A 57,671-nucleotide genomic window follows, 5' to 3' on the forward strand; every position below is an offset into this window, starting at 1 on the left:
GTTTCTAAGTTTAGACCACAATGTCCAATAATTGCAACTACAGAAGATGAAGGTGTTATGAGAAGATTAGCTTTAACTTGGGGAGTGTATCCTATAAAGACTTCTAATGTAGCAAATACAGATGATATGATAGATAATTCTATAAAAGCTGTTACAGAGTTAAATTATTTAAATCAAGGTGATTTAGTTGTTATAAGTGCGGGTGTGCCAACTGGTATATCAGGTACTACGAATATGATAAAAGTTCACTCAATAGATAGGTAGGTGAGTCCTCGGGTTAATGTATTAGTTTCGCTTCCAAAGCAAAAAAATGCTTTAAAGGTCCTGAAACTAATACATTAACCCTTTGGACGTTTATGAGGGGAAATAAGTTTTAAAGAGCGCTGGAACTGACATATTCACACTTCGGACTTTTATGAAGAGAAAAGAAAGTTTTGTGGGGGGATTATTGTGGTTAAGATTGGGTAATAATACAACAAGATTGACTTTATAACTTGAATGTAGTATATTATTATGCTACACTAAAATTATGTTATATTAGTGATTATAAATGTAGGAGGATAACTATGTTTAATGTATTAATGGGAGTACAGGTAGTACTATCTATAATTTTAGTAGTAAGTATATTACCACAAGATACTAAGAGTGCTGTACCTACTGAATTTGGTGGAGAGGGAACTCAAAGTTACTTTAAACCAAAAGGGAAAGAAGCATTTTTAGCAAGAGTAACTAAAATAAGTGCAGTATTATTTTTCTTAAATGCTATGGCAATACTTTTAGTTAAATAATAAAATTGAATTTATTTTACACATAAGATGACAATTACGATTTAACGTAATTGTTTTTTATTATCATATAAAACAGAATTTACCATTATAACCATTTAATGATATAATTTATGGATAATTAATCTTATTGTAATTTATATAAATAAAATGGGAAAAATATTTAGTAAAAGCATAGAATAAAGTAATAACTAAATTAATAGGAGGAAAACAATGGGTGAAGAATTAAAACAAAAATTGTTGGGACTTATATCAGAAGCAGCATACAATCCTCTAAAAAAAGAAGAATTAGCAATGATATTTGATATACATCATACAGAAATGCCTATGTTCTACAACTTTTTAGATGAATTAGTAGAATCAGGGTATTTAATACTTACTAAAAAAGGGAAATACACATCTCCAAACCAGATGGGACTTTTTGTAGGTAAGCTAGTATCTCATAAAAAAGGATTTGGATTTGTAGAATCTGACGAAGAGTATACACAAGATTTATTTATACCTGCTGATAGTCTTAATGGAGCAATGCATAATGATAGAGTTATAGCTGAGATCACAACTCCAGCAACTGATGAAAAAAGAGCAGAAGGTAGAATTATAAAAGTTGTAGAAAGAGCTATAACTGATGTTGTAGGAACTTTCCAAGAAAGCAAAAACTTTGGATTTGTCTTACCAGATAATAAGAAGTTTAATAAAGATATATTTATACCTAAGAAGTTTTTCAATGGAGCTAGAGGAAATGACAAAGTTGTCTGTAGAATAACTCAATGGCCAACAGAAGATAGAAAACCAGAAGGTAAAATAATAGAAATATTAGGGCAAAAAGGGGACAGATATGTTGAGATTGCATCTGTAATAAGAGAGCATGGTCTTCCTGAAGAGTTCCCTAAAAAGGTATTAGATGAAGCTGAAAAAGTAGCTATCGAAATACCGCAAGAAGAAATAGATAGAAGATTAGATATAAGAGATATGAATATATTCACTATAGATGGTGAAGATGCTAAAGACTTAGATGACGCTGTATCTATAGAAGTATTAGATAATGGAAACTATAAATTAGGAGTTCATATAGCTGACGTTACTCACTATGTAAAAGAGAAGAGTAAGTTAGATAAGGAAGCTTTAAAAAGAGCAACTTCTGTTTATTTAGTTGATAAAGTAATACCTATGTTACCTAAAACTTTATCTAATGGAGTATGTAGTTTAAATCCGTTTGAAGATAAGCTTACATTATCAGTATTTATGGAAATAGACCATAAAGGTGAAGTAGTTAAGCATGATATAAAAGAAACTATAATAAATTCAAAAGCTAGAATGACTTATACAGAAGTATCAGATATTCTTGAAAAAGATGATGAGAAACTTAAAAAGACATTTGCTAAGGTAGCTGATGATTTCTTCACTGCTGAAAAACTAGCTAGAATATTAATGAAGAGAAGAGAAAAGCGTGGGTCTATAGATTTTGATTTCCCTGAAGCTAAGATAATATTAAATAATGATGGCGATGTTGTTGATATAAAACAATATGAAAGAAGAATATCTAACAGAATAATAGAAGAGTTCATGTTAATAACAAATGAAACTGTAGCAGAACATTTCTTCTGGTTAAATATGCCTTTTGTTTATAGAGTTCATGAGACTCCTGCACATGAGAAGATAGAAACTTTAAATAAGTTTATATCTACTTTTGGATATGTTATAAAAGGAGACTTAGAAAGTGTTCATCCTAAAGCATTACAAGGTATAATAGAGCAAATACATGGTAAGACAGAAGAAAAAGCTATAAGCACTATCATGTTACGTTCTTTAAAACAAGCTAGATATTCACCTGAGTGTGTAGGTCACTTTGGATTAGCTGCTCAATATTATTCTCACTTTACTTCACCTATAAGAAGATATCCAGATTTACAAATTCATAGAATTATAAAAGAGTTCTTAAACGGTAAGATAAGTCAAAAGAGACAAGATCAATTAGCTCAAATAGTTGATTATGCTTCTACTCAATCATCAGAGAGAGAAAGAGAAGCAGAACTTGCTGAAAGAGATGTTAAAGACATTTATAAAGCTAGATATATGGAAGATAGAGTTGGAGAAGAGTTTGTAGGTATTGTTTCAAGTGTAACTTCTTTTGGTATGTTTATCGAGTTAGATAATACTGTTGAAGGTTTAGTTAGACTTGCAGATATGGGCGATGATTATTATATATTTGATGAGAATACTTTCACTATTTTAGGTGAGAGAACTAAGAAAATGTATAGAATCGGTGACGTTGTTAAGATTAGAGTTGAAAAAGTTAATGTAGATTTTAAAGAGATAGACTTTAAACTTCTAGGTAAGATAGAACAAGAGTAATTGAAGTGGGAGAGTTTGGATTATTGTTTACTTCACACAAAGACCTGAAGATCGCGGTCTTTAAGTGTTTCGTAACCAACAATTCCAAACTCTCCCTTTGTTTTATGATGGAAAAGATTAGAGAGTTCGGATTATTATTTCTTTCATACAAAGACCTAAAGATCGCGGTCTTTAAGTATTTCAGAAATAACAATTCTAAACTCTCCATTTTTTATGATTGTGAAGATTTTTTTGCACATAGTGTTATGTACGTTAGTGAGACTCTTAGGATTATATACGCTGGTATTAGGTAATAGTATATATCCAAGTGTTTGTTTACTATTAAGATGATACTTAATAATATGTAGAATAATAAGTCTACGAAGTCTGTTACGTTTAGTACTTTTCTATATAGAATTTCTGGGAAATTTGATGTACTTCTAATTTCTTTCGAAAAGTTATTTTTAATTGATTTAAATGTATCATTTAAATTTTTAAGTATGATTATTAAAAATAGTATCCGTGGTAATACGCTAATTTGATTCACCTACTTTCTTTGAGATTGTTTCAAATACCTTAGCTGCTATTATTTTAAGTCCTGCAAATACAAAAAAAGTAATGAAAAATATTAATATAAAAAACTTACTATCTCTTAATGATAGTATTGTTATTCCTAGATATGATATATCTTCTAATACAAATAAGGATTTGTAGCATTTAGCTGCTTTTTTAGCTAAATCCTCGTATTTTAATTTTTCTATTATGTCTTTTTCTATTTGGAATGTATTCATTGTAGCTAAATCATATAGATTCTTTGTACAATAAAGAATAAGCAGTAAAGCACATAGTTTTGAAACCATAATTATTTAACCTCTTTTTAACATTTTGGTAAAAGAGTAGCATAATTGGGTATAAGTTGTATATAAGGATGGACTAACATTGGAAATTTTGGGAGTGAAATGTTATTGATTTTATATACTATGTGTAATATATAGCATGCTTATTACATATAATACTAGTGCATCAAGTTTTAAGTCAACTCAATATTTGTGAGTATTGACTAGTATGGTTATATATGGTATATTTTAAGGTAATTAATGAAGGATAAGGATAAGAGGTGATTTGTATGGCAGGTGTTAAGGTTTTAGCTACTAATAGAAAAGCAAGACATGAGTATTTTATAGAAGAAACTTATGAATGTGGTATCGAATTAAAGGGTACTGAAGTTAAGTCTATTAGACAAGGTAAACTTAACTTAGCTGAAGGATATGCTTCTGTTGATAATTCAGAGGTGTTTTTAAAACAAGTTCATATAAGTCCATACGAACAAGGAAACATATTTAATGTTGATCCTCTTAGAGTAAGAAAATTATTACTTCATAAACATGAAATAAGAAAGCTTATAGGGGCTACAACTATAAAAGGTTATGCTTTAATTCCTTTAAGTGTTTATCTTAAAAATGGTAAAGTTAAAGTTGAACTTGCTTTAGCAAAAGGTAAAAAATTATATGATAAACGTCAAGACTTGGCTAAGAAAGATGCTAATAGACGTATTGAAAGAGAGTTATCTGGTAGATACTAGATACAATTCCAATGAGATAATATTGCTTTTAAGTTTAAAAAGTTTTATTATATATATAACAACTTAATATTGATTAATGGTGAAAAAAGTTTGCGATAGAAAGTCTCAGGACTATAAAACAACCAAGGGGGCGTAATGGTTTCGACGTGGGTTTGGCACTTGAGGCTGCGTGTCGTGTTACTCTGGGTCACGTAAAAACTGGGGAACTTAAAACAAACGCAAACGATAATTACGCTTTAGCAGCATAATGACTGCTCGTCCCGCCTAAGCCCTCCTGCCGGCCAGGCCTGGACGTCATTTATGCAGGGAACTACTTTCGGGATGTCTCGACCGAGAGTGGACTAATTGGGACTGGTCAATCACAGAGCCTGCCACTGTGCGATGTGTGCGACGAGATTTAAAAATCAGATGGCTACGCACGTAGACGCAGCGAGGAAAGGACTTGCGGACAGGGGTTCGACTCCCCTCGTCTCCACCATTGAAATCCACTAAAACACATTGATAATTTTATCAATGTGTTTTTTTGTATGTTCATGCTATATAGAATAGTACAATTATGAAAGTTTGTTTAAAAATAGTTATTAAGATAAATAAAGAATCAAATAAAAATAAATTTAAAATATGTAGTTATTACAAATTTATATTAGAATAAGTTGATAGAACAACTTTTTAAAATTTTTTAATCGAATTCCGTAAAAATACAAAGACTATAAAAGGAGATTATTATGGCAAGTTATTTTACAATAGGAGAAATATCCAAATTATCTAATGTTTCATTAAAAACACTTAGATACTATGATGAAATTGGGATACTTAAGCCTAAATATGTAAATAAAGAAAATAAATATAGATATTATTCTATAGAACAATTAACAACAATAGATTTAATAAAATTGTTTAAATCTACAGGAATGTCACTAGAATTAATAAAACAAATTTTAAGCTCGCAGACTGACTTAGAGTTTATGGTAGATAATATAAGAAATCAATCAAAAGTAGTAGAAGCAAAAATAAAAGAGCTATTGGTAATAAAAAACTATTTAGACTATTTAGATAAAGAAATATCTCAAAATATTGAATATGGACTTAATCAAGTATTTATCAAACATAACGAAAAACGAAGCTATCTAAAATATGATGAGATAGCATATAACCCCCAAGAACTAGATTTAAATTTAAGAAATGTGATATTTGATTTAGATAAAAATATAGAAAGAACTTCTGAGCTATTAGGAGCAACAGTATCATATAAAGAGTTTAAAGAAGAAGATAAAATTATATATAAAGGATTTAAAGTTTTTATCAATCAAGATAAAAATATAAGGTATTTAGAAGCAGGTGATTACGTAACCATAATATATGAGGGTGGTCCAAGTGACTCAATTATATATTATAGAATGTTGTTAGATTATATAACTGAAAATAATATTGAGGTAGTTGGTGATTTTAATGAAACGTGGATTATTGGTAAAATGGATGAAAACTTAAAAGAGAGAAGTTTAATAAAATTAGATATATTAAAAAAATAAATAGCATTGACTCTAACCTAACTGGAAGGTTTATTATTTTGTAAGTAAGGTAGTTAAAAATGAAATACAAGAGTGAAAAAATTTTATTCAAATGGATAAAGTAAATAGTAACATAGCTACAAAATAAATAGAACTTAAAGGAGATTTACATGAAGAAAGAAACAGTTATGGTAAAAAGTGAGTTTGCACCTTTAAAGAAAGTTGTTTTAACACAATCTGAATTTATATTTCCTATAAATACTATAGGCAATGATGTAGGAGAAGTATTAGAGGAAGAAGCTTTGCAAATGTATAAAGATGTAGATGGAAAAAGTTATGAAGAGGCATTTCCAGAAAGGCAAATTAAATGGGAACAAGAAAGAGAAAATCTAAAACAAGTATTAGAGAAATACGGGGTTGAAATTGTTAGACCTCGTTTGTTAACAGATTATGAAAAAGAAACGGGTAAAGAGTATGGATGTAGCAATTTTTTTGTTAGAGATCCATTCTTTACAATAGGAAACAATATAATAGAGGGATCGCTACGATATCATCATAGGAGGAAAGAAATTTTACCTATACGTAGTATTTTAGAAACTATTGCATATTCTAGCAATGCTATGTATGTATCATTACCTATGGTAGATGCTTCAGAAGGCTTAAATTCAGAAGTAGGACCGTTTTTAGAAGGTGGGGATGTCTTAGTCCTTGATAAAACAGTTTTTTTAGGGAATTCAGGACAAGCATCGAATGACAATGGATATAGATGGTTAAAATCATTTTTAGGACATTTTGGTTATAATGTAGTTCAAGTACCATTAAAAAATAATGTGCTACACTTAGATTGTGCATTAAGCTTAGTAAGAGATGGATTCATGATTGTATGTGAGGAAGCTTTAGTAAATGGTATTCCAGAGGAGTTAAAGAATTGGGATAAGATATCAGTGCCTTATAATGATGTATCAAGATTAGCTGTGAATGGATTACCAATTAATGATTCAGTATATATTTTAGATCCAGAATTTGAATATATAGGGAAGCAGTTAGTTAGTAAGGGTGTAACTGTTGAATATATTGATTTTGAAATTTCAAGAAGTTTAGGCGGATCATTTAGATGCAGTACACAGCCATTATTAAGATATTAAACAGTGATAAAATAAATATTTTAATAAAGAAAATTATAAAAATTTAATTGTGGCTATGATTTTTGAGAATCGTCTCCACCATTGAAATCCAGGAAAAACACATTGATATGATTATCAATGTGTTTTTTATTTATTTAATCGGTATAAAATATTTATTTTTGTAATAAAGTAGAAAAATATGTAACTAAATTATTATTGAGTGAATATCATATAATGTAGAAAAACTACAGTTTTTATCATAATAGGTATTATAGAGAGGTGTCTAAAATAAATATTTCAAATTATAATAATAAATGTTTTATACAAAAAGATACTGACTATACTAATATAAATGGATGGATAGTAAGTATTAAGTTACCCAAAGAACTTTCTTGTAACTTACTTGAACATTTAATAAAAACTTTAAATAAGCAAGAGGATGCTTTTTATAAACTAGAACTATATTTAGCATACAAGATAACAGATAAAACTAATTATGCACTATTGTGTACTCGAAAAACAACTAATCCTATGAAAGAAAAGTTATGCATAGTAATAGTTAATAATAAAAATATAGTAGATACAATTTCGATTGATGCTAAGAGAATTATCCGTTGCGAAAATACATGTATGTATGATTATTGCCAATACCATCAATATAAAGTAATAGAAAAATATTACCCAGAATACTATTACCTTACAAATCGTATGCTTTGGGCTATATATTCGCCTGAAAAATCAATGCCTATTACTATATCAAATAATGCATTACGTATATTATACAGCATAATCAAATCTTACTTCATGCCTATATGTTATGCAACTGATTGTTTATACGAAAAAAATCAAGGTGGTCTAAGAGCTTATCCTATAGCAGTTAACGATAATATAACGGATTATCAAATATCTACGAACACTTAACTCTTAGTAAGTTAAGTTATATTATTCAACTGTGTAAAGGATGACATTATTTAATAGTTCACTAGAAAGCTTCTAATATAGGCAAAATAAAATTGGATATATAAACAATTGAGGAATAAGATAAAAATTTATTATTATTTTCAATTAAAGCTTTAATTAGAAATCTATTAAATATAAATATGGAAGGTGTATCTATGCCAAAATCTAATAATTTAAATTGTTGTAATTATATAAAACAAAATTGCAACTGTTGCAATTGTAATTATATTTATACACCGAAAAGTTTTATACAACTATATGATAAAACTCATTGTTAATGAACTTAATGAATCGGTAAGATTTCTTAGTCTATCAAATGACAAAATGAATAGAAAATTATTATACTCTGATAATGATAAAATTTTTTCTACAGGAGGATATACAATATCAACAACCACTATAAAAAATGATACTTTGAATCTACCTGGTCCAGGTATATATCAAATATCACTTAGACTTGTAAGCCATGCGTTACCCGATGGAAATACAAATTACGCAGGAGAATGTATTCCATTAAAATATACTGTTGTACATGGAGGTATGAATTCTACTGATATACCATCATGTATGGTAAATAGTGCTTATATAGATGCAGAATTAATAAATGATGTACTCCTATATTTTTTATATCCAAGTAATGAAATCAAACCGAGTATTAGAATATATTTACAAGAATTTGATTTTGATAAGGTTTTAAACAATAAGCTAATTGTAGATAATATGATATTAGTAGTTCAAAAAATACAAAGTCTATAAATTTTACTCAAAACTAAGATAGTTCCACTATTGAAATTAAAGAAAAACACATTGACCCTTTTATCAATGTGTTTTTTACATAGGATTATAAATATATTTCAAAAGTACATAAAGCTTAATGAATTACTGTATATTGAACGGTTATGCTTGATTTTAATTATACCCTATTAGCATATTAAAGAATAAATTATGCAAATTATTCAATCACAAACTAATATTTTATTCATATTATATAATGTAACAAAATATTACAAAATAACTGATAAAAAGGAGAGTAGTATATGTTTAAAGTTACAGTAAGCATATGTAGCAATCAAAGAGGATTAAGAAATTTACAAGAATTTGAAAATTATCTAAGAAAAAAATACAATATAATTAATATATGCATAACTTACCCATGTAGAAAAAAAGGATATAGAAATATTGATAATTCTATACAAAATGCTACTTACGGAGCTAGTGATTATATTCAGCCAACTGGTGAGCCTGTTAATCTAGTTTATACTGTAAATTTTTTATTATAAATGGTAAGTGTGTAGATAACTATAAAGTGATGTAGCATATTTAGTACTACATTTTTAGTTGAAATTTAATAATTAATTAAAAATAGAAAAATAGGAGGTGTATAGAGAATGTGTACAGCTCTTACACTATTAACCAAAGAATGTGAAGTTTTGTTTGGTAGAAATTTAGATTTAGAGTATAATTTTGGACAATCAGTACATCTTGTACCTAGGAAGTACAAGTGGATAAATACAGTTACAGATAAAAAAGAATATACTAAATATGCCATATTAAGTATGGGAGTGGTGATTGATAAGCAACCTTTCTTGATTGATGGATTTAATGAGGTTGGTCTAGGATGTGCAGCGTTAAATTTTCCTGGAGATGCTTATTTTAATAAAGCAAAAGAAACAGATGAAATTAATCTAGCTCCATATGATCTAGTTCTTTGGATATTATCAAATTTTAAGACAGTTGAAGAAGTAGAATATGCTTTTAAAGGTGTTAATATTGTAAGATCACCTAGAATAGAGGGTTTTCCACAGGCTATTTTTCATTGGATTGTAGCAGATAGAAGTGGTAGAAGTATAGTAATAGAAAAAACAAAGGAAAAACTAAGTATATACAAAAATAAAATTGGTGTATTAACAAACTCACCACCATTTGATTGGCAAACCACTAATATGAAACAATATATTCCTTTAAGTCCGTATCAACCTAACGACGTATGTGTATTTAAAAAAGTTATAATTAAAAGCCTATTTACATAATATGTAATGAAACATGTAGTACTTAAAGGGGGGAATCATCACATGAGAGAAATAAGATGTCCATTTACAGGTAGAGTAAGCAACCATGTATCAGTAGATGAAAACTCAAATAAAAATTGGTTGCCTAATCAGCTGAACCTAGATATGCTTCATCAAAACTCAAGCCTTAGTAATCCAATGGGGCCTAAGTTTGACTATGCTAAAGAATTCTGTAAGCTTGATTTTTATGAATTAAAAAAAGATTTATATAAGTTAATGACAGATTCAAAGGATTGGTGGCCAGCAGATTTTGGTAACTATGGACCACTATTTATTCGTATGGCGTGGCATAGTGCAGGAACTTATAGAGTAGGTGATGGCAGAGGTGGAGGTGGTGATGGATCACAAAGATTTCCACCATTAAATAGTTGGCCTGATAATGTTAATTTAGATAAAGCTCGTCGATTAATTTGGCCAATCAAACAGAAGTATGGTGATAAAATTTCATGGGCAGATCTTATGATATTAGCAGGAAATTGTGCTTTTGAATCAATGGGACTTAAGACTATTGGATTTGGTGGAGGACGTGTGGATGTTTGGGAACCACAAGATACTTACTGGGGTTCACAGGCTAAATTGCTTGGAGATAATAAAAATCCTATGAGTGGTAAACTTGAAAATCCACTTGCTGCAACTCAGATGGGATTAATTTATGTAAACCCAGAAGGACCTGAGGGAAAACCTGATCCAGTTGGAGCTGCAAAAGATATTAGAGAAACATTCTTACGCATGGCTATGAATGATGAAGAAACAGTAGCGCTTATAGCTGGTGGTCATACATTTGGTAAGTGTCATGGAGCAGCTCCTGCAACATATGTTGGTCCGCCACCTGAAGCTGCTAGTATAGAACAGCAGGGACTTGGTTGGAAAAACAGCTATAAAAGTGGTAAAGGACCTGATACGATCAGTAGTGGAATTGAAGGTGCATGGAAACCAAATCCAACAAAATGGGATATGGGTTATTTTAAAGTATTGTTAAGATACCAATATGAGTTAGTTAAAAGTCCAGCAGGAGCTTATCAGTGGATAGCTAAAGATGTAGCTGAAGAGGATATGATTATAGATGCACATGATCCATCGAAGAAGCATCCGCCTATGATGACAACAGCTGACTTAGGTCTTATCTACGATCCTATATATAAAAAAATTGTAAAAAACTATTCAGAAAATCCTGAGAAATTTACTTATGATTTCGCACGTGCTTGGTTTAAATTAACACATCGTGATATGGGTCCTATTTCACGATATCTTGGGCCAGAGGTTCCTTGTGAGAAGTTTATATGGCAAGACCCTGTACCAGAAGTCGATTATGAATTAATTAATGAAGGTGATATCAAATATCTTAAAAAGAATATTTTAGATTCTAAATTATCAATATCAGAGCTTGTTTATACAGCTTGGTCATCTGCATCAACATTTAGAGGTTCTGACAAACGTGGTGGTGCAAATGGAGCTAGAATTCGCCTAGAGCCACAAAAAAATTGGGAAGTTAATGAACCACAGCAATTAGATTATGTTTTACAGATTCTTGAGGAAATAAAGGAAGATTTTAATTCTTTACAGTTAAAAAATAAGCAGGTATCTTTAGCAGATATGATTGTTCTTGGAGGATGTGTAGGTATTGAAAAGGCAGCAAAGAATGCTGGATATAAAGTTAGAGTTCCTTTTATTCCGGGACGTACAGATGCATCACAGGAACAAACTGATATTGAATCATTTTCTGTACTTGAGCCAAAAGCAGATGGATTTAGGAATTATTTAAAATCAGATTATTCAGTTAGAGAGGAAGAATTATTAATTGACCGTGCACAACTTTTAACTTTGACTGCTCCTGAGATGACAGTTTTAATAGGTGGTATGCGTGTACTGAATACAAATTACGGAAATTCTAAGTATGGTATTTTTACAAAGAGACCAGAAGCTCTTACAAATGATTTCTTTGTAAATCTTTTAGATATGGATACAGTTTGGACACCTACTTTTTCTGATGAAAAGGTATTTGAAGGGCGTGACAGAGAAACAGGAAAGTTAAAGTGGGAAGGAACACGAGTTGATCTTGTTTTTGGGTCTAATTCTCAACTTCGTGCTATTGCAGAGGTGTATGCAAGTGAAGGCTCTCAGGGAAAATTCTTAAAGGATTTTGTATGTGCTTGGAATAAAGTAATGAATGCAGACCGTTTTGATATAGACAAATCTAAAAAATAGAATAATATTACAAATAATAAGAGTAGTTTTCTGGTAGTTATCTTTACTTTAAAACTCACTAAAAAGTTATACTATGATAGTATGACTTTTTTTTATGAGAAATAAAGAAATATCATTAATATTAACAAATAGAAATAGTAAAAAAGAACTTTCAAAAGATAAAATTCTAGACTATATTGATATAATAAGAATAAGAAAGGGGAATTTGGAATGAAAAAAATTATTTTAATAGAAGACGACGAAAAAATAAGGGTTGAGCTAAAAAATTTCTTAGTTAATTATAACTACGAAGTAGTAATAATGGAAGAATTTGAAAATATAGTAGAAAATACATTAAATGAAAATCCTCATTTAATATTACTAGATATAAATCTGCCAATATGTGATGGATATTACATATGTAGAGAAATAAGAAAAAAATCGGATGTACCAATAATAGTAGTAACAAGCAGAGATACAGAAATGGACGAGCTTATGAGTATGAACTTAGGGGCTGATGATTTTATAACAAAGCCATATAACACACAAATACTTTTAGCTCATATAAATTCAATATTAAGAAGAAGTTATAAAAATTCATCTGTGAAAACACTTATATATAAAAATTTAGAATTAGATTTGGGGAAAAATAGTATTTATTTTGATGATAAAGAATTAGAACTTACAAAGAATGAATTTAGAATATTAAATTGTTTAATGAAAAATAAAGGCAAAATAGTATCAAGGGGAGATTTAATGGATTATTTATGGGATTTAGATTTATTTATAGATGATAATACCCTAACAGTAAATATAAATAGACTTAGAAAAAAACTAGAGATAGTAGGGTGTAATGACTATATACAGACGAAAAGGGGAATAGGCTATATAATGCCGTAACTTATGAATATAAAAGAATATATAAAAGATAAACAATTTTACATAGTTCTTAGATTGTCATTTTTAGTTTTTGTAGTATACATATTAGGTTTATTACAAGTAGAATCTATAACTATAAAATTTATAGTAATTCTATGGATTGTACTAAATTCAATTGAAATAATCCATGATTATAATAGAAAATCAAGATATTATAATGAGACTAAAAATATATTAAATGATTTAGATAAAAAATATCTGTTACCTGTTTTAATAAATAGGCCAGAATTTATTGAAGGTCAATTATTATATGATGTGATCAGTGTTACAGATAAGGGTATGAATGAAGAGGTAAATAAATATATCTTTATACAAGAAGAACACAAGGAATACATAGATATGTGGGTGCACGAAATTAAAACACCTATAGCATCCAGTAAACTAATAATAGAAAATAATAAAAATGAACATACATTAAGCATATTAGAAGAAATTGAAAAGATAGAAAATTATATAGAACAAGTTTTATATTACTCTAAAAGCAATGAACTAGAAAAAGATTATATAGTAAAAGAAATAAGCTTAAGGCAGTGTGTAAATAACACAATAAAAAGAAATAAAAAAGCTATAATAGATAAAAACATATCAATAGATATACAAGACTTTAATAAGACTGTTCATTGTGATAATAAATGGGTGGAATTTATCTTAAATCAAATCATAATAAACTCAATAAAATACATTGGAGACAAATCTACAAACAAGAAATTAGATAAAGTAAATGGGAAAATAAAAATTTATATTGAAGAACATAGCAACAGCACAGAGTTATTTATTGAAGATAATGGTATAGGGATAGATGAAAAAGATTTAAGGAAAGTATTTGAAAAAGGATTCACAGGATTAAATGGAAGAAAGCTTAAAAGATCAACTGGAATGGGTTTATACATTTCTAAAAAATTAGCAGATAAAATGTCTTTAGGGATATCAATAGATTCAAAGATAAATGAATATACAGTAGTTAAAATTACCTTCCCAGAAAATAATATGATGAAAATAATCAATAATTAATTTTCACATAAAACTTACACCAGTGTAAGTTTTATGTAAGGTTAAGTTATTAAATAAAAACTCTAGATACTATAATCTATAAGTATAAAACAAATTCATTATCTAGAAATAGAAGATTAAATCTAAATAAGAAAAGATAATTTAGATTATCATTAGGTAATAGATTGTATATTTTAGGGGAGGAATATATGAGTACAATACTAGAAGTTAAAAACATAGAAAAATACTATGGAAATAAGAAAAATCTAACAAAAGCAATAAATAATATATCATTTGAAGTTGATAAAGGTGAGTTTGTAGGTATAATGGGTCCAAGCGGAAGTGGGAAAACTACATTATTAAACTGTATAGCGACAATAGATAAAGTAACAACTGGGTCTATAAAGATAGATAATAAAGATATAACCACTTTATCTAGAAAAAATATAGAGAAGTTTAGAAGAGAGAATTTAGGATTTATATTTCAAGACTTTAATTTATTAGACACACTCTCTGTATATGAAAATATATCTTTAGCATTATCAGTTATAGGAGTCAAAGGAAACGATATAGATATACAAGTAAAGCAAGTTGCAAATAAGTTAAATATATCAGATATACTAAATAAATTTCCTTATGAAATATCAGGAGGTCAAAAACAAAGAGTAGCATCGGCAAGGGCGATAATTACTAATCCATCATTAATACTAGCAGATGAACCAACAGGAGCTCTAGATTCTAAGTCCTCAAGAATATTACTTGAAAGTATATCAAATTTAAATGAAACTTTAAATTCTACAATAATGATGGTTACTCATGATGCTTTTACAGCAAGTTATTGTAAAAGAATATTATTTATAAAAGACGGAAAAATTTTCAATGAGCTTATAAGAGGAAACGATAGTAGAAAAGAATTTTTCAAAAGAATTTTAGAAGTAGTTACACTTCTTGGAGGTGACTGTGACAGTGTTATTTAAATTATCTTCAAGAAATGTAAAAAGAAGTATGAGAGCCTATAGTATATATTTTCTTACACTAGCATTAGGAGTTTGTGTATTTTATGTATTTAACTCATTAGATTCTCAGACCATAATGATGGATTTATCAGAAAGCAAAAAGAATTATGTACACCTAATTTCACAAATAATATCTGTAGTTTCAGGATTTGTATCTTTTATTTTAGGATTTTTAGTAATATATGCAAATAGTTTTATGATAAAGAAGCGAAATAAAGAATTTGGTATATATATGACCTTAGGAATTAGTAAAAAAAAGATATCGATAATTTTATTTACTGAAACTATTATAATAGGAATATTATCATTATTAGCAGGAATTTTTGTAGGAGTATTTTTATCACAAGGATTAGCAGGAATAACTGCAAAACTATTTAAAACTAATATGATTAAATATCAGTTTATATTTTCTAAAGAAGCTTGCTTAAAAACAATATTTTATTTTGGAATAATATTTATGGTAGTTATGGTATTAAATTTTATAGTGGTGTCAAGATATAATTTGATTGATTTGATAAATGGGTCAAAAGCTAATCAAAAGCTTAAAAAAACAAATTTATCTATATCGGTAATACTATTTATTTTTTCTATAATTTGTTTAGGATATTCTTATAAACTTATACTAGAAAATCCGTTAGTTAACTTAAATACACCAGAGTTTAAAAAGTCTATATGTTTAGGAATTATAGGTACGGTACTATTTTTCAGAGCATTGGCCGGATTTTTAATAAAAGTTATCCAAAGTAGCAAAAATTATTACCTAAAAAATCTTAATACTTTCACATTAAGACAGTTTAATAGCAAAATAAATACTCATTATATATCTATAAGTATAATATGTTTAATGTTATTTGTAGCAATAGGGATGATGTCAACAGGAATAGGTATGAAAAATTCTTTTGAAAATACAGTAGAATTTCAAACACCATTTGATCTGTGGATGAGTATAGAAGTTAAAGGGGAAAAAGATAATATAGAAATTGATCAATACTTAAAGGATCATGGAATAAATTTAGGTGATTATGGTCGTGAGATTGTAAAGTATAATTTATATAACAGTGAGATTCCTTTCAAGAAGATGTTTAAAAATACTAATAACCAGTTTTTACGTAACCAAATAGATGCTACGGGTGATTTTAATGTACCTATAATTAAAATATCTGATTACAATAAGATTATGAAAATGCAAAATAAAAAAGGTTTAGACTTAAGAGAAGGTGAAGTTACACTACTTACTGATATGGCATCGATGGAAGAAGCAGTAAAAGATTTTATAGAAAACAATGATTATATTAAAATAAATAACAATATACTTAAAGTAAATAAATCATATGAATTTGAATCAATTAAAACACTTCCGATGAGTATGAATCAGACAACTTTAATAGTTAATGATAATCAAGTCAAAGATATGAATATTTATGAAAAAAACCTAAGTCTTAACTATAAAGGAAATAAATTAGATAAAGAAAAAATGGTATCAAAGAATATTGATAAAGTAATAGCAGATACATATGGAAAAGAGAATTCACATAAAATACTTTCTATTACTAAGATGTCATGTTTTGAAAATAGTATGGCAACTTCAAATATATTCTTGTTTGTAGGCCTTTATATAGGAATAGTATTTTTAATATCTAGCGCAGCAGTGCTAGCCCTTAGCCAACTAGCTGGTGCTACTGAGAGTATGGAAAGATATAAGACACTTAGAAGGCTTGGAGTAAGCACGGAAATGATAAATAAATCAATATTTTTCCAGGTTTTACTATACTTTATACTTCCTATTGGACTTGCATTGGTTCACAACATATTTGGTATAAAAGTAGCAAATAATTTTATCAAAATGTTTGGAAACTATGATATGATAGGCAATAACATTATTTCAATAAGTGCAATATTAATAATATATGGTATCTATTTTTTAGCTACATATAGTGGATATAAAAGGATAGTAAATAATGACTATTAATTTTAATATAAATAAAACTTATTAGCTTTTATCAACAAATTCTGTTAAACTTAAATAACACTAATTTAAAGATAGAGGTGATTATCATAAATAATTACAAAACAACAAAAAATAATTATGAGAGTCAAGGTTCAGTTACTAATATAACAATACTTAAAAAGAATGGTTCTGAGCTTATAGCTAAAATAGATACAGAAGATTTAGAAAAGGTACAAGCTATGGGAGTTTGGTTTGCTGAATGGCATAAAGACTTTAATAGTTACTTAGTTCAAAATATAACTACAACTAAAGAAAATAAAAAAGTTAAGAGTACTAAAAGAAACATTCAATCAGTAATATTAGATACTCAATCATCAGCTCCAATTAGACATATAAATGGAGATACATTAGATAATAGAAAATCTAATTTAGAGATTGTTAATAGAAGAGAAAAAAATGAATATGAAAATATAGACGATGAAACAGTAGCTATAATACTAAAAGATAGATATGGAAAGCCACAAGCAAAGGCATTAGTATCAGTTAAAGATTTAGATAGAGTAGTAAATAAGAAGTATACATGGATATATTCAAAAGGTCATAAACAACCTAGCGTAATAGCACATATTCCAAGTGGTAAGGTATATATGGAAGATGTAATAATGAAACCTAGTGAAGAAGAAAGAGTTCATCATATAAACTTAAATCCATTAGATAATAGAAGAAAAAATTTAGAAAATAAATTAAAATAATTAAAAATTAAGTAGCAAATGGTAAATATATATATCGTTATTTTAAAAGATATGATGTATAATAGAAAAGATAAGCACTTTTTATGTTTAGATATTAAATGGCATAGGAAGTGTTTATTTTATTTTGTAAACAATTTAGATTAATATAAAAGGAAACAAAAAGGAGATATAAATGCTATTTACAGATTTAGACATAATTAAACCAATACAAAAAGCACTAAAGGAAGAAGGATATTTAAACCCAACACCAATACAATCAAAGTCAATAACACCGTTATTAGAAGGTAGAGATTTATTAGGATGTGCACAGACAGGTACTGGTAAAACAGCATCTTTTGCAATCCCTATAATACAACAAATATATAATGATAAAAAATCACTAAAAGGTAAAAGAACTATAAAAGCGGTAATACTAGCACCTACAAGAGAATTAGCAATACAAATAGAAGAAAACTTTGCAGCTTATGCAAGACATACAAATATAAAAAGTTTAGTTATATTTGGAGGCGTATCTCAAAATCCTCAAACTAAAGCATTAAAGCAAGGTGTAGATATATTAATAGCAACTCCAGGTAGAATGCTTGATTTATATAATCAAAAATTCTTAAAATTAAATGATGTTAAACACTTTGTTTTAGATGAAGCTGACAGCATGTTAGATATGGGTATGATACATGATGTAAAAAGAATAATGAGCTATCTTCCAAAGGTTAGACAAAATATATTCTTCTCAGCTACTATGCCAAAGGAAATATCAAAATTAGCAGATTCAATATTTAAAAATCCAGTTAGAGTAGAGGTTGCACCAGTTTCATCAACAACTGAGATGGTTGACCAAAATATTTACTTTGTAAGTAAAAAGCAAAAGACAAACTTACTTATAGAGTTATTAAAAAGTAACCCAAAAGAATCTGTACTTGTATTTTCAAGAACAAAACATGGAGCAAATAAAATAACACAACAGTTAGTATCATCATCAATAAGTGCTGCTGCAATACATGGTAATAAGTCGCAAAATGCAAGACAGCTAGCATTAAATGATTTTAAAGAAGGTAAGATTAGAGTACTGGTAGCAACTGATATAGCTGCAAGAGGAATTGATATTGATGATCTACCATATGTAATAAATTATGATTTACCAGAAGTTGCAGAGACTTATGTTCATAGAATCGGAAGAACAGGAAGAGCAGGAAGAAGTGGTAGAGCAACGGCATTTTGTGCAATGGAAGAAAGAGATCTTTATAAGGCTATAGAAAAACTTATAAATAAAAAGATTGAAGTTGTAGAAAATCACAGCTTTGTATCTAGTTCAGAGGATATAACTGTATCGGCGAATAAGAACAATAGAGGTAGAAAAAGACCTAACAGAAATAACGGTAATAAAAGTAAATCTAAATTTACAAATAAAAATAAAAGTAAAAATTAAAATGTGGGTGGCAAAATAATTTGAATCTAAGTATAATTAGTCTACACCATTGAAATTTATGAAAAAAGTATTGATTTTTTAATCAATACTTTTTTTAGTACAAGCGAATTTATATGTAATTTAAAGACAGTATATGCAATTAGGAAAATGGTTGCCTTGATTTTTAATCGTAACTGCTATATACTATACTTAAAATTGCAAATAAAAAAGAACCGTCTTTAGAGAAGGGCTTTTAGTATCGCGCTTATTGTGTTGTATGAAGAGTCTTTTTTTTTATATGGTCAAAAAAATTAAGACTTTTACTTTGAAGTATTTTGACAGTCTAGTTTAAATAATCTAACTTCTATTGATTGTTTCATTGCAACGTACTGCGTTGCAATTAGGCATATATTATAAAATAATTAGGAGGAAACAAAATGGAAACTATTAATGTTCAAAAACGTAATTTTAATGTAAAGGCAAAAAAAATGAGACGACTCGGGTTAGTTCCTGGAAATGTATTCGGGAAATCTTTGACAGATCCAATATCTATTCAAATGGAAGAATCTGTTGCACGCAGATTAATTCGTCTAAATCGTGAAGGTAGTAAATTGGTGATGAATATTGAAGGACAAACAATGCCGGTACAAATCAAGGAAAAATCATTGAATAGAGTGAATGATGAAATTTTAAATATAAGTTTTCAAGCATTAAGTGCAAATGAAAAAGTAAACAGTGTAATTCATATTATTGTTGTAAATGATGCGAAAATTCAAGGGGTAGTGGAGAAAATGCAGCTTGAAATTCCATATACATCTTTACCTAAATATATGATTGATACTATAACTATTGATGTTGATGGAATGAAGGCAGGTAATGTTATAACTGTTGGAGAAATTCCTGAACTACAGAGTGATAAAATTGAATTACAAGTTGATCCAGACAATATCGTATTGCGTATAAGCGAGAAACAGAATAATGCTCCGGAAGCTGTTGAAGGGTAAATATTATTGTACTTAAAATAAAAAAAGTCGCTTAATTAGCGACTTTTTTTAATCTAATTTTTTAGTTTTAAAATTAGAAAGAAGCAAGTTTAATTCAAATTCCATTCTAGATTTAAGATCATAACTTCCTTCATGAAGACACCAGTCAAATATGGTACCTCTAGATATTCTCATAATTATCATAGTCAAATCAAATGAAGAAATTGAGCTATTTAACTCACCACTTTTTAGCGAATCTTCTATGATAGATCTAACTTCTAATGCTATATAACGGTCAGGTTTAGTAGAATACTTTGATTCTATTGAAAGTAAATTTTTATATATTTCACTTACAAATACCCAACCAAGTTCTTCCATAACAATAGCACCTTCACCTAATAAAAATAATAATTTATCAAGATTTGAATCTAAATCTTTTGTTTCAAGTCTATCTAATACTAAAATATCAACTTGCTCATAAGCCGTGTTAATTATTTCAGCTTTTGATTTAAAGTGATGATAAAAAGCTCCTATTGAAATTTCTGCAGCTTGGCAGATATCTTGAATTTTTACACTATCAAATCCATTTAATTTAAAAAGTTCAGTTGCTACTTGTGTAATTCTAAGTTTGGTTGCAATAGCTTGTTTTTGTCTATTAGTTAATTTTTTCATGACAAATACCTTTCTATAGCACTGCAATGTGAATACAGTAAATTATATAATTATTTAGTATAGCATAAAAAAAGTAAATATATAATGAAAAGTTGTGAAAGAAATCAAATGAAAACGACATGTATACATTTACAAAATATGGTAAAGATGATATATTTTAATTACAGAATGTGATTCGGTGAAATTAATTCTGTATGGAGTGTTACAAAGTTAACAAATGATAATATAAAATTAATCAAAGTAAAATGGTTGATTGTAAATATACTAAATACTTTTAACAATATCAATAAATATTAGGGGGTAAGTTTATGGAAAAGTATAAAGTTATCGAGATAAAGGAAAGTGTTTTTAAGAACAATGATGAACAAGCAGACTTGCTTAGATCAGACTTAAAGAAAGATAACACTTTTTTATTAAATTTAATGTCTTCTCCTGGTTCAGGGAAGACTACAACAGTTTTAAGAACTATTGAAGCTTTAAAAAATGAAATGAAAATTGGAGTTATGGAAGCTGATATAGATTCAGATGTTGATGCTGACACTGTTTCAAAAACAGGTGCAAAGGTAATACAGTTACATACAGGTGGAATGTGTCATTTAGATGCAGATATGACTAAGCAAGGTTTGGTAGAACTTGGAACAGATGATGTGGACTTTGTAATATTAGAAAATGTGGGGAATCTAGTGTGTCCAGCAGAATTTGATACTGGTTCTTCGAAAAATGCTATGATACTTAGCGTACCAGAGGGACATGATAAACCTTTAAAATATCCATTAATATTTTCAGTAGTGGATGTGGTTTTAATAAACAAAATTGATGCTATAGAGTATTTTGACTTTGATTTAGATTTAGTTAAAGAATATATTAAAAAACGAAATCCAAATGCAAAAGTTATAGAGATATCAGCCAAAACTGGTGAAGGTATAGATGAATGGGCTAATTGGATAAGAGAAGAAGTAAAGGCTTGGAATAATTAATATAATATAAAAATTATAATTTTTAGGGGGATTAAGATGGCAGTTAAAGAAAAGGTTCTTCAATTTGCAAACCAAGTTAGTGGAAAGAAACCAGGGTCTAGAGGGTACTTTGGTGAAAATGATGCACGTTATAGAATTTTAGAGCCAGTTGTAACAGATGAAATGGCAGAAGTTTTACTTTGTATGGAGATTAGAAAGAAAATAACGGCTGAGAAAGTCGCACCTTTATGTGGTAAGAGTGTTGAGAAGTGTACAGAGTTACTATTAGAATTATCAGAAATAGGGGTAGTTTTCGTTAATGAAATAGATGGTGTAGATACTTTCTGGTATGAAACTTGGGTACCAGGAATTATGGAAATGATGGTTAATAATAAGGCACAGGCTAAAAAATATCCACAAATTCCTAAGGCATTTCATGATTATGGTGTGGAAAATGGACCAAGATCTACAGGAAGTTTTCCTCCAGGGGTAGGACTTATGCGTGTTATTCCAATAGAAACTGCAATAGATGGGGAAACAAGAAGAGCTTCATATGAGGAAATATCAAAATATTTAAATGAGAGTGATAAATTCTCTGTATCAGACTGTTCATGTCGTACAGCAAGAGAAAGCATGGGAGAAGGATGCGGACATCTAAAAGAAGATATGTGTATTCAATTAGGCCATGCAGCTGAATACTACATAAGAACAGGTAGAGGTAAAAAAATAACTAGAGAAGAGGCTTTTGAAATAATAAAAAGAGCTGAAGAAAATGGGTTAATGCACCAAATACCAAACTTAGATGGATCAGGAAAAACTCATGCAATATGCAATTGCTGTGGATGTTCTTGTTTAGCACTTAAGGGTGGAAACATGTTTGCAAATACTGATATGGTACGTTCTAACTATGTGTCTAAAGTAGATAAAGATAAGTGTGTTGCTTGTGGAGAGTGTGTAGTTAACTGTCCAACTAATGCTTTAAAACTTGGTCAAAAATTATGCTCTAGTAAACCGATTGTAGATAAAATAGAAAGAAAAGAAACGCCAAGAAATACTAATTGGGGACCAGAGAGATGGAATGAAGATTATAGAATTAATAGAGAAGATGTAGTAGAAAGTGGAACAAGTCCATGTAAGACTGCATGCCCTGCGCATATAGCTGTTCAAGGATATATAAAACTTGCTTCACAAGGAAGATATAAAGAAGCTTTAGAACTTATAAAACAAGAAAATCCATTCCCTGCTATATGTGGTCGTATCTGTCCTAGAAAGTGTGAATCAGCATGTACAAGAGGAGATATAGATTCACCAATAGCTATAGATGAAATTAAAAAGTTTGTAGCTGAACAAGACTTAAAAGAAGAGCATAGATTCGTTCCTAAAAAAAGACATAATTACGGTAAGAAGATTGCCATAATAGGTGGAGGACCTTCTGGACTTTCATGTGCATATTACTTATCAATAGATGGATACAAGGTAACAGTATTTGAAAAACAAAAAGCCCTTGGTGGGATGTTAACTTTAGGAATTCCTTCTTTCAGATTGGAAAAAGAAGTAGTTAATGCTGAAATAGAGATACTAAGACAAATGGGTGTAGAGTTTAAAACAGGTATAGAAGTAGGTAAGGATGTTACATTAGATGAATTAAGAAAAGATGGATATAAAGCTTTCTATTTAGCAATTGGAGCACAAGCTGGTAGAAGATTAAATATAGAAGGTGAAGATGCAGAAGGTGTTATACCAGGGGTAGAATTTGTACGTGATGTTAACTTAGGAGAAGATGTAAAACTAAATGGAAAAGTAGTTGTTATTGGTGGAGGAAATGTTGCGATAGACGTTGCAAGAAATGCAACAAGAGTAGGTGCAGATAGTGTAAATATGTTCTGCTTAGAAAATCGTGAACAAATGCCTGCTTTAGAAGAAGAAATAGAAGAAGCTTTAGAAGAGGATATAGTAATAAACAACTCTTGGGGGCCTAATAGAATAATTGTAGAAGACGGAAAAGTAGTAGGGGTTGAATTTAAAAAATGTGTTTCTGTATTTGATGAAAACGGAAGATTCTCTCCAGTATTTGATGAAGATAATTTAAAAGTAGTAGATGCTGATTACGTTTTAATTTCAGTAGGTCAAAGTATTGACTGGGGTGATTTACTTAAAGGAAGTAAAGCAGAGTTAAATCCTAATAATACAATAAAAGCTGATGGATTTACTTATCAAACAAATGAACCTGATATATTTGCTGGAGGAGATTCATATACTGGTCCTAGATTTGCAATAGATGCAATAGCAGCAGGTAAACAAGGAGCTATATCAATTCACCGTTTCGTTCAGCCAGGACAAAGTTTAGTAAATGGACGTGATAGAAGAGATTATCATGAATTTGATAAAAAAAGCTTACAATTAGAAGGATATGATAATATGCCAAGACAAAGACCAAATCATAAATCTGGCGTAGATGCAAAAGAATCTTTCAAAGATATGCGTCTTACTTTTACAGAAGAACAAATGAAAAAAGAAACAGAAAGATGTTTAGGTTGTGGAGCTACTGTTGTAGATGAATATATGTGTGTAGGTTGTGGTCAATGTACTACGAAATGTAAGTTTGACGCTATATCATTAGTAAGAAAATATGATGCAGAAGGTGTAGCTTATGAAGATTTAAAACCAGCAGTAGTTAAAAATGTTATAAGAAGAAAAGGTAGAATAATAGGAAAGAAAGTTAAGGATGTATTTGCAAAATAAAATTAAAATAAAATAGATTAGGGGTGCATTATGGGGATTTTATATGAAAAAATGACCTTTGAAGGATGGGGAATTTTCCTATTTGTATTACTTGCATTGATGGCATTTAATGAACTTGGAAGATCAACAAAATGGACGGGAGTATTATTGTTTATAATAGTACCTACATTTTTAACAATTTTTGTTTGGCCAACTACAGCAGCGCCAGGCAATGAATATGGAACAGGAACTTGGTTTAACTGGGTTAAAACTTATTCGGCACTTGCTGGGTGTGTTTGGTTTATGGCTCTTAGATATATTCCATCGTTACAAAAGAAAAAATGGGCATTGGCTCTTCCAGCGATTATTTTAGCATTAAATATATTTGAAGCTTCTATTAGAGATTTTCAAATTTTCACTTATGGATTAACTGATGGTGGAGTTGTAGACAATCTTTGGACGATATCTGGACCTTGGAATATTATGAATGGTATAGCTGGGTTATTAAATATAGTTACAATTTGTGGTTGTTATGGAATATTTATATCTAAAGACAAAACAAAGGATATGATATGGCCAGATATGATATGGACATGGGTTATAGCTTATGATGTATGGAATTTCGCTTATACTTATAACTGTATATCAGACCACTCAATTTATTGTGGGGTAGCTTTATTACTTTCATGTACAATACCAACTTTCTTTATAAAAAAAGGAGCTTGGTTACAACATCGTGCTCAAACATTAGCTCTTTGGATTATGTTTGTTATGACTGTTCCTCAATTTGCTGATAGGATAGCACCAGTTCCTACAACACATAACAAGACAGCGTTCTTTGTGGTAAGTTTAATATCTTTAGCTGTGAATGCAGCTTTAGCAATTTACCAATTTAATAAGGTAAGAAAAAATAAACTTAATCCAATAAAGGATGAAATTTACACAGACACTGATGCGTATCAACAAGTATTAGCTGAAAATAAATAGATAAAAAATAGTACTCTATTAAATAAAATGTAGTTATTAAGTGTGAAAACTTAGTAACTGCATTTTTTTTACTTATATTGTATAACCTGTTAACATTGGATAAACATTAAATATGATAAAGTATAATGATATAAAATTTTAATTTATTGATTTATAAGGAGAGCTAAAAAATGAGATTACTAGTTATAGAAGATAATATAGAACTATCAAACTCAATGAAAAAAGGGTTAGAAAATATGAACTTCAAAGTAGATATATCAAACACAGGAGAAGAAGGAGAAGATAAAGCAAGTATTAATGAATATGATGTTATACTATTAGATTTGAACCTTCCAGATACTGATGGAATAGAAGTGCTAAAATACCTTCGTAAAAAATCAATAGACGCACCAATAATAATCATAACAGCAAGAGATAATGTATCGGACTTAGCAATAGGATTAGATAATGGAGCAGATGATTATATAACCAAGCCATTTCAATTATTAGAAGTTAGGGCAAGAATTCATGCAGTAATAAGAAGATTCCATGGGAGAACTAATCCAATTATAAATATTGGGGGGGTAAAACTTAACCCAGTAAATCGTACTGTGTATATAGATGAAAAAGAGGTAATACTTGCAATAAAAGAGTTTGATATATTAGAGTATATCTGCTATAAACACCCTGCAGTTGTTTCTAGCGAGGAAATTGTAGAGCATGTATATGATGAAAACTTTGATCCATTTTCATCAGTATTAAGAGTACATATATCAAGACTAAAAAATAAATTAAAAAACGTACAAGGTCAAGATGTATTAGTTAACGTTAGAGGGAAGGGCTATTGTTTATGCGTAGAGTAAACTTTAAAAGTGGACTAGTTATAATAATATATTCATTAATACTATCACTTGTTATAGGCGTAGGATTATATAAAATAAAAGTATCTTTTAATAATTTAGAAACCAAAACAAATATAAAAGATACTAAAGCTATTATTATTAGTACTTCTAGATATAATGAAGAAGATTTAATATATAAAGCAATAAATGAAGGCGATTATCCGAACTTAAAAGACTACAATGCAAACTTTGAAAATAATAAAATGAAAGGTACAACCAGATTAGTGGATGTAGCTGAAATAGGAAGAGCGTATTTGAAGATAGGATTTAAAGACATACTAAGTATAATTTTAATATTTTTCTTTATTTTAATATTAGCATCCTTGATATTGTGGATAGCATTAAATAAGATTCATGATAAAGAAATTGAAAATATAGTTAAAAATTTAAATGAGATTGATGATGAGTTTAATCCATATTTAGTAAGTAAAACATTTGGAATAGCTTATGAAAATATAAAGGGAAAATTCAAATCAAATTTAGATGACTATAAAAAATTAAATTCTTATTTATCACATGAACAAAAAAATGCTATTGCTATATTAAGAACAAATTTAGAGATAGACAACAACCAGGAGTATCTTAAGTTGTTAGATGATATTGCTGATAGTATAGATGATGTATTAACTTTAAGTGATTTGAAATCTGATGATGCAATGACAGGTGTAGATGTTTCTTTAGTATGTGCGAGTATTTGTGATATATATCAAAAAAATTATAAAAATATTGAATTTGATTTTGATGAAGAAAATAATACAACTATTTTAGCTAAGGAGAGATGGATATACCGTGCAGTGAGTAATTTAGTTGATAATGCAGTAAAGTATGGTGAGAATAAAAAAATAAGAGTATCTGTAAGAAACAAATATAATAGTGTGATAATTAAAGTAGAAGATAACGGAATTGGTATGGAAAAAAATTTTATAGATAGTATATTTAACAATAAATATAGAATTAATGATTTAAAAAAAGATGGATACGGGATAGGTCTAAGTTTAGTATCACATGTGTGTGATTTATGTAATGGAATAGTAGTAGTAGATAGTGAAATAAATAAAGGGTCTTGTTTTTATTTATCCTTTTCTGAATACAAGAATTAATATTTATTTTTAGATTTTAAGTTGAGGGTTAACATTGAGTAAACAATATATTTATTATAATTTGCTTACAGTAAAACCTAAAGAAAAGGAGAATTTTATATGTATATCTTTAAAAATGCATTAAAAAACTTAGCGAGGAATAAAGGTCGTAATATTTTACTTGGTGTTATAATGATTGCGATACTCTCATGTGTAGCTATTTCAGTTGTTATAAATACTACTTCTGGTGAAATCATAAAAGATTATAAAAATCGATTTGGATCAGAAGTATATATTCAGCCTGATCTAGAAAAAATAATGGAAAAAGCACAAAAAGATGGCAGAGAGTCAATAGAATCCATTAAGCCTAAATATGACTTACTAGAAAAACTGTCTAAATCGGAATATTTAAAAGAGACAATATTTACTGCAAGTTACGGTGGTTATAGTGATAAGCTAAAATCACTAGACCAAGATGAATATGAAAAAAATAGTAATAATTCTGGTAATACTGGAGGAGTTGTTATTGGGGGAAAAGAAAGATCTGAAAATGCAAAAGAGTCTAATCTAACTATTAATGGAGGGCTTAATTCTACAGGATTAGAAGAGTTTAAAAAGGGCGATAGGAAAATTATTGATGGTAATATGCCAAAGAAGGATGGCGAAGCTATAGTTAGTGAAGATTTTGCTAAATTAAACAATCTAAAAGTAGGAGATGCTTTTAAAGTTCAAAACCCAGATGATCCTGATAAATATGATCCATTGGAACTAACTATTTCTGGAATTTATTATGATGGAACTGAATCTCAAGATTATGGATTTAAGCATCCTATGATGAATAGAAAAAATGAAATTATTACAACTTTCGATACTTTAAAAGCATACAAAGTAAAAATAGATAATGATTTAATTTCAGTAGATGCAAAATTCTTCTTAAAAGATCCAGAATTACTAAGTGAGTTTAATGAAGAAGCACATAAACTGGGATTAGATAATTTATATGATGTATCAACAGATTCTCAAAGTTATGATGAAATTGTTAAGCCTGTTGAAGGATTACAAAAGGTAGCTAACATATTTATGATATTAGTACTATGCTTTGGTGGTAGTATCTTAATTTTAATATCTATCTTAGGAATTCGTGAAAGAAAATATGAAATTGGTGTTCTTAGAGCAATGGGAATGAAAAAAGGTAAGGTTGCACTTGGTTTAATCTTCGAAACCTTATCTACAATAGCTATTTCATTAGTTGTAGGATTATCTATTGCTAGTTTATCTGCCCAATCAATTTCAAACGTTCTCCTAAAAAGTCAAATAGAGGCTCAAAATCAAAGTGCATCTGAAGGAATGATGTTTAGAATGGGCGGTGGGGCAGCTCCAAACGTAGATCCAATAACTAATTTAAATGTACATCTTAACATCGAAGCAATTGTGGGAATAACATTAATAGCACTGTTACTTGGAGCAATATCTATTGGAATTGGAATTATATATATAATGAGGTTTGAACCAAGAAAAATATTATCAGAAAGGAATTAGGTAGATATGAGTTTACTAAGTTTAAAAGATGTAAGTTATAGATATGAAGGTGCTAACAGAGATGTGTTTAACAATATAAATATAGATTTTGAAAAAGGAAAAGTGTATGGGATAATAGGAAAATCAGGAGCAGGAAAAAGTACTTTATTATCATTAATATCTGGACTTGATACATGTAAAAGTGGAGAAGTTTTACATAATGATAAAAGTTTAAAAAATATAGATAGAGATTTATATAGAGCCAAAGATATAGGAGTAATATTTCAAGGATATAACTTATTGTTAAATGCTACAGCTAAGGAAAATATATTATTATCGATGAACATAAGCAATTCTAAGCAAGAAGACAAGGATGAATATATAGAAAATTTACTGCAAAGTGTAGGGATTGATTCTGATAAAGCAAATAGAAAGATTTTAAATTTGTCAGGAGGAGAGCAACAAAGAATTGGTATAGCTAGGGCTCTATCGCATAATCCAGATATAATAATTGCTGATGAACCAACTGGAAACCTTGACAATGAAACTGAAGAAAAGATTATGGATATTCTAGTATCGTTAGCTCATAAGCACAATAAGTGTGTTATCATTGTAACTCACTCAAAAAAAGTTTGTTCATATCTTGATGAAATTTGGGGGTTAAAATCTGGAAAATTATTATTTATAAAAGATGAAAAGGAAAAAGTTAATACTGATAAATAACAGAAAATAAATGAAGTATATGATAGGAGAATATTATGAAATCGTCAGATATGGAAAAAGCACCAAAACTTACAGTAATAATATATATATGTGCAACATTAATGGCTATAAGCACTATATTTATTATATATAAATCAAATGTTTACATATCAGATTTAGTTAAAGAGGGATTTGATCCTAAAAAGGAGTTAGTAGAAGTAATAAATTATTACTTAGTTACAGTTATACCATTTGTATTTTACACAATATCTTTAATTACTTTAGGATATATAGTTAAAAAGATAGATTATATAACGAAAGGCAAAGAAGAAATAAAAGAAAAAAGTATATATTTAGAAAGAGTACCAGAAAATAAAGATGATGAAATAGATGAATTTTTTAGTAATATATAAATAGTAAATTAAAACTATAAGGGAGATATATTCATGAAACATGAATGGAGAAAAAAAGAAAAAGAGTACTACATACCAAAAGAAAAACCTCAACTAGTAGAAATACCGGAATTCAAATTTCTAACTCTAAAAGGGAAAGGAAACCCAAACAGTGAAGGATTTTCAAAAACGATAGAAACACTATACTCACTAGCTTACGCTATAAGAATGATGCCTAAAAAAGGAATTACCCCAGAAGGATATTTTGAATATACAGTATATCCATTAGAGGGAATATGGGACTTAACTGAAAAAGGTAGAGCTGAAGAAGTACTTAACAAGGACGAGCTAGTTTACACATTAATGATTAGACAACCTGAATTTGTAAATGAAGAAGTTTTCAATATAGCTATGGATATTGCAAAAAAGAAAAAAGCAAATCCATTATTAGAAAAAGTAGAGCTTAAAAATATTAAAGAAGGAACTTCAGTACAGATGCTTCATGTTGGGCCTTACGATGATGAACCAAGGACTTTTTCAGCTATGGAAGAGTTTTGCAATGAAAATAATTTAAAGATAAAAACTAAAGCTCATAGAGAAATATATCTTTCAGATTTTAGAAAAACTGAAGCATCAAAGTTAAAGACTGTTCTCAGATATATGGTAGAAGAAAATTAATATCTTTAATAATTTGACTGATATACATACTTGTACTAATATAAACTTATATTAATTTAGATAAATTAGAGAGGTTAAAAAAGTATGATAAAAGCAGTTGTAAAAGATATATTATTTTTAGAACAAAAATCAGAACTTGCAACAAAGGATGATGTAGAAGTTATCAATGATTTAATAGATACACTAAGAGCAAATTTAGACCATTGTGTAGGAATGGCAGCTAATATGATCGGAGTAAAAAAGCGTATATTAGTATTTAGTGTAGGAGAGATGATAATTCCTATGGTAAATCCAGTTATACTAAAAAAAGAGATTCCTTATGAAGCTGAAGAGAGTTGTTTATCTTTAGAAGGATTTAGAAAAACAACTAGATATGAAAAAATAGAGGTAGAGTATCTAGATAGAAACTTTAAAAAACATAAGCAAGTATTTACAGGATTTACAGCACAAATTATTCAACACGAAGTAGACCACTTCGAAGGAATAATAATATAGTATAGAAATGAAAAAGGCGTGCCCTATTTTAGAGCGACGCCTTTTTTAATATGTTAATGGATAGTTCCCATAACTGTACTCATTACAAAGTTAAGAATAAACAAGCCGCTAAGTACGTACATAGCTACAGAAACATTTTTCCCTTTATTTATAACTAAATTAAGAATTGTATAAACTATAAATCCAATAGATATACCATTTACAATATTATAAGTAAAAGGTATTATCGTAATCATTAAGATTATAGATATAGTTTCTATCAAATCTCCTTTTTCTAGATCAAAGAAAGTTTGTATCATAAGTATCCCTATAAATATAAGAACACTACTTATAACACCATCTGGTATAAGTTTTAATACAGGTATTAAGAACAATGACAGTAAGAATAATGTAGCAGATGTAAATGCAGCTACTTTGCTTTTACCACCAACACTGATCCCTGAGAAGTTTTCAGCTGCAACTATAGTTGGACTTGTTCCACATATTCCAGCTATTATATTAGATATTCCAGTTACTTTAAATGATTTTTGAAAATCTTCTTCTCTTTTTAGCGCTCCTAATTGACCATATAAAATTCCCATATTTTCAAATACTATTACAATTGTTATAGAGAATACTGCTACCATAAACGGTATAGACCAAATATTTTTAAATGACATTCCTAAAAATACTTCTTTAATAGCACCTATATTAAATCCTGCAAAATCTAAACTGCTTAGACTAGTTACTCCCATAATAAGCGATAATACTGTACCGATTATTATACTTATAAGTAAGTTACCTGGAACGTTTTTCATATTTAATATTAATATGATAATTAAAGTTACTATACTTAAAAGGGTTTCTTTGTCCGCAATATTACCAATACCTATCATAGTATTTTCGTTACCTACAACAAGACCACTTTTTTGAAGTCCTATAAATAAGATTAAAAATCCTACTCCTGTAGTTATTGCATGTTTTAAATTATTTGGTATCGAGTTCATAAGAATTGAAGTTAGCTTTGTACTTGCTATTAAAGTGAATATTATACCACTTACTAAGACTGCTGCTAAAGCTTCTTGCCATGCCAATCCCATTGATTGGACAATAGTATAAGTAAATAATGAGTTTATTCCCATTCCAGGGACTAATATAAGTGGAGTATCTGAGAGTACTCCCATAAGAATTGTAGATATAGTACATGTAAGTACTGTAGCTATCATAGCTGCATCTGGACTTATACCTGCATCAGATAATATTAATGCATTAGTCATTATGATATACACGCTGGCTATGAATGTTGTGATTCCTGCTAAAATTTCTGTTTTTAAACTTTGTGTTGCAATTGCTTCTAATTTACTGCTTGATAGTTTTTGTTCCATTTTTCTTCCTCTTTGTTTTGGTTCCCTCGCCCACCCGCATTGGTTAATGCCAATATATATTACCACTATTTTTTTTTATTGTCTATAATTATGGCGAAGTTTATTGTCGATTTTTCTGTTGAAAATATTTATATAGTGAAAGTAAATATATTAAAAATTTTATGTAAATTAATAAGTTAGCTAATTATATTTGATAATCAATTATGATAAAATATAGTCAATATGAGAAACTTACTAACAAAGGGGAAGTATATCAAATGGCGAGTATGTTAAAACAAGTTCAAGATGAGATGACCAAATACGTGGAGACCATAGCTAGCGTATTGAATGTAGATATTGAAATTGTAGATGATAGGTTATTCAGAATTGGGGGTTCTGGAATTTATAAATATAAAGAAAATGAAGTTCTTGTATCTAGTGGTTATATATATAGCCAAGTTATTAGTACAGGAAATGATATAACAGTAGTTGATATAGCTAGTCATGAAATTTGTAGTAATTGTAGTAGGCTTAGTAAGTGCCTTGATAAAATGATTTTAGCTGTACCTATTAAGTATAGTGGTCGAACAATTGGTGTTATAGGTGCAATAAGTACTGATAAAGAAAAGAAAAAAGAAGTACGTAAGAAATTAAAATCTTACTTAGAGTTTATACATCACATTTCAGACTTGATCTCTATAAAAGTAAATGAATTTGAAGATAGTAAATATATTGATAAAGAGATGGAAATGTTTAGAGATATAATTGATAATATTGAAAAGGGTGTATTGATTTTAGATCCAGGAAGAAAGATATCATATATCAATAATATAGCAAAGAAAAGATTAGGCATTTTTAATGACCCCATAGGCAAGTTAGTAGAAATAAGAGCCATAGAACATAATGAAGATAATGATGAACTGTTAAGTTTTAGTATAGATGAAAAGGTTTATCATACTACATATAAGATAATACCTGTTCATCCTTATATTAATAATTATGATAAGCTTCTAATTTTTGATGAAGTTAAGGAAAATAAAGAACAAAAAATAAATACTAAGTGGGAAGTTAAAAAGATAGATTCTATAATTGGAAATAGTGAAGCTATGAAGCTAGTTAAAATTAGGACTAAAAGAGTTGCACAATCTAACTCTACGGTTTTAATAACTGGAGAAAGTGGAACAGGTAAAGAGTTAATTGCAAAATCAATCCACGCAGAAGGAAATAGATGTACTAAACCATTTATAGCTATAAACTGTGCAGCTATTCCAGAAGCCTTATTAGAAAGTGAGCTTTTTGGATATGCGAAAGGAGCTTTTAGTGGGGCTAGTAATGAAGGGAAAATAGGAAAATTTGAGTTAGCTAATACAGGCGTAATATTTTTAGACGAGATAGGAGATTTATCTGTACATTTACAAGCTAAATTATTAAGAGTTTTACAAGAGAGAAAATTAGTTAGGATTGGTTCTAATAAAATTATAGATTTAGACATAAGGGTAATAGCTGCTACAAATCAAAATATATTAGAACTAGTTAATAGCGGCAAGTTTAGAAGTGATTTATATTATAGATTAAATGTAATGCCTATAAACTTACCACCGCTTAGAGATAGAAAAGAAGATATTAAAGATATATTTTTGAATATATTAAATAGATATTCAATAGAATTCGACATAGATGTAAAGAAAATTGAAGAATCTGTGATGAATAAGTTGATTAATTATTATTGGCCGGGAAATATAAGAGAATTAGAAAACTCAGCAGAATATATGATGAATATAATAGGAGAAGATGGAATAATATCAGAAAATATGTTGCCAATAGATATAATTAAGTACTATGAAAATAATAATAAGGTAAAAGAAATAAATGTAACAAATAAAAATACTAATAATAGTAATATAGTAAGAATTGATAATTATGAAGATATTTTAACTATGAAAGAATTAGAGTTATTTTATATAAATAGTATCCTTGATAAATATGGAAGAGATACAAAAGCTAAAAAAGAAATAGCTAGAAAACTTGGTATAGGTGTATCTACTTTATATAGAAAACTAGATGAAAATTAAATAATTCCCAAAATGAAAATTCTCAAATCGGTAAAAATTCCCGATTTGAGAATTTTTTTATTACACAAATAAAGATATTTAGGATATTTATAAAGATAAAATGTGAGTGAATTAACAAAGTTTTAGTTTAAAAACCTAGGTTTCAAGGTTTGTTAAGAAAATAAATTTAAGTTTGGCATATTAATTGCTTTATAAAAATTACGAAAACATTTATACAAGGGGGAGAATTATGAGAGAAATAAAATGGAAATTAAATAACCTACCAAAGAGTGAGAATAAGGAAAAAACTATAGAGTTTTTAAATGATGAAGAGATAAGTAAAGTGAAATCTTTCCACGAAAGTTTCCCACAATATACAAAGACACCATTAGTTAAACTAGATAATTTAGCTGAAGTTTTAGGAGTTGGAGGAGTTTTCGTAAAAGATGAATCATATAGATTTGGATTAAATGCATTTAAGGTGCTAGGTGGATCGTTTGCTATGGCAAGACACATGGCTGAAAAATTAGGAATGGATATATCAGAATTAACTTATGAAAAATTAATATCTGATGAAGTTAGAGAAAAACTTGGAGATATGACATTCTTTACAGCTACTGATGGAAACCACGGAAGAGGGGTTGCTTGGACTGCAAATAAATTAAAGCAAAAATCAGTAGTTTATATGCCAAAAGGATCATCAATAACAAGATTAAACAACATCAAAGCAGAGGGAGCGGATGCAAGTATAACTGATCTTAACTACGATGATGCTGTTAGATTAGCAGATGAAGATGCAAAAAAAGTTGGAGGACTTATAGTTCAAGATACAGCATGGGATGGTTATGAAGATATTCCTGCTTGGATAATGCAAGGTTACGGAACAATGGCTAAAGAAGCAGTTGAACAATTAAAAGAGTACGGAGTAGAAAGACCTACTCATGTATTTGTTCAAGCTGGGGTTGGATCTCTTGCAGGTGCAGTACAAGGATACATAGCTAATGCGTTTGATGAGTGCCCTATAACAGTAGTAGTAGAAGCTGATGAAGCAGATTGTTTCTACAAATCTGCAGAAGCTGGAGATGGAAAACCAAGATTTGTTGGTGGAGATATGCCTACAATAATGGCTGGTCTTGCTTGTGGAGAGCCAAATACAATAGGATTTGAAATATTAAAGAACTATTCAGGAGCTTTCGTTTCAGCACCAGATTGGGTTTCAGCTAAAGGAATGAGAGTATTAGGAAATCCATTAACAGGAGATACAAAAGTTATATCAGGAGAATCAGGAGCTGTAACAACAGGATTATTAGCAGCTATGATGAGCGATGATAAATTAAAAGATCTTAGAGAAGCTTTAAAACTAGATAAAGATTCTAGAGTGTTACTAATAAGTACTGAAGGAGATACAGATCCAGAGAAATATAGAAGCATAGTTTGGGACGGAGAATGTGCAAGTATATAGATAATAATTAGAAAAATTAAGGGGGATTAATAGGATGTTAAATGAACAAAGAAAACAAGAATTAACTGAGTTGTGTCAATCATTAATAAGAAATGCAAGTTATTCAGGACATGAAGAAAATGTAGTTAAAGCAATAGAAGAAAACTTCAAAAAGCTAGGATTTGATAGCTGGTTTAGAGATGAATACGGAAACATAATAGGTTGTATAAAAGGAAACAAAGAAGGAAAGAAAATATTATTTGATGGACATATAGATACAGTAGAAGTCCCAGATGAAAGTAAATGGACATTCCCTCCATTTAGTGGAGTTATAAATGATGGCAAAATATATGGTAGAGGTACTTCTGACATGAAAGGTCAGTTAAGTGCAATGATAGCTGCTGTTTCATACTTTGCAGAAGATACAAAAAAAGACTTTGAAGGTGAATTATATGTAGCAGGTGTAGTTCATGAAGAAATATTTGAAGGTATAGCAGCTAGAAAAATAAGTGAAGCTGTTAAGCCAGACTATGTTGTTATAGGGGAATCTTCAGAACTTAACTTAAAGATAGGGCAAAGAGGTAGAGGAGAAATAGTAGTAGAAACTTTCGGAAAACCAGCTCACTCTGCTAACCCACACAAAGGAATAAATGCAGTATATAAAATGTCTAAGATAATAGAAAAAATACAAAACTTAGAGCCACCTACTCATCCAGTATTAGGGCCTGGAATATTAGTTTTAACTGATATAAAATCTTCTCCATATCCAGGAGCTTCAGTAGTGCCAGATTATTGTAAAGCTACTTTTGATAGAAGATTATTAGTAGGAGAAACTAAAGAAGGAGTGTTAGCTCCTATACAAGCATTATTAGATGAAATGATGAAAGAAGATCCAGAATTAGATGCTAAAGTTTCTTACGCTATAGGATGTGAAGGATGCTACACAGGAAACAAAATAGAAGGGGAAAGATTCTTCCCAGGTTGGTTATATGATGAACAAGATGAGTTTGTTCAAGCAGCATACAAAGGATTAAAAGAAGCTGGGATAGATAGTGAGATAACTCAATATTCATTCTGTACAAATGGAAGTCACTATGCAGGTGAAGCAGGAATAAAAACAATAGGATTTGGACCTTCAAAAGAAAATCTTGCTCATACAATAGATGAATATATAGAGCAAGAGCAATTATTTATAGGAGCAGAAGGTTACTACGGAATACTTAAATCAGTTTATAAAAAATAAATAAATAGGGGTAAGTGTTATGAAAATTTTAATAAAGCAAGGGCTAGTAGTTGATGGTAATAATACAGAGCCATTTATAGGGGATGTATTAATTAATGATGATAAGATAAGTAAAATATCAACTGAAATTACAGAAGATGTAGATAGGATAATAGATGCAAGAGGTAGAGTAGTATGTCCTGGTTTTATAGATACTCATAGCCACTCAGACCTTATGATTTTAGTAAATCCATTTAATGAAATAAAGATAAGACAAGGAATAACAACAGAAGTGTTGGGCCAAGATGGTATATCTATGGCCCCACTTCCTAAGGAATTTATTCCTTCATGGAGAAAAAATCTAGCAGGCCTAGATGGTGAAAGTGACGAGATAGATTGGGAATATGAAACTACTGATAACTATCTTACTATGATGGAAGATAACGGAGTAGGATTAAATGAAACTTACTTAGTTCCTCATGGAAATATTAGAATGGAAGCTATGGGATTAGAAGATAGACCGGCAACTAAAGAAGAAATCCAAAAAATGTGTGAAATCACAGAAAGAGAATTAAAAGCAGGAGCTATTGGATTATCTACAGGACTTATATATATACCATGTGCTTATTCTATGACTGAAGAGATAATAGAAATGTGTAAGGTTGTTGCAAAATACGATGGAGTATTTGTTGTTCATCAAAGAAGTGAAGCTGATACTATTCTTACATCTATGGAAGAGATAATAACAATAGGAAAGGAATCTGGGGTTAAGGTTCATTTTTCACATTTCAAAGTGTGTGGAAAAGATAATTGGAAGTATATACCACAAGTTTTAGAGTTATTGGAAAAAGTCAAATCAGAAGGGATAAAAGTTTCATTTGACCAATATCCATATGCTGCAGGCAGTACTATGCTTGGAGTAGTTCTTCCTCCTTGGGCACACTCAGGTGGGACAGATAAACTATTAGAGAGATTAGAAAATGAAGATGATAGAAATAGAATGAAAAAAGATATCGAAAATGGAATAGAAGGTTGGGATAACTTTATTCAATTTGCAGGTATAGATCAAATTTTTGTTACAAGTGTAAAGAATAAAAAGAATGAAAATACAATAGGAAAAAGTCTACTAGAAATAGGTGAAATGAGGGGTAAAGATCCTGTTGATGCTACTATGGACTTATTGTTAGAAGAAGAAAATGCAGTTGGAATGGTAGATTTTTACGGACTAGAAGAACATATTATAACTTTCATGAAGAGAGAAGAACAAAATGTTTGTACAGATGGTCTATTATCAGGAAAGCCACATCCAAGAGCATATGGATCATTCCCTAAAATATTAGGAAGATATGTTAGAGAATTAGGAGTACTGACTTTACAAGAAGCAGTTCATAAAATGACTAAAAAAGCTGCACAAAGTTTCAGTATAAAAGATAGAGGTCAACTAAAAGAAGGATACTTTGCAGATATAGTTATCTTTGATAAAGACAAAGTTTCAGGGTGTGATGATTATATTGATTCTACTCAATATCCAACAGGTATAGATTATGTAATCATAAATGGAAACTGTGTAATTGAAGAAAATGAATATAAACATATTAAGGCTGGTAAAGTATTGAGATAACCTTAGGAGGTATCAAAACATGATATTAGTTGGAAATGGGAGATTGATAACTAAAAATGAACAAAATCCATATATGGATGATGGGTGTGTAGTTATTGAAGGCAATGTTATAAAAGAGATTGGTACAACTAAAGAAATGAAGGAAAAGTACTCAGATTATGAGTTTATAGATGCGAATAAAAAGGTAATAATGCCGGGGCTTATAAACACTCATATGCATATATATAGTTCTTTTGCTAGGGGAATGGCTGTACCAGGAAAACCATCAGAAAATTTTATGGAAATTCTAGAAAATTTGTGGTGGAGATTAGATAAAAAACTTACTTTAGAAGATACAAAATATAGTGCTTATGCAACTTATATAGATTCTATAAAAAATGGGGTTACAACAGTATTTGACCACCATGCAAGTCCATTTGATATAGAGGGAAGTTTATTTACTATAAAAGATGTAGCTAAAGACTTAGGTATTAGAACAAATCTTTGTTATGAAGTATCTGATAGAGATGGATTGAAAACGATAGATCAAGGAATTCGGGAAAACGTTAATTTTATAAAATTTGCTCAAAATGACGATTCAGATATGGTAAAAGGTATGTTTGGCCTTCATGCAGCTTTTACGTTATCTGATGAAACTTTAGAAAAATGTGCAAATGAAATGGCTAATCTAGATGCTGGGTATCATGTACATACAGCAGAGGGGATAGATGATGTCATTATAAATAAAGAAAAATACAATAAAAAGGTTGTACAAAGATTAAATGATTTCAATGTTTTAAATGATAAAACTATAGCAGTTCACTGTATTCATATAGATTCTGAAGAAATGGAATTAATAAAAGAAAATAAATCTTTTGTTGTACATAATCCAGAATCTAATATGGGAAATGCAGTTGGATGTGCTCCTGTAGTTCATTTATTAAACAAAGGAATAACTGTTGGATTAGGAACTGATGGATATACAAGTGATATGTTTGAATCTTTAAAGGTTGCAAATATAATACATAAACATCAATTAAGAGATCCAAGGGTTGGATGGGCAGAAGCTCCAACTATGTTATTTGAAAACAATAGAAAAATAGCTAGTAAGCATTATAAAAAAGATCTAGGAGTTTTAAAAGAGGGAGCATATGCTGATGTAATAGTTGTAGATTATATACCACATACTCCGCTTAATGAAAATACAGAAAACGGACACATAATATTTGGGATGACAGGAAGAAGTGTTGATACAACCATAATAAATGGAAAAGTATTGATGAAGGATAGAATTTTATTAAATATTGATGAAGAGTCGATATTAGCAAAGAGTAGAGAGATGAGCAACAAATTGTGGGATAGAATATAAAAATAATATAAAAGGGGGACTATAAATGTCTCAAGAAAAAAGCCCTAAAATAGCTCCGGTGGATGAGAGAATACCGGTATCCAAGTCATGGATATTCTCATTACAACACGTATTAGCAATGTGTGCAGGAGCGGTGGCAGTTCCTATGATGGTAGGAAGTGCTGCAGGACTAGACCATGAAAGTATAGTTTTTTTAATTAGTGCTTGTATATTTATGGCGGGGGTAGGAACGCTGATACAAGCTTTTGGTATAGGAAATATTGCAGGTGCTAAGATTCCGGTAATCGAAGGAACTAGCTTTGCGGCTGTTGCAGCCATGACATCTATAGCTTCATCATATCAAGATCCAAATCTAGCTATGCAAACTGTGTTTGGGGCAGTTATGGCAGCTGGATTATTATGTATAATAATAGCTCCAATATTTGAAAAAATAATAAGATTTTTCCCAAAAGTAGTAACAGGAACAGTAGTGTTGGTAATAGGAGTATCTCTATTACCAGTTGGGATTAAGTGGATAACTGATAGTAAAGTAGGGCCAGCTGAACCGTCTCAAGTAGGATTAGCACTAGCTGTATTAGCTATAACTATTATTCTATTTAAGTATTTAAAAGGAATATGGAATAGTGCAGCAATACTTTTTGCAATAGTAATCGGAACAGTATTAGCAGGTGTATTAGGTATGGCTGATTTTAGTAATATATCTAGTGCAAGTTGGTTTAGTGTTAATGTACCTTTAAAATTTGGTATGCCAGTATTTGAACCATCAGCAGTAATATCTTTAGGATTAATAATGTTAGTCCTAATGACTGAATCATTAGGAAACATGATGGCAATACATGAGATGGTAGATAAAGATATAGATGGAGCAAATATAAAAAGAGCATTAAGAGGAGATGGTATCTCAACTTTTCTATCTAGTATATTCAACTCATTCCCAATAACTCCATTTGCTCAAAATACAGGGCTTGTTGGATTGATGGGAATAAAGTCAAGATACATAGCGATACATGCAGGTATTATCTTATTGGTATTAGGATTTATACCTAAATTTGCATCAATAATAGCAGCAATACCTAAACAGGTTCTTGGTGGAGTAGGATTCGCGATGTTTGGGATGGTTTTAGTAGGTGGAATAAGAACTTTAAGCAAAGTTGAATTTAATGGAACAAAAAATGGAGTAATTGTAGCAATAAGTGTTGGATTAGCTATGATACCTTTAGCAAATCCTGATTTTTATCATAACTTCCCAAATTGGGTGCAAACAATATTCCATAGTGGTATAACAACAGGAAGTTTAGCTGCAGTTTTACTGAACATATTCTTTAATGAATTAGGAAGTAAAAAAGAATCAAACAATGATAATGAAACAGATGAAAAAGCAGTTTAAATATATTGATTAGAATGAGTTTTGTGAAAATATAAACAAAAATAAAAAAGGGGAGATTAAAAAATGGCAAATTTACAAGTTAAAATACACGATATGGAGTTTCCAAATCCAATAATGACAGCAGCAGGACCAGGAGCTAAAGATGGAGATTTATGTATAGAAGCTGTAAAAGGTGGAGCAGGAGGTATATGCACAAAAACTATATCTGTACTTCCAGCAGATGTACCAAGACCATGTATGGCAAATACTAATAGTGGGTTCTTAAATACGGAGTTATGGTCTGAATTACCAAAGGAACAATGGATAGCTGAAGAATATGCAAAAGCTAAAAGTGCAGGAGTTCCAGTAATAATAAGTATGGGATATACAGCAGAAGATATCGCTAAAGTAGCACCACTTGTTAAGCCTTATGCAGATGCAGTTGAATTATCTACACATTATGTAGGAACAGATGTTACTCCTATAGTAAATGCTTTAAAAGCTGCAAAAGCTGCATTAGACGTACCAGTATTTATGAAAATGAGTCCTCACACTGATATACAAACAATAGCAAAAGCTGTTGAAGAAGCAGGAGCAGATGGACTTGTAATGATAAATTCATTTGGGCCATGTATGGCAATAGATGTTGAAACAGGATTCCCTATAATGGGAAGTAAAACAGGATACGGATGGTTATCAGGAGCTCCAATAAGACCGTTAGCAGTAAGATGTATATACGAAGCTTCTAAAGTTGTAAATATACCAATAATAGGTGTAGGTGGAATAACTTGTGGAAGAGATGTTGCTGAAATGATGATGGCTGGGGCTTCAGCAGTACAAACTTGTACAGAAGCAATACTTAAAGGACCACAAGTATACGGAAAAATAGCTAGAGAATTAAACGAATTCTTAGAAGCAAATGGATATTCAGATGTAAATGAAATAAAAGGATTAGCACATAAGAAAGTTCAAGAAATGGAATTTAGAACTCATTCAGTAGCTCCACAAGTAGATCAAGATAAATGTATAAAATGTAAGAAATGCGTAACAAGTTGTGTATACGAAGCAATTGAAGTTGGAGATGAAATGGTTATAGATGAAGATAAATGTTTTGGATGTGGATTATGCGTAACACGATGTCCAAAGAGAGCATTAACAATGCAAATGGGTGCTGTAGAAGCAAAGTAAAGGCAGGAAATTAAAATGGGTCTAATTTTACAAGGTGGAACAATAGTAACGGATATAAAATCCTATAAAGCAGATGTAAGAATTGAAAATGAAAGAATAGCTGAAATTGGGTCTGATTTATTTAAAGAAGGAGATGAGATAGTACCTATAAATGGGTGCTATCTTGTACCTGGAGGAATAGATACTCACACTCATTTTGACTTAGATGTTGGAACTACAATAACAGCTGATAATTTTGAAACAGGAACTAAAGCAGCTATAGTTGGAGGAACAACTACAATACTAGATTTTGCTACTCAATCAAAAGAAAATACATTAAATGATGGCCTTAGAGAATGGCATGATAAATCTAGTGGAAGATGCTATTCAGATTATGGATTTCATATGGCTATAACAGATTGGAATGATACTACATCTAAAGAAATGGAAGATATGATAAATGAGGGTGTTACATCATTTAAAATGTATATGGCATATAAAGATACACTACAAGTTGATGATGGAATTATATTCAAGGCTTTAAAAAGAGCTAAGGAGTTAGGCGTACTTATAGGATTCCACTGTGAAAATGGAGATATAATAAATGAGCTAATAAATGAATGCAAAGAAAATAATCAATTGTCACCTAAATACCATCAGATAAGTAGACCGGTAGATTTAGAAGTAGAGGCGACTTATAGATTAATGAAGATCGCAAAGACTGCAAATGCACCAGTGTATGTAGTTCATTTAAGTTCAAAAGCTGCACTAGAAGAAGTTAAAAAAGCTAGATTGGATGGGGTTAAGGTATATACAGAAACTTGCCCACAATATTTGCTTTTAGATGATAAATTATATGATTTAGATGGGTTTGAAAGTGCTAAGTATGTGATGTCACCACCTCTTAGAAAAAAAGTAGATAACGAAGCTTTATGGAAAGCTTTAGAAGATGGAGATATTGATGCTATAGGAACAGACCATTGTTCATTTAACTATAAAGGGCAAAAGGATATTGGGATAAATGATTTTAGCAAAATTCCAAATGGAGGACCAGGAGTTGAACATAGAATGGGTCTTTTATACACATATGGAGTTAAAGAAGGAAAAATAAGCATGAATAAATTTGTAGAGTTAACATCTACAAAAGCAGCAAAATTATTTGGTATGTATCCTCAAAAAGGAAGCATTGAAGTGGGTAGCGATGCAGATTTAGTGGTTATAGATCCTGAAATAAAAAATACAATAAGCGCAGAAAATCAAACTCAAAATACGGACTATACTCCATACGAAGGATACGAAGTTGATTGCCAGTTTAGGCATGTATTTTTAAGGGGGATTGAAATTATAAAAGAAGGAAAGTTAACAGTAGAACATCCTACTGGAAAGTATATAGTAAGAACTATAAACTAGGGGGTCATATATGTTTGAATTCACATTAAACGGGGAAATTGTTCAAGCAAAAGAAAATAAAAAACTATTAGAGTTTTTAAGAGAAGATATGAACATAACTTCTGTAAAAAATGGATGTGCAGAGGGTGCATGTGGAACTTGTATGGTTATTATAGATGGTAAAGCTACAAAAGCTTGTGTATTTAACACACAAAAGTTAGTAGGTAAAAATATTGTTACCATAGAAGGAATGTCTGAAAAAGAAATGGATGCATATGCATATGCATTTACAAATGCAGGAGCAGTACAATGTGGGTTCTGCATACCTGGGATGGTAATAAGTTCTAAAGCATTACTAGATGTAAACCCAGATCCAACAGAAGAAGAAATAAGAAAAGCATTAAGAGGAAACATATGTAGATGTACAGGATATGTAAAGATAGTAGAAGCAGTAAAGCAAGCTGCTAAAATTCTTAGAGAAAATATAGAAGTTCCCAAAGTTGAGTGTAAAGGGCTTGTTGGAGATAAATTACATAGAGTGGATGCAGTAGCAAAAACTTTAGGTAAAGCAGAGTATGTAGATGATATTAGAATAGATGGAATGATTTATGGATCTGCATTAAGAACTATGTATCCAAGAGCTTTAGTAAAGAAAATTGATATAGAAGAAGCTAAAAATTATCCAGGTGTAGTAGCTGTATTAACTGCTAAAGATATACCTGGAACAATAAAAGTAGGTCACTTAAAGAAAGACTGGGATACGTTAATTCCAGAAGGTGAAATTACTAGATATTTAGGAGACTCAGTAGCACTAGTAGCTGCAAAATCAAAAGAAGCTTTAGAAGAAGCTAAGAAGTTAGTTAAGGTTGAGTATGAAGAACTAAAACCTTTAACTTGCCCAGAAGAAGCATTGAAAGAAGATGCACCTGAAATTCATGAGGGTGGAAATGTTTTAGTAGAAAAAGAATTAGTAAGAGGAAATGCTGATGAAAAAATAAAAAATTCTAAGCATGTAGTAACAAGAAGATATTCTGTTCCATTTAATGAGCATGCTTTTTTAGAGCCAGAATGTGCAGTAGCTGGACCTTATGAAGATGATGGTGTAATAATATATTCTTCAGATCAAGGAGTATATGCAACTCAACATGAGTGCGCAGATATGTTAGGTCTTCCACATGAAAAGGTTAGAGTAATAAATAAAATGGTTGGTGGAGGATTTGGAGGTAAAGAGGACATGAGTGTACAACATCATGCTGCTTTACTTGCATATCATACTAAGCAATATGTAAAGGTTCAACTAACTAGAAAAGAAAGCATAATAGTGCATCCAAAAAAACATGCAATGGAGATGGAGTTTACAACTTCATGTGATGAAAATGGATACTTAACAGCACTAAAAGCTACAATAGTTTCAGATACTGGGGCATATGCATCTCTAGGAGGTCCAGTATTAGAAAGAGCATGTACACATGCAGCAGGACCTTATAATTATCAAGATATAGATATACATGGTAAGGCAGTATATACAAATAATCCTCCAGGAGGGGCATTTAGAGGATTTGGAGTAACACAGAGCTGTTTTGCTACAGAATCAAATTTAAATTTACTAGCAGAAATGGTAGGAATATCTCCATGGGAGATAAGATATAGAAATGCTATAAGACCAGGTCAAGTATTACCAAATGGGCAAATAGCAGATGAAGGAACAGCTATGGTAGAAACATTAGAGGCTGTTAAGGAAGAGTATGATAAATATCCTTATGCAGGAATAGCTTGTGCTATGAAAAATGCAGGGGTAGGAGTAGGAATACCGGATATAGGTAGATGCAAGTTAGCTATAAAAGATGGGAAAATACATTTAAGAACAAGTGCATCTTGCATAGGCCAAGGATTAGCAACAACTATGATTCAAATGCTTTGTCAGACTACAGGGTTAAAACCAGAAGATGTTATATATCAAGCCCCTGATACTCATTTAACTCCTGATTCAGGAAATACTACAGCATCTAGACAAACTGTATTTACAGGAGAGGCAACAAAAAATGCATGCCTTGAACTTAAAAAGGAACTAGATTCTGGGAAAACAATAAATGACTTAGAGGGTAAAGAGTTTTTAGGAACATATTCTAGTGTGACAGATAGAATGGGATCTGATAAAGAAAATCCAGTGAGTCACGTTGCCTATGGATATGCTACTCAAGTTGTAATACTAGATGAAAATGGAAAATTAGAAAAAGTTATAGCTGCACATGATGTTGGTAGAGCAGTTAATCCAATTAATGTTGAAGGTCAAATCGAAGGTGGAGTAGTGATGTCATTAGGATATGCACTTACAGAAACTTATCCATTAGAAAATTGTGTGCCTAAAGCTAAGTATGGGACACTAGGACTTTTTAAATCAACAGATGCTCCACCAATAGAGCCTATAATAATAGAAAAAAATAAAGATGGGTTGGCATATGGAGCTAAAGGTATAGGGGAAATAACAGCAATACCAACAGCACCTGCAACAGCAAATGCTTACTATAGATTTGATAAAGAGTTTAGAACTAGCTTACCGCTTATAAATACAGCTTATAAGAAAAAATAAAATGTTAACTATTAAAAAATAGCCCCCTTTTGTCCGGGGTCTATTTTTATTACTATAATACCATCATATGTTTTTATGGGAGTTATTGATTTAGAGGAAAAATATATAATACATATAGTTAATTAAAAAAGAAAAAATTATAGAAATATAATATTTGAAATTACATAAATACTACCTTTTAGTGTGTGTCATACCGAAAAGTGCCTTCTTTTTTTTTGTTTTGAGTCTATCTATACTAATAAATGTAATCAACAACAAATAAAAACTAGGAGGAATCAATATGAATAGATTTACAATACCAAGAGACTTATATTTTGGAGATGACGCAATAGATTATTTAAAAAATGCAAGAGGTAAAAAAGCAATGCTTGTTATAGGGTCTGAGAGATTAATAAAAGATGGAACAGTTCCTAAAATACAAGAGAACTTAAAAGAAGCAAATATAGAGACAGTAATCTTTAAAGGAGTTGAAAATGATCCATCAGTTGCTACTGTAAGAAAAGGTGTTGAAATGATGAATGAATTCAATCCTGACTTAATAATAGGAATAGGAGGAGGTTCTCCGATAGATGCGGCAAAAGCTATGTGGATATTCTACGAGTATCCAGAATTTACTTTCGAAGAAGCTGCAAAACCATTTAACTTACCAGAACTTAGACAGAAAGCTCACTTCATAGCGATACCAACTACAAGTGGAACTGCAACAGAAGTAACTTCATTCTCAGTAATAACAGATAATGAAACAGGAGTTAAATATCCAATAGCAGACTATAACATAACACCAGATATAGCTATAGTAGATACTAAATTAGTTCAAACTATGCCTAAAACATTAGTAGCAAACACTGGTATGGATGCTTTAACACATGCAATAGAAGCTTATGTATCTAATGCTAGAAATCCAATAACAGATGCTTTATCTATGAAATCAATAGAAATGATTTATGAAAATTTAGTTAAATCTTTCAATGGTGAAGACCAAGCGAGAAAAGATATGCATATAGCTCAAAACTTAGCAGGTATGGCATTCTCAAATGCAATATTAGGTATAGTTCACTCTATGGCACATAAAACAGGTAAGATATTTGATATACCTCACGGTTTAGCAAATGCGATTTACTTACCAGCTGCAATACAATTTAATTCAAAAACAGCAAAAGCTGCATATGCAGATATAGCTAAGAGATTAGGTTTAGTTGGGAATACAGAAGATGAATTAGTAAATTCATTAGTAAATGTTGTAAAACAATTTAGAAAAGACATGGGAATGGCTAACTCATTAAAAGAATTTGGTTTATCTGAAGAAGTATTTAACAAAAACTTACAATCTATATCAGAAACAACATTGGCTGATCCATGTACAGGTACAAATCCAAGACAGATATCAGTAGAAGAAATGAAAGAATTATTTAAAGCAGTTTACTATGGAGAAGATGTAAACTTCTAATAAATATATATTTACTAATTGGAATAAGCCACCTATGAAAATAGGGGCTTTATTTCTATTAAATTCAGGAAGGAACATGAATTGTTAGTACAATAAAATCAAACGATAGAGGATAAGTTTAAAAAAATTATAATAACCTTTATAAATTTCATCTAAGGTGGTGTAAAATGACAGAATTAATAAATAAAGCAAATAAGTGCTTACTATGCAAAAATCCAAGATGTAAGCAAAGCTGCCCTATAAATACAGAAATACCAACAATTATAAGATTATATAAGGATGGGAAAATAAAAGAGGCAGGAGAAATATTATTTAATAACAATCCATTATCAGCAATATGTGCTATAGTATGTCCTCATGAAAAACAATGTTTAGGTAGTTGTATAAAAGGAATAAAAGGAAAAGCTATTGAGTTTTATAAGATAGAAGAATATATATCAACAGAGTTTTTAAAATTTGGAAAGTTAAAAATAAATATAGATAAAAATAATAAAAAAATTGCAATTGTGGGTTCGGGACCAGCAGGTCTTACTGTAGCAGTTGAACTTATAAAAAAAGGTTATGATGTAACAGTCTTTGAGAAGAATGAAGAGTTAGGGGGTATTCTAAGGTATGGTATACCTGAGTTTAGATTACCAAGAAGTATAATAGATAATTTAATAAACACATTAAAAGAAGCAGGGGTTAAGTTTAAAGTAAATACAACAATAGGACAAATTATAACTATAGATAAGTTATTTGAGGATGGGTATGATGCTGTATTTATAGGTACGGGTACTTGGAATCCAAAGAGATTAAATATAAAAGGGGAAACTTTAGGAAACTCTTACTATGCAATAGATTACTTAAGATCTCCAAAGAACTATGATATAGGTGGAAAAGTGGTTGTAATAGGTGCGGGAAATGTTGCTATGGATGCAGCAAGAAGTGCTAAATATTATGGAGCTAAAGAGGTATATGTTGCTTATAGAAGAGGTTTTTCAAATATGAGTGCAACTAAAGCAGAAATAGAAGATGCATTAAAAGAAGGGGTTGAATTTTTAACATACAAAGCTCCAGTTGAAATAAATGAAAATGGGATTGTGCTTATGGATACTAAAAAAAATATTGATGAAGATGGAAATATTTCAGTGGTTAAGATTGAAAATAGTGAGAAATTATTTCAATGTGATTCTATCTTAATTGCAATTAGTCAAATACCACGAAATACTATTATTTCAAACAATAAAAGTTTAAAGGCTAATGATAGAGGACTTATCATAACAGATAGTGACGGAAGTACATCAAGAGAAGGAGTATTTTCTAGTGGGGATGTTGCTTATGGACCTAAAACTGTTATAGAAGCAGTAGTTTCAGCTAAAGCTGTTGCAAATTCTATAGATAATTACTTAAAATCAAAAGAAAATATTTAAAAATTCTTTTGTAAATATAGTAATGAGGTTATGAAAATAGAAGGAAGACCCTTCTATTTCCTTTTAGAAAATTCATTAACAAATTCTTTACCCCAAACATCCATTTGATTTAATATAGGCAATAGTTTTTTACCTAAATCCGTAAGTGAATATTCAACCATAGGAGGAACTTGATTATAGACTTTTCTATGTATAAGAAGATTTTTTTCTAAAAATCTTAATTGTTGAGTTAACATCTTTTGGCTTATATCTGGGATTATGGTTCTAAATTCATTGTATCGAATAACCTCATGAATACCTAAATTCCATAGTATAAGAGATTTCCACTTACCACCTATAACTTCAAGTGTAACTTCAATTTCACATCTATAATGACTACAGCTAACTTTATTTGTTCTATCTACAGGCAAACAATCACCTCCTAAAAAAAAATATATATATCATTTTATCATGACTTGTAAACAATAATCAAAAATTATATCATATATAGATTTATAGAAAGAAGGGTTAACCTGAGAACTAAATTATTTAAGCTTATTAAATTAATGATTGGATTTATATTTTGTGCAGTAGGAATAGTATTAACTATAAATGCAAATTTAGGGTTATCCTCTTGGGATGTATTACACGAAGGGATATCTAAAACTACAGGTATTACTATAGGAAATGCAAATATATTGTTAGTGCTATAGTATTAGCTCTAAATGTATTTTGGGGTGAAAATTTAGGATTGGGAATTTTAATGATAGTTATAGGAATGATTCTACTAAGTGTAGGATGTTATTTATATATTGGAGTAGGAATAGGAAGTGGGGCTAGAGATGGTATGATGGTTGCACTTCAAAAAAGAAGTGGGAGATCAATTAGAGTATTAAGGGGATTTTTAGAAATAGGAGTAGTGATTATAGGCTTTTTATTAGGGAGAACTATTGGAATTGGAACGATTATAACTAGTATTGGACTAGGTTATTGCATGCAGTTTATTTTTAAAATATTTAATTTTAATGTAGTTAGTGTGAACCATAGGTATATAAAAGAGGATATAAAAAGTTTAAATCCATTTTTTTATAAACAGTCTTACAAAATCAACGTTTATAAATAAGACTTTTAAATGATTTATTAAAATAAAAAATAAAATTGTATGTGTTTCTATATTGATATTATATTGTTAGTTATAGTAAATGAATTTTGTATAACTAACAATATAGTAGATTTTAAAATGATATAATTGACTAAAAATATTGATTATAGAGAGGATATAAATGAGTAATAAAACTAATATAAAAGACTTATTTACAATAGGAGAAATAGCAATTTTATTTGACATTAATAAAAAGACATTAAGGTATTATGATGAAATAGATTTATTTAAACCAAGTTATATAGACGAAAAAAACAACTATAGATATTACACAACAAATCAATTTGAAAAATTAAATACTATAATTTATCTAAAAAGCATGGGAATACCTCTAAGTAAAATAAAATCTCATTTAGATAATAGAAGTATAAATAACACTCTTAACTTATTCGAAATTCAAGAAGAAGCAATTAAGAAAAAAATAGAAGAATTAGAAATTATACAAAATAAAGTTAAGGGTAGAATTAGTAAAATAAAAGATTCAATAGACTATGAAAAAATAAATAAGATAATAGAATCTGATATTGAAGAGAGGTCTATTGTTTTATTAAAAGAAGAAGTTAAGACAAACAAAGACTTAGAGATTTCTATTAGAAAACTAGAAAATAAGGCAAATAAAAAATCATCTATATTTTTAGGAGAAGTAGGTGTTTCTATATCTAAAGATAAATTAAAACATAAATTATTCAAAGAGTATGACTCAACTTTTATTTTTGTAGAAAATAAAAAATACAGTAAAGAAATAAGCAAAATTTTACCTAAAGGAAGGTATATATGTTTAAGGTTTAATGGATTACATGATGATTCTGATATTTACTATGAAAGAATTTTAAAATATATAGAACAAAATAACTATGAAATATTAGAGGATTCCATAGAAATAACATTAGTTGATTCAGGATTAACCACAAATTCTTCAGAATATGTAACAGAAATACAAATACTAGTAAAAAAATATTGACATTCCAGCTACTGGAATGTTTATTATTTTTATAATAAACATGGTAGTAAAATACGAGTTTTATTATAAATAGGACTCAAAGTTTTGGAGGATTAATATGAAATTTAGTGTATCAAGTGAAGTCTTTGAAAAGTTAGATAATGTTTGTTTTGGAGTTATAGTAGCAAAGGGAATTGATAATAGCTTAGTAAAAAATGATATTATAGAAAAATTAAACCAATCAATAAAAAACTGTGAAGATGAGTTTAAAGACACTAAGGTTAAAGAATTAGAGGGCATACTATATTATAGAGATGCATTTAAAGCACTAGGAATTAACCCAAATAAATTTATGAGTTCTATTGAAGCTATGCTTACTAGAACATCTAAAGGTAAAGGACTACCTAATATAAGCCCTATTGTAGATTTAGGAAATGCAGTATCTTTAAAATATATGGTTCCATTAGGAGCACATGATATAGATACACTAGATGGGGATATAGAGGTTAGATTTTCTAAAGAAGGGGATAGTTTTATTCCTTTAGGAACTGAAGAAACAGAAATTTTGGAAGATGGTGAATTAATTTATTCAGCTGGAGACAATGTAAGAACAAGAAGATGGATATGGAGACAAAGCGAGCAAGGAAAAATCACCAATGAAAGTAAGAACATATTTTTCCCTATAGATGGATTTACAAATAAAAACTATGATAGTGTTATGTCGGCAAGAGATGAATTAGCAAGTTTATTAAAAGAAGTATTTTCTTGTGATGTAAAGGTAGGATTTATAGATAAGAATAATACTGAATTTGAGATATAAAATTAGTAAAAAGGTTTAAGGGGTGTCCTATTTAACCCATTAAACCTTTTTATTTGTTTAATGGGTTAAAAATGTAACGAAATCTAATGATTAGCTAAATTAAATTTAAAAAGGATTTCTTAATAAAGTAAAAAAACATTTACTGAAATTTCAATGATTATATGTAATGTATTTTTAAAAAAATTAATTTGGCATAGATATTGCTTAATAGTATTATGAAATAAAAGTATAAGGATGGTGACTTTAGGGTTTCAGGAAAAGGATATCAAGAAAGACATGAGGTTAATGAGTAATTTACTAGATACAAATATTTAAAAATGAAGAACAGGAATACAATAGTAATTTAAAATATATTGACATTCCTGTAACTGGAATGTTTATTATCGTTATAACAAATATTCTACAAAATATAAATAAAAGAGATTAAGAAGGATGGACAGTTAAAATGAGCAAAAACATAGAAAAAAGAAAACCTACGTTTCAGTTTGCAGTGTTAGTAATGGTTGCAATTATATCTTTAACTACAGTTGGAATGGTTGTATTTAAGGCATCTATAACAACAATGTTTTTATTATCATGGTTAATAGTAGTTCCTGCTGCTATGAAGTTAGGTTACACGAATAGTGAAATTGAAGAAATGGGATTTGATGTTGGAAAAGGTGCATTTCAATCTAATATAATTGTGCTTTCTGTTGGAGTATTGATTGCTACATGGATAGCGGCTGGAACTATTCCAACTATAGTTTACAGTGGACTTGCTATAATAACACCTAAATACTTTTTAGTTACAACATTAGTAGTATGTTCTTTAACATCTATAGCTACGGGAACTTCATGGGGGACTTTAGGTACTTCAGGTATAGCTTTAATGAGTATTGGAACTAGTATGGGGGTTCCTGCGGGTTTAACAGCTGGAGCTATAATATCTGGTGCGTTTTTTGGAGATAAGATTTCTCCTCTTTCAGATTCTACGAACTTATCAGCTGCAGTTTGTAAAACCGATGTTATAACTCATATAAAACATATGACTTTATCGGCAGTTCCGGCTTATATAATTTGTGTAGTTTTATATACAGTTATAGGATTTAAATATGCTAATAATACTATAGATTACAATCAAATAAATCAAGTAATGGAAGTTTTAAAAGCTAATTTTAATATAGGATTTGTTTCAATAATACCAATAATATTTTTACTTATTCTATTACTTTTACAAAAGCCATCTATAGTTTCCATACTAGCTTCTGGAGTAGCAGGCGCAATTATAGCGTTTTTCCAAGAAGGAGAAAGTGTTAGTAAGTTATTAAATTATATGCTTAATGGTTTTTCTATAGATACAGGTCTTGAATATACAGATAAACTATTAAATCGTGGTGGAATAATGAGTATGGCAGAGACTGTATTATTAGTATTTATAGTATTTGTTATAGCTGGAATTTTACAAAAGGCAGGGTTTTTAGAAGTTTTATTACAACCTATGTTAAGTAAGATAGGAAAGTCTAGAACTAAATTAATTGGAACTACATTTATATCTAGTTATCTTGCAAATGCGTTTAGTTCTTCTATGATGTTTACATCTGTATTTGTCGGAACTATAATGGAACCTTTATACAAGGAATTTAATTTAAAACCTGAAAACTTATCTAGGATTATACAAGATACTGCAACCTTAGGGGCTCCACTAATTCCATGGAATTCAAATGCAATATTTTGTAGTCAAACATTAGGAGTTAGTTCTTTTGAATTTATTCCATACTGTTTCTTAAACTGGATAACTCCTTTAATAACATTTATATATGGAGTTACAGGATTTACAATGAAAACATACACAGAAGAAGAAGTTGTTATGATGAGAGAAGTTGAAGAAGTTATATAAAAAGGAGAAATTAATATGGAGTTTCATTATTATTATATAATTCAAGATATTGTAGGCGTACTTATGGCATTTATAGGGATAAGAATGTGTACATTAAGTATAAGAATGATTTTATCGAGTAAAAAATCTAAAAATGGAATATTAATATCTATTAGCTATGCTTTAATTACAATTGCTGGTGTTAACTTATTATTTAATAACTTCAGATTAAAGACTTGGATTGTAAGTATAATTTTGATACTTTTAAGTTTATTAATTACAAATATAGTTAAAACTGATAAAACAATATAAATATACATTAAATAAAACTCATGTCCATTGGATATGAGTTTTTTGTTGATTTTAAAAATTATATATGGTAAAACCGTATTAAGCAAAAAGCTAATATGGAAAGGGTTGAGGTATCGATGGAGTTTATACCTGCAAAGACTATTATATCTGGATATAAAGAAAACCCAAATTGGTTTGGTATTAATTATGGGATGAATATATATAAAGGTTGTTGCCATGGTTGCATATACTGTGATTCAAGAAGCAACTGCTATCAAATAATAGAGTTTGATAGAGTTAGAATTAAAGAAAATTCAACTGAAACAATAAAAAAGGAACTTAAGTCAAAGAAAACAAAAGGGGTTGTAGGTACAGGTGCTATGAGTGATCCATACAATCCATTTGAAGAAAAATTTATGTTAACAAGAGAAGCTTTAAAAGCAGTAGATGAAAATAGATTTGGGATATCAATTGCTACTAAAAGTGATTTAATAACTAGAGATATAGATATATTAAAAAGAATACAAAGTCATTCACCTACGATTATAAAGATAACTATAACTACATACGATGATAATCTATGTAAAAAGGTAGAAAGTAATGTCTGCCCAACATCTAAAAGATTTGAAGCTTTGAAGAAACTTTCAGATAATGGAATATATGCAGGTGTTTTATTAATGCCGATATTACCTTTTATTAATGATAATGAAGATAATATAAAAAATATTATTAAAAAGGCTTATGAATCGGGAGCTAAATTTGTATTCACTTATGGATTAGGAGTAACGTTAAGACAAAATCAAAGAGAATACTATTTTGAACAATTAAGAAAGATATTTCCAGGTGAGGATTTAGATAAAAAGTACGAAAAAATTTACGGGGAATCTTATGAAAATGGAGCTAGGAATTATGAGCATCTATGTAATGTTTTCAAAGAAGAGTGTGAAAAATATAATCTTTTATATAAAATGAAAGATATTATAAATGATTATAAAAATAAATATGAAAAAACTCAAATTAGTTGGTTTTAATATAAAAGGGAGACGTTTGTATGGTTAGGTTTGAAGTAAATACAAAAGATAGATTTGGAATTACAACCGAGATTTTGTACAAGCTTTACAATAAAAATATAGATTTAGTATCTATGGAAGTTTTTCCTACAAAGGTTTGTATAAAGATAAATGATATCGATGCAAAAACTAAAGAAATATTAAAAGAAGCTATTTGTAGCATAGCAGATGTAATATCAGTAAATGAAGTAGAACTTTTATCTTACGAAAAAAATGAGAGACAACTTCTCGCAGTTATTAACTCAGTAGATGAAGGAATTATATCTATTGATAAGGACTTTAAAATTAATATATTCAATAATTACTGCCAAGAATTATTCAATTATAAAAAAGCAGAAGTAGTAGGTAGAGACATTAGAGAAATTGTAGGCAATGATGATATAATTGCGGATTTAGTTAATAAGGGAATAGAGTATGATAATATAAAATCTAGTTTGAAGCATGGAGATACTACAAGTAGTTATATTACTACAGGTAGAAGAATAACTAATGACTATGATGAAACTGTAGGAGCAGTTATTTCTATTAAAGATGTTAATAAAGCGAAACAACTGGTTAAAGTAATAAATAAGAATAATGATGGACCGTTTAAAGATATAATTGGAAATAGCAAAAGTATGGGCAAAGTAAAAAAAGTAACTACAACAATAGCTAAAAGTAATTCTACTGTTTTATTAAGGGGTGACAGTGGTACAGGTAAAGAGCTTTTTGCAAATGCTATTCACAACTTAAGTGATAGAAAAGACGAAAGATTTGTAGCTATTAACTGTGCTGCACTGCCAGATAGTTTATTAGAAAGTGAGCTATTTGGATATGAAAAAGGAAGTTTTACAGGAGCAATGCAAAGTGGTAAAGAAGGTTTATTTAAAGAAGCTAATAAAGGAACTATATTTTTAGATGAAATAGGAGAATTATCAATGATTCTTCAAGCTAAACTGCTTAGAGTTTTACAAGAAGGAAAAATAAGAAAAATAGGAAGTAGTAAAGAAGAAGCTGTTGATGTTAGAGTAATAGCTGCTACTCATAAAAATCTTGAAAAAATGATAAAAGAGGGAAGCTTTAGAGAAGATTTGTATTATAGATTAAATGTAATTCCTATTAAGATACCAAATTTAAAAGAACGACTAGATGATATACCTATACTAGTTCAATTTTTTATAAATAAACTTAATAAGAAGTTAAATAAAGATATAAGGGGTTTTAAGAAAGAATTTATAGATGAATTAATGAGTTATGATTGGCCAGGGAATGTAAGAGAACTTCAAAATTTAATTGAGAGAGCTATGAATTTATGCAATGGAGATATTTTAACTACTCAACATATTGTTATAGACTCTATATATAAAGATGAAGATATTACTGATAGTTTTATAGAAGAAGATGAAGAGGTAGAATTTAACTCATTAAAAGAAGAAATGGAAAGATATGAAAAAGAAATAATTATGAAAGTATATGATTCAAATAAAAGTTATAGATCAAGTGCAAAAATACTAGGGATAT

50 protein-coding genes, 1 other RNA gene and 1 pseudogene (2 of these 52 running past the window's edge) are annotated in these 57,671 nt (G+C 29.5%); 48 read left to right on the top strand and 4 right to left on the bottom strand.

What is annotated here, in order from left to right; all coding sequences use genetic code 11:
- From pyk to rnr, 3 genes and pseudogenes are all read left to right on the top strand, one after another.
- A pseudogene (gene pyk / locus KXZ80_RS01885) lies at positions 1-255 on the top strand (pyruvate kinase) (its annotated part extends 1,167 nt beyond the left edge of the window); the annotation flags it as partial.
- A gap of 311 nt (positions 256-566) precedes the next feature.
- Positions 567-788, top strand: a complete 222-nt coding sequence (gene secG, locus KXZ80_RS01890; protein ID WP_021434084.1) for a preprotein translocase subunit SecG — start codon at positions 567-569, stop codon at positions 786-788.
- Positions 789-998: 210 nt separating this feature from the next.
- Positions 999-3,137 carry a ribonuclease R gene (rnr, locus tag KXZ80_RS01895; RefSeq protein ID WP_021434083.1) on the top strand — a complete coding sequence of 713 codons (2,139 nt, stop codon included), beginning with the start codon at positions 999-1,001 and terminating at the stop codon, positions 3,135-3,137.
- A gap of 512 nt (positions 3,138-3,649) precedes the next feature.
- Here rnr and KXZ80_RS01900 read toward each other — a convergent pair.
- Complete coding sequence (locus KXZ80_RS01900) at positions 3,650-3,976, bottom strand: hypothetical protein (protein WP_021430155.1); 327 nt, start codon at positions 3,974-3,976, stop codon at positions 3,650-3,652.
- Positions 3,977-4,242: 266 nt separating this feature from the next.
- On the opposite strand from KXZ80_RS01900, the gene smpB reads away from it, so the two are divergent.
- The 16 genes from smpB to KXZ80_RS01980 all read left to right on the top strand — a co-directional run bounded on the left by smpB (position 4,243) and on the right by KXZ80_RS01980 (position 20,597).
- A complete protein-coding gene (smpB, locus tag KXZ80_RS01905) occupies positions 4,243-4,698 on the top strand; it encodes an SsrA-binding protein SmpB (RefSeq protein ID WP_021430171.1) in 456 nt (151 codons plus the stop codon).
- 126 nt (positions 4,699-4,824) lie between these two features.
- Positions 4,825-5,176: a transfer-messenger RNA gene (gene ssrA, locus KXZ80_RS01910) on the top strand.
- A gap of 247 nt (positions 5,177-5,423) precedes the next feature.
- Positions 5,424-6,227 carry a MerR family transcriptional regulator gene (locus tag KXZ80_RS01915; protein WP_021434082.1) on the top strand — a complete coding sequence of 268 codons (804 nt, stop codon included), beginning with the start codon at positions 5,424-5,426 and terminating at the stop codon, positions 6,225-6,227.
- A 149-nt stretch (positions 6,228-6,376) separates the two neighbouring features.
- Positions 6,377-7,351, top strand: a complete 975-nt coding sequence (locus KXZ80_RS01920; RefSeq protein ID WP_021434081.1) for a dimethylarginine dimethylaminohydrolase family protein — start codon at positions 6,377-6,379, stop codon at positions 7,349-7,351.
- 258 nt (positions 7,352-7,609) lie between these two features.
- Positions 7,610-8,251 carry a hypothetical protein gene (locus tag KXZ80_RS01925; RefSeq protein ID WP_021434080.1) on the top strand — a complete coding sequence of 214 codons (642 nt, stop codon included), beginning with the start codon at positions 7,610-7,612 and terminating at the stop codon, positions 8,249-8,251.
- Positions 8,252-8,614: 363 nt separating this feature from the next.
- Positions 8,615-9,046, top strand: coding sequence for a hypothetical protein (locus KXZ80_RS01930; RefSeq protein WP_021434079.1), 432 nt, complete (start codon positions 8,615-8,617; stop codon positions 9,044-9,046).
- 281 nt (positions 9,047-9,327) lie between these two features.
- Positions 9,328-9,570, top strand: a complete 243-nt coding sequence (locus KXZ80_RS01935; protein ID WP_021434078.1) for a hypothetical protein — start codon at positions 9,328-9,330, stop codon at positions 9,568-9,570.
- Positions 9,571-9,678: 108 nt separating this feature from the next.
- Positions 9,679-10,320: a linear amide C-N hydrolase gene (locus KXZ80_RS01940; protein ID WP_021434077.1), complete on the top strand. Its 642-nt coding sequence runs from the start codon at positions 9,679-9,681 to the stop codon at positions 10,318-10,320.
- A gap of 42 nt (positions 10,321-10,362) precedes the next feature.
- Positions 10,363-12,564 carry a catalase/peroxidase HPI gene (gene katG, locus KXZ80_RS01945; RefSeq protein WP_021434076.1) on the top strand — a complete coding sequence of 734 codons (2,202 nt, stop codon included), beginning with the start codon at positions 10,363-10,365 and terminating at the stop codon, positions 12,562-12,564.
- A 210-nt stretch (positions 12,565-12,774) separates the two neighbouring features.
- The gene (locus tag KXZ80_RS01950; protein ID WP_021434074.1) at positions 12,775-13,443 is read left to right on the top strand and encodes a response regulator transcription factor; all 669 of its coding nucleotides are present in this window, start codon (positions 12,775-12,777) and stop codon (positions 13,441-13,443) included.
- A 3-nt stretch (positions 13,444-13,446) separates the two neighbouring features.
- Positions 13,447-14,493 (top strand): sensor histidine kinase, encoded by a 1,047-nt coding sequence (locus KXZ80_RS01955; protein ID WP_021434073.1) that lies wholly within the window; start codon positions 13,447-13,449, stop codon positions 14,491-14,493.
- A 188-nt stretch (positions 14,494-14,681) separates the two neighbouring features.
- Entirely contained in the window at positions 14,682-15,449 is a 768-nt protein-coding gene (locus KXZ80_RS01960) for an ABC transporter ATP-binding protein (RefSeq protein WP_021434072.1), read from the top strand.
- Complete coding sequence (locus tag KXZ80_RS01965) at positions 15,433-17,457, top strand: FtsX-like permease family protein (RefSeq protein ID WP_021434071.1); 2,025 nt, start codon at positions 15,433-15,435, stop codon at positions 17,455-17,457. The genes KXZ80_RS01960 and KXZ80_RS01965 overlap by 17 nt, the downstream gene beginning before the upstream one ends.
- Before the next feature lie 77 nt (positions 17,458-17,534).
- A complete protein-coding gene (locus KXZ80_RS01970; protein ID WP_021434070.1) occupies positions 17,535-18,188 on the top strand; it encodes an HNH endonuclease family protein in 654 nt (217 codons plus the stop codon).
- Positions 18,189-18,360: 172 nt separating this feature from the next.
- A complete protein-coding gene (locus KXZ80_RS01975; RefSeq protein WP_021434069.1) occupies positions 18,361-19,614 on the top strand; it encodes a DEAD/DEAH box helicase in 1,254 nt (417 codons plus the stop codon).
- A 416-nt stretch (positions 19,615-20,030) separates the two neighbouring features.
- Entirely contained in the window at positions 20,031-20,597 is a 567-nt protein-coding gene (locus KXZ80_RS01980; protein WP_021434068.1) for a hypothetical protein, read from the top strand.
- Positions 20,598-20,645: 48 nt separating this feature from the next.
- Here the strand turns inward: KXZ80_RS01980 and KXZ80_RS01985 are convergent, their stop codons facing one another.
- Positions 20,646-21,248 (bottom strand): TetR/AcrR family transcriptional regulator, encoded by a 603-nt coding sequence (locus tag KXZ80_RS01985; RefSeq protein WP_021434067.1) that lies wholly within the window; start codon positions 21,246-21,248, stop codon positions 20,646-20,648.
- 308 nt (positions 21,249-21,556) lie between these two features.
- On the opposite strand from KXZ80_RS01985, the gene hypB reads away from it, so the two are divergent.
- The 10 genes from hypB to KXZ80_RS02035 all read left to right on the top strand — a co-directional run bounded on the left by hypB (position 21,557) and on the right by KXZ80_RS02035 (position 31,657).
- The gene (gene hypB, locus KXZ80_RS01990) at positions 21,557-22,225 is read left to right on the top strand and encodes a hydrogenase nickel incorporation protein HypB (RefSeq protein WP_021434066.1); all 669 of its coding nucleotides are present in this window, start codon (positions 21,557-21,559) and stop codon (positions 22,223-22,225) included.
- Positions 22,226-22,261: 36 nt separating this feature from the next.
- Positions 22,262-24,946 carry an FAD-dependent oxidoreductase gene (locus KXZ80_RS01995; RefSeq protein WP_021434065.1) on the top strand — a complete coding sequence of 895 codons (2,685 nt, stop codon included), beginning with the start codon at positions 22,262-22,264 and terminating at the stop codon, positions 24,944-24,946.
- A 30-nt stretch (positions 24,947-24,976) separates the two neighbouring features.
- Positions 24,977-25,912 carry a DUF5692 family protein gene (locus KXZ80_RS02000; protein ID WP_021430134.1) on the top strand — a complete coding sequence of 312 codons (936 nt, stop codon included), beginning with the start codon at positions 24,977-24,979 and terminating at the stop codon, positions 25,910-25,912.
- 170 nt (positions 25,913-26,082) lie between these two features.
- Positions 26,083-26,754, top strand: a complete 672-nt coding sequence (locus KXZ80_RS02005) for a response regulator transcription factor (protein WP_021434064.1) — start codon at positions 26,083-26,085, stop codon at positions 26,752-26,754.
- On the top strand, positions 26,742-27,893 hold the full coding sequence (locus KXZ80_RS02010; RefSeq protein ID WP_021434063.1) for a sensor histidine kinase: 1,152 nt from the start codon (positions 26,742-26,744) through the stop codon (positions 27,891-27,893). Before KXZ80_RS02005 ends, KXZ80_RS02010 begins: the two co-directional genes overlap by 13 nt.
- A gap of 99 nt (positions 27,894-27,992) precedes the next feature.
- Complete coding sequence (locus KXZ80_RS02015) at positions 27,993-29,411, top strand: FtsX-like permease family protein (RefSeq protein WP_021434062.1); 1,419 nt, start codon at positions 27,993-27,995, stop codon at positions 29,409-29,411.
- A 6-nt stretch (positions 29,412-29,417) separates the two neighbouring features.
- Entirely contained in the window at positions 29,418-30,113 is a 696-nt protein-coding gene (locus tag KXZ80_RS02020; RefSeq protein WP_021434061.1) for an ABC transporter ATP-binding protein, read from the top strand.
- A 35-nt stretch (positions 30,114-30,148) separates the two neighbouring features.
- The gene (locus KXZ80_RS02025; protein WP_021434060.1) at positions 30,149-30,505 is read left to right on the top strand and encodes a hypothetical protein; all 357 of its coding nucleotides are present in this window, start codon (positions 30,149-30,151) and stop codon (positions 30,503-30,505) included.
- 33 nt (positions 30,506-30,538) lie between these two features.
- Positions 30,539-31,162 (top strand): GyrI-like domain-containing protein, encoded by a 624-nt coding sequence (locus KXZ80_RS02030; protein ID WP_021434059.1) that lies wholly within the window; start codon positions 30,539-30,541, stop codon positions 31,160-31,162.
- Positions 31,163-31,246: 84 nt separating this feature from the next.
- The gene (locus tag KXZ80_RS02035) at positions 31,247-31,657 is read left to right on the top strand and encodes a peptide deformylase (protein ID WP_021434058.1); all 411 of its coding nucleotides are present in this window, start codon (positions 31,247-31,249) and stop codon (positions 31,655-31,657) included.
- Positions 31,658-31,710: 53 nt separating this feature from the next.
- On the opposite strand, the gene KXZ80_RS02040 is transcribed toward KXZ80_RS02035, so the two are convergent.
- On the bottom strand, positions 31,711-33,021 hold the full coding sequence (locus tag KXZ80_RS02040) for an NCS2 family permease (protein WP_021434057.1): 1,311 nt from the start codon (positions 33,019-33,021) through the stop codon (positions 31,711-31,713).
- 203 nt (positions 33,022-33,224) lie between these two features.
- Here KXZ80_RS02040 and KXZ80_RS02045 point away from each other — a divergent pair, with 203 nt between their 5' ends.
- The 11 genes from KXZ80_RS02045 to KXZ80_RS02095 all read left to right on the top strand — a co-directional run bounded on the left by KXZ80_RS02045 (position 33,225) and on the right by KXZ80_RS02095 (position 50,054).
- A complete protein-coding gene (locus KXZ80_RS02045; RefSeq protein WP_226883830.1) occupies positions 33,225-35,072 on the top strand; it encodes a sigma-54-dependent Fis family transcriptional regulator in 1,848 nt (615 codons plus the stop codon).
- Positions 35,073-35,301: 229 nt separating this feature from the next.
- Complete coding sequence (gene dpaL, locus KXZ80_RS02050; protein WP_021434055.1) at positions 35,302-36,513, top strand: diaminopropionate ammonia-lyase; 1,212 nt, start codon at positions 35,302-35,304, stop codon at positions 36,511-36,513.
- A 34-nt stretch (positions 36,514-36,547) separates the two neighbouring features.
- Positions 36,548-37,735, top strand: coding sequence for a YgeY family selenium metabolism-linked hydrolase (locus KXZ80_RS02055; RefSeq protein WP_021434054.1), 1,188 nt, complete (start codon positions 36,548-36,550; stop codon positions 37,733-37,735).
- Between the two features lie 19 nt (positions 37,736-37,754).
- Complete coding sequence (locus KXZ80_RS02060) at positions 37,755-39,335, top strand: N-acyl-D-amino-acid deacylase family protein (RefSeq protein ID WP_021434053.1); 1,581 nt, start codon at positions 37,755-37,757, stop codon at positions 39,333-39,335.
- 19 nt (positions 39,336-39,354) lie between these two features.
- Positions 39,355-40,683 carry a putative aminohydrolase SsnA gene (ssnA, locus tag KXZ80_RS02065; protein ID WP_021434052.1) on the top strand — a complete coding sequence of 443 codons (1,329 nt, stop codon included), beginning with the start codon at positions 39,355-39,357 and terminating at the stop codon, positions 40,681-40,683.
- A gap of 25 nt (positions 40,684-40,708) precedes the next feature.
- Positions 40,709-42,070 carry a nucleobase:cation symporter-2 family protein gene (locus KXZ80_RS02070; RefSeq protein ID WP_021434051.1) on the top strand — a complete coding sequence of 454 codons (1,362 nt, stop codon included), beginning with the start codon at positions 40,709-40,711 and terminating at the stop codon, positions 42,068-42,070.
- A 63-nt stretch (positions 42,071-42,133) separates the two neighbouring features.
- Positions 42,134-43,237 (top strand): 4Fe-4S binding protein, encoded by a 1,104-nt coding sequence (locus tag KXZ80_RS02075; protein WP_021434050.1) that lies wholly within the window; start codon positions 42,134-42,136, stop codon positions 43,235-43,237.
- Between the two features lie 15 nt (positions 43,238-43,252).
- Positions 43,253-44,626, top strand: a complete 1,374-nt coding sequence (gene hydA / locus KXZ80_RS02080; RefSeq protein ID WP_021434049.1) for a dihydropyrimidinase — start codon at positions 43,253-43,255, stop codon at positions 44,624-44,626.
- A gap of 10 nt (positions 44,627-44,636) precedes the next feature.
- The gene (gene xdh / locus KXZ80_RS02085; RefSeq protein WP_021434048.1) at positions 44,637-47,195 is read left to right on the top strand and encodes a selenium-dependent xanthine dehydrogenase; all 2,559 of its coding nucleotides are present in this window, start codon (positions 44,637-44,639) and stop codon (positions 47,193-47,195) included.
- A 280-nt stretch (positions 47,196-47,475) separates the two neighbouring features.
- The gene (locus KXZ80_RS02090) at positions 47,476-48,642 is read left to right on the top strand and encodes an iron-containing alcohol dehydrogenase (RefSeq protein ID WP_021434047.1); all 1,167 of its coding nucleotides are present in this window, start codon (positions 47,476-47,478) and stop codon (positions 48,640-48,642) included.
- Positions 48,643-48,809: 167 nt separating this feature from the next.
- The gene (locus KXZ80_RS02095) at positions 48,810-50,054 is read left to right on the top strand and encodes an NAD(P)-dependent oxidoreductase (protein ID WP_021434046.1); all 1,245 of its coding nucleotides are present in this window, start codon (positions 48,810-48,812) and stop codon (positions 50,052-50,054) included.
- Positions 50,055-50,107: 53 nt separating this feature from the next.
- Here the strand turns inward: KXZ80_RS02095 and KXZ80_RS02100 are convergent, their stop codons facing one another.
- Positions 50,108-50,464 (bottom strand): winged helix-turn-helix transcriptional regulator, encoded by a 357-nt coding sequence (locus KXZ80_RS02100; protein ID WP_021434045.1) that lies wholly within the window; start codon positions 50,462-50,464, stop codon positions 50,108-50,110.
- A 135-nt stretch (positions 50,465-50,599) separates the two neighbouring features.
- Between KXZ80_RS02100 and KXZ80_RS17610 the strand changes: the two genes are divergently transcribed.
- From KXZ80_RS17610 to KXZ80_RS02135, 8 genes are all read left to right on the top strand, one after another.
- Positions 50,600-50,746, top strand: coding sequence for a hypothetical protein (locus KXZ80_RS17610; RefSeq protein WP_021434044.1), 147 nt, complete (start codon positions 50,600-50,602; stop codon positions 50,744-50,746).
- 50 nt (positions 50,747-50,796) lie between these two features.
- Positions 50,797-51,156 carry a membrane protein gene (locus tag KXZ80_RS17615; RefSeq protein WP_021434043.1) on the top strand — a complete coding sequence of 120 codons (360 nt, stop codon included), beginning with the start codon at positions 50,797-50,799 and terminating at the stop codon, positions 51,154-51,156.
- A 160-nt stretch (positions 51,157-51,316) separates the two neighbouring features.
- Complete coding sequence (locus tag KXZ80_RS02110; protein ID WP_021434042.1) at positions 51,317-52,156, top strand: MerR family transcriptional regulator; 840 nt, start codon at positions 51,317-51,319, stop codon at positions 52,154-52,156.
- Positions 52,157-52,253: 97 nt separating this feature from the next.
- Positions 52,254-52,955, top strand: a complete 702-nt coding sequence (locus tag KXZ80_RS02115; RefSeq protein ID WP_021434041.1) for a B3/B4 domain-containing protein — start codon at positions 52,254-52,256, stop codon at positions 52,953-52,955.
- Between the two features lie 445 nt (positions 52,956-53,400).
- Positions 53,401-54,831 (top strand): Na+/H+ antiporter NhaC, encoded by a 1,431-nt coding sequence (nhaC, locus tag KXZ80_RS02120; RefSeq protein WP_021434040.1) that lies wholly within the window; start codon positions 53,401-53,403, stop codon positions 54,829-54,831.
- Between the two features lie 15 nt (positions 54,832-54,846).
- Positions 54,847-55,122 carry a hypothetical protein gene (locus KXZ80_RS02125; RefSeq protein WP_021434039.1) on the top strand — a complete coding sequence of 92 codons (276 nt, stop codon included), beginning with the start codon at positions 54,847-54,849 and terminating at the stop codon, positions 55,120-55,122.
- 116 nt (positions 55,123-55,238) lie between these two features.
- On the top strand, positions 55,239-56,132 hold the full coding sequence (locus tag KXZ80_RS02130; protein WP_021434038.1) for an SPL family radical SAM protein: 894 nt from the start codon (positions 55,239-55,241) through the stop codon (positions 56,130-56,132).
- Positions 56,133-56,152: 20 nt separating this feature from the next.
- A protein-coding gene (locus KXZ80_RS02135) for a sigma 54-interacting transcriptional regulator (protein WP_021434037.1) crosses the window boundary here: on the top strand, positions 56,153-57,671 show its 5' portion. Its footprint extends 59 nt past the window's final position; 1,519 of the gene's 1,578 nt are visible here — the first part of the coding sequence; its start codon is at positions 56,153-56,155; its stop codon lies off the right edge, out of view.

This window comes from Paraclostridium bifermentans (assembly GCF_019916025.1).
Classification (GTDB): Bacteria; Bacillota; Clostridia; order Peptostreptococcales; family Peptostreptococcaceae; genus Paraclostridium; species Paraclostridium bifermentans.

Excerpts from the sequence above, each read along its gene's own strand:
- secG (WP_021434084.1), top strand. The coding sequence starts at position 567 with ATGTTTAATGTATTAATGGGAGTACAGGTAGTACTATCTATAATTTTA.
- rnr (WP_021434083.1), top strand. The coding sequence starts at position 999 with ATGGGTGAAGAATTAAAACAAAAATTGTTGGGACTTATATCAGAAGCA.
- KXZ80_RS01900 (WP_021430155.1), bottom strand. The coding sequence starts at position 3,976 with ATGGTTTCAAAACTATGTGCTTTACTGCTTATTCTTTATTGTACAAAG.
- smpB (WP_021430171.1), top strand. The coding sequence starts at position 4,243 with ATGGCAGGTGTTAAGGTTTTAGCTACTAATAGAAAAGCAAGACATGAG.
- KXZ80_RS01915 (WP_021434082.1), top strand. The coding sequence starts at position 5,424 with ATGGCAAGTTATTTTACAATAGGAGAAATATCCAAATTATCTAATGTT.
- KXZ80_RS01920 (WP_021434081.1), top strand. The coding sequence starts at position 6,377 with ATGAAGAAAGAAACAGTTATGGTAAAAAGTGAGTTTGCACCTTTAAAG.
- KXZ80_RS01930 (WP_021434079.1), top strand. The coding sequence starts at position 8,615 with ATGAATAGAAAATTATTATACTCTGATAATGATAAAATTTTTTCTACA.
- KXZ80_RS01935 (WP_021434078.1), top strand. The coding sequence starts at position 9,328 with ATGTTTAAAGTTACAGTAAGCATATGTAGCAATCAAAGAGGATTAAGA.
- KXZ80_RS01940 (WP_021434077.1), top strand. The coding sequence starts at position 9,679 with ATGTGTACAGCTCTTACACTATTAACCAAAGAATGTGAAGTTTTGTTT.
- katG (WP_021434076.1), top strand. The coding sequence starts at position 10,363 with ATGAGAGAAATAAGATGTCCATTTACAGGTAGAGTAAGCAACCATGTA.
- KXZ80_RS01950 (WP_021434074.1), top strand. The coding sequence starts at position 12,775 with ATGAAAAAAATTATTTTAATAGAAGACGACGAAAAAATAAGGGTTGAG.
- KXZ80_RS01955 (WP_021434073.1), top strand. The coding sequence starts at position 13,447 with ATGAATATAAAAGAATATATAAAAGATAAACAATTTTACATAGTTCTT.
- KXZ80_RS01960 (WP_021434072.1), top strand. The coding sequence starts at position 14,682 with ATGAGTACAATACTAGAAGTTAAAAACATAGAAAAATACTATGGAAAT.
- KXZ80_RS01975 (WP_021434069.1), top strand. The coding sequence starts at position 18,361 with ATGCTATTTACAGATTTAGACATAATTAAACCAATACAAAAAGCACTA.
- KXZ80_RS01980 (WP_021434068.1), top strand. The coding sequence starts at position 20,031 with ATGGAAACTATTAATGTTCAAAAACGTAATTTTAATGTAAAGGCAAAA.
- KXZ80_RS01985 (WP_021434067.1), bottom strand. The coding sequence starts at position 21,248 with ATGAAAAAATTAACTAATAGACAAAAACAAGCTATTGCAACCAAACTT.
- hypB (WP_021434066.1), top strand. The coding sequence starts at position 21,557 with ATGGAAAAGTATAAAGTTATCGAGATAAAGGAAAGTGTTTTTAAGAAC.
- KXZ80_RS01995 (WP_021434065.1), top strand. The coding sequence starts at position 22,262 with ATGGCAGTTAAAGAAAAGGTTCTTCAATTTGCAAACCAAGTTAGTGGA.
- KXZ80_RS02000 (WP_021430134.1), top strand. The coding sequence starts at position 24,977 with ATGGGGATTTTATATGAAAAAATGACCTTTGAAGGATGGGGAATTTTC.
- KXZ80_RS02005 (WP_021434064.1), top strand. The coding sequence starts at position 26,083 with ATGAGATTACTAGTTATAGAAGATAATATAGAACTATCAAACTCAATG.
- KXZ80_RS02010 (WP_021434063.1), top strand. The coding sequence starts at position 26,742 with ATGCGTAGAGTAAACTTTAAAAGTGGACTAGTTATAATAATATATTCA.
- KXZ80_RS02015 (WP_021434062.1), top strand. The coding sequence starts at position 27,993 with ATGTATATCTTTAAAAATGCATTAAAAAACTTAGCGAGGAATAAAGGT.
- KXZ80_RS02020 (WP_021434061.1), top strand. The coding sequence starts at position 29,418 with ATGAGTTTACTAAGTTTAAAAGATGTAAGTTATAGATATGAAGGTGCT.
- KXZ80_RS02025 (WP_021434060.1), top strand. The coding sequence starts at position 30,149 with ATGAAATCGTCAGATATGGAAAAAGCACCAAAACTTACAGTAATAATA.
- KXZ80_RS02030 (WP_021434059.1), top strand. The coding sequence starts at position 30,539 with ATGAAACATGAATGGAGAAAAAAAGAAAAAGAGTACTACATACCAAAA.
- KXZ80_RS02035 (WP_021434058.1), top strand. The coding sequence starts at position 31,247 with ATGATAAAAGCAGTTGTAAAAGATATATTATTTTTAGAACAAAAATCA.
- KXZ80_RS02040 (WP_021434057.1), bottom strand. The coding sequence starts at position 33,021 with ATGGAACAAAAACTATCAAGCAGTAAATTAGAAGCAATTGCAACACAA.
- KXZ80_RS02045 (WP_226883830.1), top strand. The coding sequence starts at position 33,225 with ATGATAAAATATAGTCAATATGAGAAACTTACTAACAAAGGGGAAGTA.
- dpaL (WP_021434055.1), top strand. The coding sequence starts at position 35,302 with ATGAGAGAAATAAAATGGAAATTAAATAACCTACCAAAGAGTGAGAAT.
- KXZ80_RS02055 (WP_021434054.1), top strand. The coding sequence starts at position 36,548 with ATGTTAAATGAACAAAGAAAACAAGAATTAACTGAGTTGTGTCAATCA.
- KXZ80_RS02060 (WP_021434053.1), top strand. The coding sequence starts at position 37,755 with ATGAAAATTTTAATAAAGCAAGGGCTAGTAGTTGATGGTAATAATACA.
- ssnA (WP_021434052.1), top strand. The coding sequence starts at position 39,355 with ATGATATTAGTTGGAAATGGGAGATTGATAACTAAAAATGAACAAAAT.
- KXZ80_RS02070 (WP_021434051.1), top strand. The coding sequence starts at position 40,709 with ATGTCTCAAGAAAAAAGCCCTAAAATAGCTCCGGTGGATGAGAGAATA.
- KXZ80_RS02075 (WP_021434050.1), top strand. The coding sequence starts at position 42,134 with ATGGCAAATTTACAAGTTAAAATACACGATATGGAGTTTCCAAATCCA.
- hydA (WP_021434049.1), top strand. The coding sequence starts at position 43,253 with ATGGGTCTAATTTTACAAGGTGGAACAATAGTAACGGATATAAAATCC.
- xdh (WP_021434048.1), top strand. The coding sequence starts at position 44,637 with ATGTTTGAATTCACATTAAACGGGGAAATTGTTCAAGCAAAAGAAAAT.
- KXZ80_RS02090 (WP_021434047.1), top strand. The coding sequence starts at position 47,476 with ATGAATAGATTTACAATACCAAGAGACTTATATTTTGGAGATGACGCA.
- KXZ80_RS02095 (WP_021434046.1), top strand. The coding sequence starts at position 48,810 with ATGACAGAATTAATAAATAAAGCAAATAAGTGCTTACTATGCAAAAAT.
- KXZ80_RS17610 (WP_021434044.1), top strand. The coding sequence starts at position 50,600 with ATGATTGGATTTATATTTTGTGCAGTAGGAATAGTATTAACTATAAAT.
- KXZ80_RS17615 (WP_021434043.1), top strand. The coding sequence starts at position 50,797 with ATGATAGTTATAGGAATGATTCTACTAAGTGTAGGATGTTATTTATAT.
- KXZ80_RS02110 (WP_021434042.1), top strand. The coding sequence starts at position 51,317 with ATGAGTAATAAAACTAATATAAAAGACTTATTTACAATAGGAGAAATA.
- KXZ80_RS02115 (WP_021434041.1), top strand. The coding sequence starts at position 52,254 with ATGAAATTTAGTGTATCAAGTGAAGTCTTTGAAAAGTTAGATAATGTT.
- nhaC (WP_021434040.1), top strand. The coding sequence starts at position 53,401 with ATGAGCAAAAACATAGAAAAAAGAAAACCTACGTTTCAGTTTGCAGTG.
- KXZ80_RS02125 (WP_021434039.1), top strand. The coding sequence starts at position 54,847 with ATGGAGTTTCATTATTATTATATAATTCAAGATATTGTAGGCGTACTT.
- KXZ80_RS02130 (WP_021434038.1), top strand. The coding sequence starts at position 55,239 with ATGGAGTTTATACCTGCAAAGACTATTATATCTGGATATAAAGAAAAC.